The sequence below is a fragment of the Bacillus sp. AP50 genome (assembly GCF_040492675.1).
Lineage (GTDB): Bacteria > Bacillota > Bacilli > Bacillales > Bacillaceae_G > Bacillus_A > Bacillus_A cereus.
Map to the genome: position 1 here is coordinate 1 of NZ_JBEUTW010000057.1, position 57,381 is coordinate 57,381.

Here is a 57,381-nt window from a genome sequence, read left to right on the forward strand (position 1 = left end):
ATATGAAAAGGCTGTTAAGAATGAATAGTAGAATACTTATGATTAATAAGTAATTAATCCAATATAAATGATTATCTACATTGACAAACTTAAGAGAATTCTATTATATTTAGTCATATAATACATTAAATCAATGACGGAACAAGTACGTTACAGTCCATTTATAGAGAGAAGCTTCCATATGGCTGAAAGAAGCTTTAAATGAAGGGTAACAGAAAGCTAATCCTGAGAGCAGCTAATCACTGCCGTCTTGCCACGTTACGGCACCATGAGGTGATGAATTGATTGTTATTGTAATCAATTCATAATTAGGGTGGTATCGCGAGTTAACTCTCGTCCCTTTTATAGGGACGGGAGTTTTTTATATTTAAGGAGGAAAATACAATGAAACAACTAACAGGCGCACAAATTCGTCAAATGTTTTTAGACTTTTTCCAAGAAAAAGGACATGCAGTAGAACCTAGTGCATCACTAGTTCCGCATGAAGATCCATCTCTTCTATGGATTAATAGTGGTGTAGCTACATTAAAAAAATATTTTGATGGACGTGTAATCCCACAAAATCCACGTATTACAAATGCTCAAAAATCAATTCGTACAAACGATATTGAAAACGTAGGGAAAACAGCTCGTCACCATACATTCTTTGAAATGTTAGGAAATTTCTCAATTGGTGATTACTTCAAAGAAGAAGCAATTACATGGGCTTGGGAATTCTTAACGAGCGACAAATGGATCGGATTCGATAAAGAATTACTATCAGTTACAATCCATCCAGAAGATGAAGAAGCATTCACAATTTGGAATGAGAAAATGGGCGTTCCAAAAGAGCGTATTATTCGCTTAGAAGAAAACTTCTGGGATATCGGTGAAGGACCAAGTGGACCGAATACAGAGATTTTCTATGACCGCGGAGAAGCCTACGGTAATGACTTTAGTGACCCAGAATTATATCCAGGCGGAGAAAACGAGCGTTACTTAGAAGTATGGAACCTTGTATTCTCTCAATTTAACCATAATCCAGACGGTTCATATACACCACTTCCTAAGAAAAACATTGATACAGGGATGGGTCTAGAGCGTATGACATCTATCGTTCAAGATGTGCCTACAAACTTCGATACAGACCTATTCATGCCGATGATTGGTGCAACAGAAACAATTTCTGGTGAAAAATATCGTAATGGCGATTTAGAAAAAGATATGGCATTCAAAGTAATTGCTGACCATATCCGTACAGTAACATTCGCTGTTGGTGACGGTGCTCTTCCATCTAACGAAGGCCGTGGTTATGTATTACGTCGTTTATTACGCCGCGCTGTTCGTTATTCGAAGAAATTAAACATCAATCGTCCATTTATGTTTGAATTAGTACCGGTTGTTGGAGAAGTAATGAAAGACTTCTATCCAGAAGTACTTGAAAAGAAAGATTTCATCGCGAAAGTTGTGAAGAACGAAGAAGAGCGTTTCCACGAAACACTTCATGATGGTGAAGCAATTTTAGCTGAAGTAATTGCAAAAGCAAAAGAAGAAAAAACAACTGTTATTTCTGGAGTAGATGCGTTCCGTCTATATGACACATACGGTTTCCCAATTGAATTAACAGAAGAATATGCAGAAGAAGCTGGCATGACAGTTGATCATGAAGGCTTTGAAAATGAAATGGAAAAACAACGTGAGCGTGCACGTGCTGCTCGTCAAGACGTTGATTCTATGCAAGTTCAAGGTGGTGTCCTTGGAGAAATTAAAGTAGCGAGCGAATTCGTTGGTTACGGTACAGTTGCAACAGAAAGTAACGTTGTTGCACTTGTGAAAAACGGTGAATACACAGACAGCTTACAAGCTGGTGAAGAAGGACAATTAATGCTTGATGTAACACCATTCTATGCTGAGAGCGGTGGACAAATTGCAGACCGTGGTTACCTTCTTGCGGATGGTGTGAAAGTTCTTGTAAAAGACGTACAAAAAGCACCAAACGGCCAAAACTTGCATAAAGTTGTTGTTGAAGAAGGTACATTAACGAAAGATGCGGCTGTAAAAGCTATTATCGATACGAAAAACCGTAGTAGCGTTGTAAAAAATCATACAGCAACTCATTTACTACACCAAGCATTAAAAGACGTACTTGGAACACACGTTAACCAAGCAGGTTCTCTTGTAACTTCTGAACGTCTACGCTTTGACTTCTCTCACTTCGGTCAAGTACAAGCTGACGAATTAGAAAAAATTGAGCGTATGGTAAACGAGAAAATTTGGGAAAGTATTGATGTTGAGATTTCTCAAAAAGCAATCGAAGAAGCGAAAGAAATGGGCGCAATGGCATTATTCGGTGAAAAATACGGAGATGTTGTACGCGTTGTACAAGTTGGCGATTACAGCTTAGAGCTTTGTGGTGGTTGTCACGTTGATAATACAGCTTCTATCGGTATTTTCAAAATCGTTGCTGAGTCTGGTATCGGTGCAGGAACTCGTCGTATTGAAGCAGTAACTGGTAAGTCTGCATACGAATTAATGAACGATCAAGTAGGTTTATTAAAAGAAGCAGCAGGAAAAATGAAAACAAATCCGAAAGATATTTTAACAAGAGTTGATGGTCTATTTGCTGAAGTGAAACAACTGCAAAAAGAAAATGAATCTCTTGCTGCGAAATTAAGCAATATCGAAGCTGGAAACTTAACTGATTCTGTAATGACAGTTGATGGTGTGAATGTATTAGCAGCGAAAGTAAATGTTGCAGATATGAATAACTTACGTACGATGATGGATGATCTGAAAAATAAATTAGAGTCAGCAGTTGTTGTATTAGCGTCTGTTAATGACGATAAAGTAAACATCCTAGCAGGTGTAACGAAAGACTTAATTAGCCAAGGTTACCATGCTGGTAAACTTGTGAAAGAAGTAGCTTCTCGTTGCGGCGGTGGCGGTGGCGGCCGTCCTGATATGGCACAAGCAGGCGGTAAAAACCCAGCTCAAGTCGAAGAAGCTTTAGCATTTGTACAAGAGTACGTTAAATCTGTTTCAAAATAAAGAGATAGTAGTGTACAATGGTAGGGAGAGGAGAAGTTCTTCTCCCTATACTTACTATATAAGTGAGGTGCTTGAAATGGACGGTTTTGATAAAACAATGAAGTTTAGCATTCAAGATGAAAAACAGAGTGTCCATGTAAATGATGTACTTTTAACTGTGTATGATGCACTTCAAGAAAAAGGCTATAATCCGATTAACCAAATCGTCGGTTATTTATTAAGTGGAGACCCAGCATACATACCTCGCCATAAAGATGCACGTAGCATCATTCGCAAGCTTGAACGTGATGAGTTAATTGAAGAGCTTGTGAAGTCTTACTTGAAACATCATCGTGAGGAGTAGTTTATGCGGATATTAGGTTTAGATGTAGGTACAAAAACAGTCGGAGTTGCAATTAGCGACGAAATGGGCTGGACAGCACAAGGATTAGAAACAATTAAGATTAACGAAGAACGAGGTCACTTTGGTTTTGATCGTATTTCTGAGTTAGTAAAGCAGTACAATGTGGACAAGATAGTAGTAGGTTTACCTAAAAATATGAATGGTACAATTGGCCCGCGTGGTGAAGCGTGCCAACAATTTGCAGAAAACCTACGAGAGCTGTTACAATTAGACGTTGTAATGTGGGACGAGCGTTTGTCAACAATGGCAGCGGAACGTCTGCTCATTTCAGCCGATGTAAGCCGTAAGAAGCGAAAGCAAGTAATTGATAAGATGGCTGCAGTCGTAATCTTACAAGGATTTTTAGATAGTAAATAAGAGGTGACCAAAATGGAAGAAAATCAAATTACAATTGTAGACGAAAAAGGTAACGAACATTTATGTGAAATTATTTTCACTTTTGACGCTGAAAAATTTGGGAAAAAATCATACGTAGTCTTCTCTCCAATCGGTGAAGTAGACGAAGATGGAGACCAAATTTATGATGCAATGGCTTATGAGCAAAATGAAGAAGAGGGCGGAACTTTACTTCCAATCGAATCTGAAGAAGAGTGGGAAATGGTACAAGAAATGTTCAACACTCTAGCTGATGAGCAAGAAGCTGAATAATAAGTACTGAAAAGATGGACGACATACAGTCCATCTTTTTTTGTATTTATATGTAAAATGAAAGATTTTTTGTCGAAACTGTGTAAGTCTTTGTAGTATAATGAGACGGATTGTAGAAAAATAAAGTGTCAATTAAAAAAGATAAGTGAATTTTTTGCGTTTTTACATCGTGCTGTATAGAAAGGTGTACATACGGTCTACAATTAAGTAAGGAGGAAATGTTTTGATAGAGAATCAAGTGAAAAAGAAGCGTAGACGTATCTTTTTATTTTCGATTATTGCACTGCTTTTAGTTTGTGGTTCAGTCTATGCGTATATTTCATCCGCATTAGGACCAGTTGATAGCGGGAATAAAAAAGAGATTGAAGTAGAAATTCCGAAAGGATCATCTACAAGTAAAATTGGAGAAATTTTAGAAGAAAAAGGCGCTGTAAAAAACGGTACAGTTTTTAGTTTTTATACAAAGGCTAAATCGAAAAGTTTACAAGCAGGTACATATTTATTAAATCCTTCAATGAATGCTGAAGATGTGATTGAACAAATGTCATCTGGCAACGTGCATCGTCCAGCTCTTTATAAAGTGACGATTAAAGAAGGGGCGCAAGTAACTGAAATTGCAGAAACGATTGCGACACAACTAAAGTGGAATAAAGATGATGTTACGCGTCAATTAAACGATAAAGCATTTATTCAAAAAATGCAGCAAAAGTATCCGAAGTTATTAACGGATAAAATCTTTGATAGCAATATTAAATACCCATTAGAAGGTTATTTATATCCTGCAACGTATTCGTTTTATAAGAAAGATACGACGTTAGAAGAAATTGTAATTCCAATGCTTGAGAAAACAAATGCAATCATTGTTCAAAATGAGGCGAAAATGAAAGCGAAGAATTGGGATGTTCATCAGCTTTTAACATTATCTTCACTTATTGAAGAAGAGGCAACTGGTTTTACAGATCGTCAAAAGATCTCTAGTGTCTTTTATAATCGTTTAGCAAAAGGTATGCCGCTTCAAACGGATCCAACGGTATTATATGCACTTGGAAAGCATAAACAACGTGTATTATACGAAGATTTAAAGGTCAACTCACCGTACAATACGTATGTTGTAAAAGGATTACCGGTAGGGCCGATCGCAAACTCTGGTAAACATTCAGTAGAAGCTGCGTTAGAACCTGCGCAAACAGATTATTATTATTTCTTAGCTGCACCAAGTGGTGAAGTGTACTATGCGAAAACATTAGAAGAGCATAATGCATTAAAGCAAAAATACATTACGAAAAAATAGTGAAATGGGGAGGGATAGCGAAAAAAGTCGCACATCCCTCTTTTTTGTGGTAAAATATATCGGGTTAAAAACTGGCAGAAGAATCGTTTTTAATATCAAAACGGGACGTACAAGCTAAGGATAAAGCTGGCTTGTATTTTTATTGCATTCTATGTGTGAAAAGACGTCATAGAGGCACTTCTCCATGTAAATAAGGAGGACCATTTATGGAGGATGCAGTTAACGAGTACCTATTATCATTTATTGATCCGAAAGATAAATTAATTCTTGAAATGGAAGAATATGCAACAGAAAATCATGTGCCGATTATGGATCGACTTGGAATGGAATTTATGCTGCAATTTTTACGTTTAATTGGACCGAAAAGCATTTTAGAACTTGGAACAGCAATCGGTTATTCTAGTATTCGTATGATGCAAGCTATTCCAAATTCACGTATTGTGACAGTTGAGCGCAATCGTGAGCGATATGAAAAAGCACTTGAATATATAGAACGTTCCCCAGTAACAGATCGTATTTCAGTTATTTACGGTGATGCGTTAGAGACAGGTGAACAAGTAAAAGAACACGGGACATTTGACGTTATTTTTATTGATGCAGCAAAAGGACAGTATCGTCGCTTTTTTGACTTATATGAACCGTTATTAAATCCTGGTGGCGTAATTATTTCAGATAATGTTATGTACCACGGTCTTGTAACGACAAAAGAGAAAATTGAAAACAGACGTACACGTGGTTTAATCCGTCGTATTAAGACGTACAATGAGTGGCTTATGAACCATGAAGGATATGATACAACGATTTTCCCAATTGGTGATGGAGTAGCTGTTAGTAAAAAGAGAGGGTGACCAAGGTATGAAGAAACCTGAATTGTTAGTAACGCCAAGAGCGGTGGCGGATATCGAACAACTTGCGAAAGCAGGAGCAGATGCGGTAATGATCGGTGAGCAAAAGTTTGGTTTACGTTTAGCAGGGGAGTTTTCACGTGAAGATGTAAAACAAGCTGTGAAGATTGCACATGAAAATGGTGTGAAAGTATACGTAGCCATGAACGCTATGTTCCACAACGATAAAGTAGAAGAATTAACAGATTACGTTTCATTTTTAAACGAAGTAAATGTAGATGCAATTGTTTTCGGAGATCCAGCGGTATTAATGGCTGTTCGTGAAGTAGCACCAAATATGCAGTTGCACTGGAATACAGAAACGACAGCAACAAACTGGTTCACTTGTAATTACTGGGGACAAAGAGGATCAAAGCGTGCTGTATTAGCTCGTGAGCTTAGCTTAGATGAAATTGTTGATTTAAAAGAAAATGCTGAAGTGGAACTGGAAGTACAAATTCACGGTATGACTTGTATGTTCCAATCGAAGCGTTCATTAGTAGGAAACTACTTTGAGTATCAAGGACGTAATCTTGACATTGAAAAGAAAAAATATGAAGAGAATATGTTCTTATATGACCCAGAGCGTAACAATAAATATCCAATTTATGAAGATGAAAATGGTACTCACATTATGAGTCCGAACGACATTTGTTTCATCGATGAATTAGAGGAACTAATCGATGCTGAAGTTGATAGCTTAAAAATCGACGGTGTACTAAAAAGCTCTGAATACATTATTGAAGTAACGAAGAAATATCGTCAAGCGATTGATTTATGCGTAGAAGATCGTGATGCATATTATGACGTGAAAGATGATCTATATAAAGAAATAGAAGAAATGCAACCAGTAAATCGTCCGTTAGATACAGGATTCTTCTTTAAAGAAACGGTTTACTAAACGAGGAGGGTGTAGGAAATGACTGTACAAGAAATTTCACGAGTGATCGATGGCAAACGTGTTATTGTGAAGAAACCTGAACTGTTAATCCCTGCGGGTAACTTAGAAAAATTAAAAGTAGCTATCCATTACGGGGCAGATGCTGTATATTTAGGTGGACAAGAATTTGGTCTTCGTTCGAATGCAGGTAACTTTACGCTAGAAGAAATGGCAGAAGGCGTTGAGTTTGCAAAGAAGTATGGAGCAAAAATATACGTAACAACAAATATCTTTGCACATAATGAAAATATGGACGGGCTAGAGGAATATTTAAAAGGGATTGAAAAAGCTGGCGTAACGGGAATTATCGTTGCTGATCCGCTTATCATTGAGACTTGTAAACGCGTAGCGCCTTCTGTTGAGGTGCATTTAAGCACACAGCAATCACTATCCAACTGGAAAGCAGCACAGTATTGGAAAGAAGAAGGTTTACATCGCCTTGTATTAGCTCGTGAAGCAAGCTATGAAGAAATGAAAGAAATTAAAGAAAAAGTGGATATTGAAATTGAAGCATTCGTACATGGTGCAATGTGTATCGCATATTCAGGAAGATGTACATTAAGTAACCATATGACAGCGCGTGATTCTAATCGTGGTGGTTGTTGCCAATCTTGCCGCTGGGATTATGATTTAGTTCAAACAGTATCACAACATAAAGATGCAAAAGAGCTTCCTCTATTCCAAGAAGGAGATGCTCACTTTGCGATGAGTCCAAAAGATTTAAATTTAATTTTATCAATTCCGAAAATGATTGAAATCGGAATCGATAGCTTAAAGGTAGAAGGACGTATGAAATCAATCCATTACGTAGCGACTGTAGCAACTGTATATCGTAAAGTAATTGATGCTTATTGTGCGGATCCAGATAACTTTGAGTTTAAACAAGAATGGTTAGATGAGCTTGATAAATGTGCAAATCGTGATACAGCTCCTGCATTCTTTGAAGGGGTTCCAGGACATCAAGAGCAAATGTTTGGAAATCATAGTAAGAAAACAACGTATGATTTTGCTGGTTTAGTGTTAGATTATAATGAAGAAACGGGCATCGTAACGATTGAGCAACGTAATCATTTCAAACCAGGACATGAAGTGGAGTTCTTTGGACCAGAAATAGAAAACTTTACGCAAACGGTGGAGAAAATTTGGGATGAGGATGGAAACGAATTAGATGCAGCGAGACATCCGTTGCAAATCGTGAAATTCAAAGTGGATCAACGAGTGTATGTGAATAATATGATGCGCAAAAGCATACTTCAATAAGAAAGAGTGATAGTCGAATGGGGACGAATAAGCCTGTTGTAATTGGAATTGCTGGTGGTTCGGGATCAGGTAAAACGAGTGTAACGAAAGCGATTTTTGACCATTTTAAAGGTCATTCTATTTTAATCTTAGAGCAAGATTATTATTACAAAGATCAAAGCCATTTACCAATGGAAGAGCGTTTAAAAACAAATTATGATCATCCGCTTGCGTTTGATAATGATCTGTTAATTGAACATTTGCAGCAGTTGCTTGCATATGAGCAAATTGATAAGCCTGTATATGACTATACATTGCATACGCGTTCAGAAGAAATTATTCCGGTTGAGCCGAAAGATGTAATTATTTTAGAAGGAATTCTTATTTTAGAAGACCCACGTCTTTGCGAGTTAATGGACATTAAATTATTCGTTGATACGGATGCTGACCTTCGTATTCTGCGCCGCATGCAACGTGATATTAAAGAGCGCGGTCGTACGATGGATTCAGTTATTGATCAGTACGTAAATGTTGTACGTCCAATGCACAATCAATTTATTGAGCCTTCTAAGAAATTTGCGGATATTATTATCCCTGAAGGTGGACAAAACCACGTTGCAATTGATATTATGGTGACAAAAATTGCAACAATTCTTGAACAAAAAGTAAATTTGTAATAGCATAGTAAAAGATATACGGTAGGAAGGGATTTTTTCCCTTCTTATCGAATACAATGAAACATGCAACCTCATCTATATATAGGTGAGGGCATATTTATATCAACTTTCCATACATATCTTCTTTATATAAAGAAGAATTGGAAATACGGGGTTGTATGTGACAACTCCGCTAGTGCAAGGGTACTAGAAACCTCCGCTAACAATGGAAGCGGAGGAGTTTTCATATGGAACTCCTCTTTTTTTTCGGGGGATTGGTATATAAAAGGAGTGGAAAATATGTCAACAGAAAAAACATACCCTATGACGCAAGAGGGTAAGCAAAAACTAGAGAACGAACTTGAGCAATTAAAAACAGTAAGACGTAAAGAAGTAGTAGAACGTATTAAAATCGCACGTAGCTTCGGGGATCTTTCTGAGAACTCTGAGTACGATGCAGCGAAAGATGAGCAAGCGTTCGTAGAAGGACGTATTACACAATTAGAAAATATGATTCGTAACGCAGTTATCATTAAAGATACTGGCGAAGTATCTACTGTTGTTACATTAGGTAAAACAGTAACATTTAAAGAATTACCAAACGGAGATGAAGAAGCGTATACAATCGTAGGTAGCGCGGAAGCTGATCCATTCGAAGGAAGAATTTCTAACGATTCTCCAATCGCAAAAAGCTTATTAGGTAAGCAAATTGGTGAGAAAGTAACAATCCAAACACCAGGCGGAGAAATGCAAGTAGAGATTGTCTCTGTAAAATAAAAAAAAGATTCTCCTATCGGGAGAATCTTTTTTTTCTGTAGAATGAAAAAAATTGTGTAAACCTTAGAGTGATTCGACAAAAAATGTCAAAAAAACACTTTAAGCTTTGATATCATAATTAGAGACCATAGGTTTTAAAAGGGAAAAGGGGCTAATTATGAAACATAAAATCTTTACAGGATTGGTTTGTAGCATCTCCATATTAGGACTTGCTGCATGCGGAACGAATGAAGAAACTACATCATCAAAGGGAGAAAAAGTGAAGCAAGAAGAAAAAAAGGATATTAAAGCAACTGAGAGTTCAAAAGCCTTAGAAAATCCACAAGATAAAAAGGAATTTAATGATTTTGATGTAGCGTATCAATTAGCAATTGTCATGAAAATATTTCAAGATGTAACGATTAAGTATGATTACGCAATTGGGAATCCAGATTATTTATTGCGAGATTCGATGGATCAAAAAACAATAGATGATATGAAGAATATGTTACAAGAACAGGCGAAGAATAATGATAAAATTTTAAAAGATGAAGTGAATCAAGCATATACATATTTAAAACAATCGAAAGTAAGTAATAAAGATGATATTCAAAAAATAATAGATGCACAAAATAATTATTTACATATTGTAGATAAGATGATTACTTGTATTGATTCTGTAACAGTTGAGAATGCAAAAGAAAAAAGAAATGAAATGGATAATCTTAGTAAGGATTATTTAAAAATAGCGGCTAATGTAACAACCACTGTAATTGAAGTTGCTAAAAACACTGGAGTGAATGAAACTGAATTTAGATCGCTTCTTATGAAATTTTTAGAGAAGCCAAAGAAACAATAATAGCCTTATATAATATCTGTTTTTGTTTTGGAGATTGTATAAATAAAATAGTACCTCGTCTAAACTACAATAGACGAGGTGTTTTTTATGAAAATAAAACGGAGAATTACAATTGTTTTAATTTGTTTTATGAGCGTTATGTTTGTATTGCTTTGTCGTTTAATCCAAATTCAAATTATAGATACAGAATCATTTACTGATCGCAAAATAAATTTAATTGAAAAAAGTGTTACGCAACGCACACAATCCATTACAGTAGACGATGGACGTGGGCAGTTTATAGATCGTAATGGTAAAAAAATAGGTGAGGAAAAATATCCTGTTTTAATTATTTTTCCATTTTTACAAATAAAAAATGACATGTTAGAGAAAATCGCGCATATCATTGGTGTGTCGAGACAAGAGATTAGAAGACAAATGAAAAATAATAAAAATGCATTTACACTACAAGGAGAAACTGCTCCATTTCGAGTGACACGAGAGCAGATGGAGAAGGTAAATGAATTACATGTATTAGGTATTGTAGCAGCTGAAGTGCGATTAAAACAAACTGGAGAGATAAATCATTTAATTGGTGATGTAGGGGAGAACGAAAGGGAGTTTCAAAAGCGATATGGAGAATTGAAAAGAATCTCAAAACAAACGCCGATAGGTATTTCAGGATTACAGCAATCATTTGATGAATTTCTATTGACTGATGGAGAGGCAAAAGTATTATATCAAGTAGATCGGCAAGGAGAACCAATTTTCGGAAAGCAAGCGAAATACACTTCACCAGGAAATCCATTTTATCCAGTTAGGATTCAAACTACTTTACATAAAGAGTTGCAGCAAAAAGCAGAAGAAGTGATTGAAGCGAATGAAGTAAAGAAGGGGGGACTAGTATTACTTGATGTAAAGACAAATGAAATATTAGCGATGGCTAGTAAGCCGTCTTTACAAGTAAGGGATGAGAATTTATATAAAACTACACTTGAAAATCAAATGTTAACGCCACATTTTCCAGGCTCTGTTTTTAAAACAGTAGTTGCAGCTGCAGTCATTGATCAAAAAGTAAATTTGTTTAATCGGACATTTAACTGTAATAAAGATTTATATGGTGAAAACGACCCGCAAGTTAGGATGGGTACACTTAACTTTAAAGAGAGCTTTGCTAGGAGCTGTAACAGGACATTTTCCGAGTTAGGTAACGAGCTATTACAAAAGGATAAGACGGTGCTAGAAACATACGTAGCAGCTTTAGGAGCAAATGAAAAGGTTGGATGGAAAGGTTCTGTATTTCATACACCTCATTTTGAGCAAATGCCAGAAGAAAAGGGTACTACTATTTGGGGGAATGAAGAAAATAAAAATAGTAAAAAAGCGGTAGAACAAACAGCAATTGGACAGAAAGATGTACGTATATCACCTCTAGCAATTGCAAATATGATGGCGACGATTGCGAGGAATGGAGAAAAGATGGAAGTGAAAGCAGTTGAAAAAATAGTATATAAAAATGGAGCGGATTTTTTTACATTTGAGAGCCATACGTTAAATGGAAAACAGCTTTCGTATAAAACAGTGAAAACATTACAAGAGTTATTAAGAGGCGTTGTAACAAGGGAGAAAGGAACAGGAACGGCATTCCGTTCGTTGCCACTAAGTGTCGCTGGAAAATCCGGGACAGCGCAAACAGGGAAAGGGACGAGGGCGAATCGCTGGTTTGCAGGTTATTTTCCGTATGAGAATCCAAGATATGCTTTAGTTGTTGTTGATCTAGAGACTGATAGCAAAGTGAATAAAGTTACACCTATTTTTAAAGATATGGTAGGAGCAATCTATCAATTGGAGAATGAAAAGTAATCTTGCAATTTATAGTGAAATGTCTTCATTTCATGAAAATATCATTGTAAATGTTCAACCTTTCTAGATTTAATGTTACAATAGCAATTAGGAAAAACTGCATGGAGGTTTGGAGAATGGCAGGAGGATCAAGATTCCAACAGAAACAACAAAAACGTCGTCAAAACGGTGTTTTAAATATTGCAATCGCTATTGTATTACTATTAGTAGCTATTGTAGCATATCAATTGTTCGTTCCTAGTACGAAAGAGCAAGCATCTTCTACTGATAAGAAAGTCTCTCAACAAACAACAAAGAATGAGAAAGCTGGAAAATTAGAAGATAAAGAATCTGCTAAGAAAAAAGAAAAAGAACAAGAGCAAGCAGAAGCTAAGAAAAAAGCTGAAGAAGAGAAGCTAAAGGCTGAAGAAGAACAGAAAAAAGCTGAAGAAGAAGCGAAAGCTAACGAGAAAGTATCAGCTGAGAAAACTGTATCTAAGGCAAAAGAGGCGTATACAAAACCTTCTTGGAAAGCTGTAGGAACAGAACAAGGTTCATCACCAGCGATGACGTTTAAACAGGGTTCATCAGATTGGAATGAGATGCAAAGTGCAATTGCTGCAGGTGTTGAAGTACCGAAAGAGCAATTAGTATTCCATTTTGTTGGAAGAGACAAAACTGGAAAGAGCAAAGCTTATGGTGATGTTCAAGATAAGCAAAGTGGGAAAAGATATTATGTAAATATTGATTGGGTAGACAATGAGGGCTGGAAACCAGTACTTGTTCAAACTCTAAACTAAAAAAGAGAGGCTCCTTAGGAGCTTCTCTTTTTTGTTAACGCAATTTCTTTAATTTAAAATGAACAACCGCGCTATAATACGGTCTTTTGCTTTCAGGATCCATAACCATTTGATGTGAGATGTGATGAACTTCAAGCATAAGTGCTTTATTATTATCAATTTGTTCACTAATTTTTCGTTCTAAAGAAGCTAAGTCTCCCGCTTCAAAAAACTCTACTTTATCTTCTAACATTTCAAAGGTAAATGACATGAAGACGGCCCCTCTCCTATGTAATCAACTATAGTGTAACAAAGAAAAGAAGGAAATACCATGTACATTTCAATTGACATTTTTAGAAAGAGGGAATATCATACTGATAAAACCGATAAGAAAAAGGGGAATTTTTATGGGTACAGAATTTAATGGTTTATTTGATGAGTGGGCTCATACGTACGACTCATTTGTACAAGGCGAAGATATACAATATAAAGAAGTTTTCGCCCATTATGAGGACATTCTAGAGGATGTAGTTCACAAGTCATTTGGTAATGTATTAGAATTTGGTGTCGGTACAGGTAATTTAACAAATAAATTATTACTTGCTGGCCGCACAGTTTACGGTATAGAACCGTCGCGTGAAATGCGCATGATTGCAAAAGAGAAATTGCCAAAAGAATTTTCAATTACAGACGGTGATTTTCTTTCGTTTGAAGTTCCAAATTCAATTGATACCATTGTAAGCACCTATGCATTTCATCATTTAACAGATGATGAAAAAAATGTAGCGATTGCGAAGTATAGTCAATTGCTAAACAAAGGTGGTAAAATAGTGTTTGCTGATACGATATTTGCAGATCAAGATGCATATGATAAAACTGTTGAAACAGCAAAACAAAGAGGTTTCCACCAGTTAGCAAACGATTTGCAAACGGAATACTATACACGTATTCCAGTTATGCAGACTATTTTTGAAAACAATGGCTTCCATGTAACGTTCACGAGATTAAATCATTTCGTTTGGGTAATGGAGGCAACTAAGCAATAGAAAGAGGGATTAGATTGAGAATTGCTGTAATTGGAGCAATGGAAGAAGAAGTACGTATTTTACGTGACAAATTAGAACAAGCAGAGACAGAAACGGTTGCAGGTTGTGAATTTACGAAAGGGCTATTAGCAGGGCATGAAGTAATCTTGTTAAAGTCTGGTATTGGTAAAGTAAACGCAGCGATGTCAACGACAATTTTATTAGAAAAATATAAGCCTGAAAAAGTAATTAATACTGGTTCAGCTGGTGGATTCCATCATTCTCTAAACGTTGGTGATGTAGTTATTTCCACTGAAGTTCGTCACCATGACGTAGATGTAACAGCATTTAACTATGAATATGGTCAAGTACCAGGAATGCCGCCTGGATTTAAAGCTGATGAGGCGTTAGTTGCATTAGCTGAGAAATGTATGCAGGCTGAAGAAAATATTCAAGTTGTAAAAGGTATGATTGCAACAGGTGATTCATTTATGAGTGATCCGAACCGCGTTGCAGCCATCCGTGATAAATTTGAAAATCTTTATGCGGTAGAAATGGAAGCAGCAGCTGTTGCACAAGTATGCCACCAATATGAAATTCCGTTTGTTATCATTCGCGCACTTTCTGATATTGCTGGTAAAGAATCAAATGTTTCATTTGATCAGTTTTTAGATCAAGCAGCTCTTCATTCTACAAACTTTATCGTAAAAGTGTTAGAAGAGTTAAAGTAATGTAACAAAAAGGCAACTGTCTCATATAAAGAAAATACATACAGTTGCCTTTTCTTTATTGGCAAACAAGGGGGAGAACACGATGAATGTATATCGTGGAGTTCATGAGTTAATTGGTCATACACCAATTGTAGAAATTACTCGTTTTTCACTTCCGAAAGGAGTCCGTTTATTTGCAAAGCTTGAATTTTATAACCCAGGCGGAAGCGTTAAGGATCGTTTAGGAAGAGAATTAATCGAAGATGCGCTAGAAAAAGGGCTTGTGACCCAGGGTGGAACAATTATTGAACCGACTGCTGGGAATACTGGTATTGGACTGGCACTTGCAGCATTAGAACATGATTTACGTGTTATTGTTTGTGTACCAGAGAAATTTAGTATTGAAAAACAAGAATTAATGAAAGCACTAGGTGCAACGGTCGTGCATACACCGACTGAGCAAGGAATGACCGGTGCAATTGCTAAAGCAAAAGAGTTAGTAAATGAACTACCGAATTCATACTCTCCAAGTCAGTTCGCAAATGAGGCAAATCCTCGTGCATATTTTAAAACACTAGGACCTGAACTGTGGGACGCATTGAATGGAGAGATTAACATATTTGTTGCTGGAGCAGGAACTGGCGGTACGTTTATGGGGACTGCATCTTATTTGAAAGAAAAAAATATAGATATTAAAACAGTTATCGTAGAGCCAGAAGGATCTATTTTAAATGGTGGTAAGGCTGGTTCACATGAGACCGAAGGAATTGGACTGGAATTTATCCCGCCATTTTTGAAGACATCTTATTTTGATGAAATTCATACGATTTCTGATCGAAATGCATTTTTACGAGTGAAAGAATTAGCGCAAAAAGAAGGACTTCTCGTTGGGAGCTCTTCAGGAGCAGCATTTCATGCGAGCTTACTTGAGGCCGAGAAGGCAGCACCAGGTACAAATATTGTAACGATTTTTCCTGATAGCAGTGAGCGCTATTTAAGTAAAGACATATACAAAGGATGGGAATAAAAAATGAGAGCAAAGACAAAGTTAATTCATGGTATTCGCATAGGAGAACCTTCAACTGGATCTGTAAACGTACCGATTTATCAAACAAGTACGTACAAACAAGAAGCAGTTGGTAAGCATCAAGGATATGAATATTCACGTACAGGTAACCCAACACGTGCAGCTTTAGAAGAAATGATTGCTGTATTAGAAAATGGGCATGCTGGATTTGCATTTGGTTCAGGAATGGCTGCTATTACAGCGACAATTATGTTGTTCTCAAAAGGTGACCACGTTATTTTAACAGATGATGTTTATGGCGGAACATACCGCGTTATTACGAAAGTATTAAACCGTTTCGGTATTGAGCATACATTTGTAGATACAACAAACTTAGAGGAAGTTGAAGAAGCGATTCGTCCAAATACGAAAGCAATTTATGTGGAAACACCAACGAACCCACTACTAAAAATTACTGATATTAAGAAAATATCTACTCTTGCTAAAGAGAAAGACCTATTAACAATTATTGATAACACATTCATGACGCCATATTGGCAGTCGCCGATTTCTTTAGGAGCAGATATTGTGCTTCATAGTGCAACGAAATATTTAGGAGGTCATAGTGATGTAGTTGCAGGTTTAGTAGTTGTAAATAGCCCACAACTAGCAGAAGATCTTCACTTTGTACAAAACTCAACAGGAGGTATTCTTGGGCCACAAGATAGCTTCTTACTACTTCGCGGTTTAAAAACATTAGGAATTCGTATGGAAGAACATGAAACGAATTCACGTGCTATTGCTGAGTTCTTAAATAATCATCCAAAAGTAAATAAAGTATATTACCCAGGTCTTGAATCACATCAAAATCACGAATTAGCAACAGAACAAGCAAACGGGTTTGGTGCTATTATCTCATTTGATGTAGATAGTGAAGAAACATTAAATAAAGTACTTGAGAAACTACAATACTTTACACTTGCTGAAAGCTTAGGAGCGGTAGAAAGTTTAATTTCTATTCCATCTCAAATGACACATGCATCAATCCCAGCTGATCGCCGCAAAGAATTAGGAATTACAGATACATTAATTCGTATTTCTGTCGGTATTGAAGATGGTGAAGATTTAATTGAAGATTTAGCACAAGCGCTAGCATAATAAAAAATGCACTGCTCTATATTAGCAGTGCGTTTTTTTATTACGTCTTTTTGTGAAACATTTCACAAAATAGACATACACAAACGAAATGATTTCATGTATATTGAATTCAGGAAACGTTACTCACGAACAAACTTGTGAAACTTTTCACAAACAATGAAATTCATGTAGGAAAGCATCTCTATTTTTTTGTGTTAATTGGGACTTATTTTGACCTACAGGGACATATAAGGACCGTAATAGTAGAATAGGAGGAAATTCACATGGTAGTCAAAGAGAAAGTTGTAAATGAAATGCAGGAAGTAAAAAAGATGATTGATACGCTAGTAAATAATGGTCAACAAGCTTTACAAGCATTAGAAAGTTTTACACAAGAGGAAATTGACAACATTGTTCATGAAATGGCATTAGCAGGTGTTGATCAACATATGCCGCTAGCAAAATTGGCAGTTGAAGAAACTGGCCGTGGTGTATATGAAGACAAATGCATTAAAAATATTTTTGCCACTGAATATATTTGGCATAGTATAAAGCAAGATAAAACGGTAGGGATTATTCACGAAGATCCTCATGAAGAAATAATAGAAATCGCGGAACCTGTCGGTGTAGTAGCTGGAGTAACACCAGTAACGAATCCAACGTCGACAACAATGTTTAAAGCGTTAATTGCGATAAAAACAAGAAATCCAATTATTTTCGCATTTCATCCTTCCGCACAAAAATGTTCTGTGGCAGCAGCGAAAACCGTATATGATGCAGCGATGAAAGCTGGTGCACCAAAACACTGTATTCAATGGATTGAAAGACCGTCTGTTGAAGCGACGAAACAATTGATGAACCATGATGGTGTAGCACTCGTTCTAGCAACTGGAGGCGCTGGTATGGTGAAATCAGCTTACTCTACTGGAAAACCAGCGTTAGGCGTTGGTCCTGGTAATGTACCGTGTTATATAGAAAAATCAGCACATGTAAAACGAGCTGTTAATGATTTAATTTTATCAAAAACATTTGATAACGGTATGATTTGTGCATCGGAACAAGCAATCATTGTCGATAAAGAAATTTATGATGATGTTAAAACAGAAATGATTGAAAACAGTTGTTACTTTGTAACAGAAGAAGAAAGAAAAAAATTAGAAAAGCTCGTTATAAATGAAAATACATGTGCAGTAAATAGTGATATTGTAGGGAAATCAGCACAGTATATTGCCGATTTAGTTGGGATCACTGTTCCTGGACATACAAAAATGCTTGTAGCTGAAATTCAAGGTATCGGAGCAGCATATCCGTTATCCCGTGAGAAACTGAGTCCAGTATTAGCTTGTGTGAAGGCAAATTCATTAGAAGAAGGATTTACATATTGCGAAGAAATGTTGAACCTCGGTGGTTTAGGACATTCAGCAGTTATCCATTCTACAAATAAAGATGTGCAAAAGCAATTTGGGTTACGTATGAAAGCTTGCCGTCTCATTGTAAATGCACCTTCATCACAAGGTGGAATAGGGGATATATATAATGGATTTATTCCATCACTTACACTTGGTTGTGGTTCATACGGAAAGAATTCAGTTTCCCAAAATGTAACAGCGACTCATTTATTAAATATAAAAAGGCTGGCAAATAGAAAAAAGAATATGCAGTGGTTCAAACTGCCACCAAAAATTTATTTTGAAAAACATGCTACAGCTTATTTAGCAAATATGCCTAACATTTCACGTGCATTTATTGTAACGGACCCCGGAATGGTTGAACATGGCTATGTCGATACAGTCGCGCACTATTTAAACAAGAATGCAAATGATGTGAAAGTTGAAGTTTTCTTTGAGGTCGAACCAGATCCATCAGATGAAACTGTTTTCAAAGGTGCGGAAATGATGAAAAGTTTTAAGCCAGATGTAATTATCGCACTTGGTGGTGGTTCAGCTATGGATGCAGCAAAAGGAATGTGGTTATTCTATGAGCATCCAGAAACGACATTCTATGGTATTAAACAGAAATTTTTAGATATAAGAAAACGTACATGTAAATATCCGGAATTAGGAAATAAGGCGCAGTTTGTTGCGATTCCAACGACATCAGGAACGGGATCAGAAGTGACACCATTTGCGGTTATTACAGATAAGAAAAATAATATAAAGTATCCGCTCGCAGATTATGAATTAACACCAGATGTAGCAATTGTTGATCCACAATTTGTAATGACAGTACCACCACATGTAACAGCAGATACTGGTATGGATGTTTTGACACATGCAATTGAGGCGTATGTGTCTGTTATGGCAAATGACTATACAGATGGATTAGCATTAAAAGCTATTGATCTCGTATTCAAATATTTACCGAGAGCATATAAAGATGGAAATGATGAAGAAGCAAGAGAAAAAATGCATAACGCTTCTGCAATTGCAGGGATGGCATTTGCAAATGCTTTCCTCGGTATTAATCACAGCTTAGCACATAAGATTGGACCAGAATTCCATATTCCGCACGGACGCGCAAATGCCATTCTAATGCCGCACGTAGTCCGCTATAATGCTATTAAGCCCAGAAAACACGCATTGTTCCCAAAATATGAGCACTTTGTGGCAGATGAAAGATATGCACATATAGCGAGAATGCTCGGGCTTCCAGCAAGTTCGGCAGCAGAAGGGGTGGAATCACTCGTCCAAGCAATTATTGAGCTTGGAAAAAGCTTAAATATTAATATGAGTATTGCGGGACAAGGAGTCGATAAAGAGCAATTTGAAGAGGTTGTTGGAGTATTAGCAGAAAGAGCTTTTGAAGATCAATGTACAACTGCTAATCCAAAGTTACCGCTTATTTCAGAGCTGAAAGAAATTTATATGGAAGCATATAAAGGTGAATAATGATAAAAAAAGAGCCGCAGTAAAAGCGGCTCTTTTTTTATTGGAAAACATCTCCCAGAATGGCTGTATTTACTGGTCTTTCAGTTTCATAGAATATGATACAGTGAAATGGAGGAGTGAGAATATAATGAAAGAATTAAAAGGAAAAATAGAAGATTATACTCGGTTTGGACAAATGCTTCTCGCTGTAAGTACATTGTTAATGGTTGGCTTATTGATTCCGAGTGGAGCAAAAGAGACAATCCAATTTTTTGTTATGATGGGGAGCATCGTTATATTTTTAAGCTTATCGTTCTTTTTCTTTCAGCGTGTGAAAGTGATGCGTGACCAGCTAGAGGAAAATGAATGTGAATAATATTGTTAACTAGAGCGCAGCGAAAAGAAAAAATCTTTTTGTCGCGCTTTTTGTTTTTTTGTAGGAAAATATATGCGTTTCGTGTTGACAATGATAATCCTTATCAATTAAAGTAGAATAGTAGTTAATGATTATCATTATCAATTAGAGGTGAAGGAATGAAAAAATCTATTACGCTATTTACAGCGATTTTATCTATTTTTTTCTTGTTAATAGGTTGCAGTGCCAAAGGGGACGAAAAAGCGTCTGCAACCAAAACAGAAAAAGGAAAAGAGAAAATCGAAATTACCGACCTATCAGGAAGAAAGGTAACATTCGATAAAGTGCCAGAAAGTTTTGCAACATTAAGTATGGGGGACATGGATATTATTCATGCTTTAGGTGGAAAAATAGTAGGTCGCCCGGATACGAAATTAACTCTTCCAGATGAGCTAAAGAAAGCACAAGTAATTGGGAATGCACATCAACCGAATTTTGAGCAAATTGCTAGTTTAAAGCCCGATGTACTTGTTGCTAACAATGGATTCCAAAAGAATGTGCCAACGGTTGAAGGACAAGGAACGCAAGTTATCATTTCTTCTGCGAATTCTGTACAAGATATTCAAAAAAATATTGAATTATATGGAACGGTAATGAAGAAAGAAGATAAAGCAAAAGAAATTAATCAAAAAATGAATGATCAAATGAAGAAATATGAGAAAAAGAGCGATGCGAAAGCATTGCTAGTGTATGGCGCACCAGGAACTTATTTAGCGGCATTACCAACATCTTTATCAGGTGATATTTTAGAAAAAACAGGCGGAAAAAATATTGCTTCTGATTTTCCAGAAACGAAAGAATATCCGCAATATGCACAGCTAAGTGTAGAACGTATTATTGAGGCGAATCCAGATGTGATTTATTTAATTACACACGGAGATCCAAAAAGTGTGAAAAAAGCATTCGAAGGCGAAATGATGAAAAATGAAGCGTGGAAAAATTTAGAGGCAGTAAAACAAAACCGCGTAGTTATTTTGCCACCTGATTTATTTGGATCTAATCCTGGTACAAAAGTTACAGAAGCAATGGACTTTATGTATAAAAGTATACAAGATGTAAGGAAATGATACTATGGAAAGTAGTGAAGTAGTAAGAGAAAAGGAACATCCTTTTGCGAAAAAAAGATGGATAATAGCAGTTACTTTAGTTGTATTAACAATCCTAGGTCTCTTTTACGGTCTTTTCGCAGGAAGTTTATCCTTTTCTGTACGAGATATTCTAACGGGTATACAAGATGAAGGTTCGACAGTTCATCGAATTGTATGGGATCTTCGCATACCGAGAGTGCTCATTGGGTTTATAGTAGGAACATGTTTAGCTGCATCTGGTACACTGCTACAAGGAGTTATGAGAAACCCTCTTGCAGATCCTGGTATTATCGGAGTTTCATCTGGGGCAGGCCTTGTAGCAATTGTCATCATGATTTTATTCCCACAGCATCTAGCTTTTTTACCACTAGGGGCGTTTTTAGGATCTTTCATAACAGCGATGGTTATTTATGCTTTATCATGGCAAAAAGGGGCACCACCTTCAAAAATCGTCTTAGTAGGGGTGTCGATCAATGCATTAATTGGTGCAGCAACTTCAGCATTAATGTTATTACATAGTGACAAAGTACAATCGGTGTTACCGTGGCTAGCGGGTGGTATTGGTGGTGTAAGTTGGGCACATTTAAATATGATTATTTATTATGCAATATTCGCCATTATATTAGCTTTCTTTGGTATTAAGCATATTCGAGTGTTAATGCTTGGAGATGAAATGGCAAAGTTATTAGGACATAACGTGGAAAAAAGTCGGTTTTATTTAATCGTAGTAAGTACATTATTAGCTGGAATTGCAGTAAGTGTGTCTGGTCTTATTGGATTTGTCGGTCTTGTCGTACCACATATGCTACGTTTATTAGTTGGAAATGATTATAGATATTTGCTACCTTTATCATGCCTTGGCGGCGGGGTATTACTTGTTTTTGCGGATGCAATAGCTCGAAGTTGGTTTGACCCAATCGAATTGCCTGTTGGTATTTTACTGTCCTTCTTAGGTGGTCCGTTCTTCTTATATTTAATTCATAGAGGAGGAAAACAAAGTGATTTCCGTTAACAAAGTGTTTTACGCACACTCTGAAAGATTTCAAATGCAAAATATGAATGTACATATTAAGGCTGGAGAAATCGTTAGTTTAATTGGTCCGAATGGATCGGGAAAATCTACTTTGCTTCGTTTAATAGCAAGGCTACTGAAACAAAGCGAAGGGGACATCATTTTAGATGGGAAAAATATTCATATGATGAAGAGTGCTGATGTAGCGAAGCAATTAGCAATGTTACCACAAATGCATGATCATCAATTAGATTTAACAGTGAAAGAACTAATTGAGTTCGGAAGAGGTCCACATAAATCATGGAGTAGCCACTTAAATAAAGAAGATGAAGAAATTGTTGATTGGGCATTGTCTGTTACAAATCTTGAAGGGTATGAATATCGTCTTTTACATTCTTTATCAGGAGGGGAACGGCAACGTGCTTGGATTGCGATGACGCTAGCGCAACGTACAAATGTCTTATTATTGGATGAACCAACAACCTTTTTAGATATCGTTCACCAGTTGGAAGTAATGGAACTTGTGAAACGATTAAATGAGGAGTTTGGAATGACAATTATAATGGTTTTACATGACATTAACCAAGCTGCTCAATATAGCGATCGTTTACTTGTATTAAAGCGAGGAAAAATTCAGTATGATGGTATACCAGAAGAAGTACTATGCCATGAAATGTTTCAACATGTATTTGGCATAGATGTAGATATTTTTCAGGGAAGTGACAAGCCTTTTTTTACACCGAAACGAATTTCTAAAAGGGGAGAAGAGCGATGCAAACAGAAGAGCGTATTACCATTGAATTAGTAAGAGAATTTGTTATGGCAGCTCACGGGGATTTAGAGAAAGTACAAGAGCTATTGGTTGAATCACCAAGCTTACTTCACGCCTCTTATAATTGGGGTGGATCAGATTGGGAAAGTGCGTTAGGCGCATCGGCACATGTAGGTCGTAAAGATATTGCTCTTTATTTACTAGAAAAGGGTGCTCGGATGGATATTTTTGCAGCAGCTATGCTTGGTGAATTAGAAGTTGTACAAGCTATTTTAGTAGCTCAACCAGAAGCATTGCGCGCATCTGGTCCTCATGGTATTTCTCTTCTTCAACATGCACGAATGGGTGGAGAGAAATCTAAGCGTGTATATGATTATTTAGCAATACTATCTTAATGAACGAAGGAAGTTCTTATGTGCGGTAAACTTTTCACTTGAAACAATTGGAAAGTTTACCGCCCGTTAGAACGGGATAAGTATCTAGTATATTTGAAAATCCTACACCCCCCTCAATTGTAGTTTTCTTTATGCTAGTTATGATATGGATGCAGTGGACAATATTTGTCTACTGCTTTTTTTGTTTCTATAAGATTGAATATTCTGTGTTATGTGGTTGATTCATTTATAATAAATGGTAACACTTATTGTGCATACAAAATATGATTGTGAAATTAAGAAGAAATTAGTAGAAAGGAGTGAAGGAATGTTTCATACAGACCGTTTACAAATTCGTAAATATACAATGGATGATTTACAGTTCTACGCTTCACTATGGGGAAACGAAAAAGTAATGCGCTATATTGGAAATGGGAATTTAAAAACATATATGCAATGTAAAAAAAGTTTGGAAGAGTGGGTAATTCCTAGCTATAAAAACGGCCTCGGTTTATTTGTATTAATTGAAAAGGAAACGGGGATACGGATTGGTCATGCAGGATTAGTAAAGCAGCAGATAGATGGAAAAGAGGAAATTGAAATTGGTTATTGGTTATTACCTCAGTATTGGGGAAAAGGCTATGCGAGAGAAGCAGCGGCAGCATTTCGAGACTATGGCTTCCAAGCGTTACGAATGAATAAATTGATTTCTCTTATTAATCCGGACCACCCCGCCTCAATCTTTGTTGCTAGAAAAACGGGGCTTAGTTATGAGAAAACAACTTCATTTCATGGGATGGATGTTCTCGTTTATTCCATTAGGCGCGTTGGATGAAAAAAGGTTAATTGCATTTTTTGAAGAATGGTATATAAAAATAAAGGGGGGATTACATGTACATTTATCATAATGGACTTATTATTCGTGAGGGGACGAATGGTGTACCTGCATATGCAATTAAGACTTTATTCGAAGATGCCGGTTGGAGCAATGATAATATCCCTTCTTGGCAAATTGAAAAATTCACGATAGCATTTGAAAATTCAACATGGGCATTCACAATTTGGGATGAAGAAGAGATGATTGCCATGGTTAGAGTCATTTCTGATGGAATCATGGTCGCGAACATAGTAAATTTAGTTGTGAAATGTGAATATAGAGGGAAGGGATTAGGTAAGAAACTTGTCGCTCTTTGTTTGCAAAAGCTACCACATGGTGACTGGTTTGCACATACTTCTGCGAACAATTTTGATTTTTATAGAAGCTGTGGATTTGAAGTTAGAGAGCTATCGAGAAATGGAACATGTGCGTATTATGGATATCAAGTCGCGAAAAGAGATGGTCACCGATAAATGAATGAAAAGTAAAAGTTTAGCGAGGTAATTTTGAGGATTTGATAATAGAGAATGGATTGAGGCACATTTTATGATAAAATAAAAGAAAATTCTGTTTATTATTAGGGGGATAAAAATGAGTATAAAAGTTGGGGATGTATTTAAATATGAAAGAAGATTTACTGAGGAAGAGGTGTTTGAATTTGCAAATATTACCGGAGATAAAGGTAGACACCATGTGGAATATGATGAAAATGGAAGATTAATGGTCCATGGTTTATTGACTGCTAGCATTGGAACGAAAGTAGGCGAAGAATTACATTACATAGCAAGAGAATTAGTAAGTGAGTTTATTAGACCAGTTTTCACAGGAGATACAATCACTTGTGAATTAACTTTAACAAATGTTGAGCAAATGGAAGGCTATAAAAAAGTTTCAATCGAGTCAGTTTATCGCAATCAACACGAAAAGACTGTACTAGTGGGGACAAGTTATGGAATTATAAGGGGATAAAAAAGAAGCCTGTTTAGCAGGCTTCTTTTTTATTATTTAGTAAACACGTTTTCGATTTTCCGCATAACTAGAGATGAGTAGTAATGCAGTTTCTTCTCCTATATTACGAACAATATGAGGAACGCATGCATTCCATGAGAAAGAATCACCTTCTTCTACAATTGCAATATCTTCACCGTGCTGAACTTCTAGTTTTCCGCGTAATACAAGGTGACATTCTTCCCCTTCATGGGCATTTGGTGAGTTTTCTTTCGGGAATCCAGTAGGGATTTCTACTAAAGATAGGCGAAGGCCCCCTTGCTCCGCAACATGTTCAATTCTTTGCTCATCTTTGCCGTATACACTGTATTTCCGTTCTTCTTTTTTGACAATTTTTAATCGATCTTTTTGCTCTAACAATAAATAGGGAAGGGGAACGTTTAAAAAATTGGAGATCGTTTCTAAAGTTGAGATAGATGGTGATGTTTTATTATTTTCAACCTGACTCATAAATCCTTTAGAAAGACCTGTTCCCTCACAAATTTGTGCGATTGTTATGCCTCTACGTTGACGAATTTCACGTATTGCAGAACCAATATTCATAAAATCAAGCTCCTTTTTGTAAACAACTATTTGTATCATAGCAAAAAAAATATATTTTTTCCCAGTGAAAATGAATTGACGAATAAAAAAAATTAGTGTATGTTTTGTAATGTAAATAAAAGTTTTGTATAAGAAAACTATAAAGGAGAGAAAGAAATGAATCAACATATTGGTAACTTAATTATTCGTATCGTGTTAGGGGTAACATTCTTCATGCACGGTTTAACAAAATTCCAATCAGGAATTGACAATATTGCAGGGTGGTTTACAAGCATTGGTTTACCAGGAGGACTTGCATACGGTGTAGCAACATTTGAATTAGTTGGAGGCCTATTATTAATTCTAGGTTTAGGTGTAAGATATATTGGATTATTATTTGCACTTGTTATGGTTGGAGCAATCGTAAAAGTGAAATGGTCAGCTGGTTTATTGGGAGATGGAAAAAATCCTGGTTTCGAATTAGAACTTGCATTATTAGCAATGGGTGCATACTTATTTGTTGCAAAAGCTGATGGTTTTGTAGATAATTTCTTAAAAGAAAAAATGTCAAAGAAGAACTAATTTAAATGGGGGGCTAACAAGATGAGTTTTCAACTTCATCCCGATACAACACTGGATGTTGTTCATTTATACGTATCTAATGTAAAGAAATCACTAGAGTTTTATACGGAAGTACTAAGTATGAAGGTGCTAAAAGAAGAAAAAGCAGTCGTTACATTTGGGAATGAAAATGATGAACCACTTCTTATCATTGAAGAAAAGAAAGAAGCTTTTCCGAAGCAAAGAGGAAGAACAGGGTTATATCATTACGCAATTTTATTACCAAGTAGGCAGGATTTAGCGAATGTTCTTCGTCATCTTGTAGAAATGGTATATCCACTACATGGCGGGGCCGATCATTACTTTAGTGAAGCTCTTTATTTAGCTGATCCAGATGGAAACGGGATTGAAATTTATCATGATCGACAAAAAGAAGTTTGGCGTGATGAGAATGGAGAGCTCCCATTTGTTAGTAACCCGTTAGCTGGTGAAGAATTATTGCAGCAAGGAAGTACATGGAGTGGATTTCCAGCTGGTACTGTGATGGGGCATATTCATTTCCATGTAGCTGATTTAGAGGAAGCGAAACGTTTCTATGTTGATGGTCTTGGTTTTGAAGTAACAATCCCAGCTCGTAATGGAGCGTTGTTCGTATCAGCAGGTGGCTATCATCACCATATCGGTTTAAATACATGGCAAGGTGAAGGGGTACCACCGCAAATGCCAGGTTCTGTTGGTTTGAAATATTTCACAATTGTATTAGCGGATGAAAAACAAAAAGAGCAAGTATGTGAAAGCTTAAAAAATATTGGTAAGATTGCTACGTACAAAGATGGAATATTACAAGTCGAGGATCCATTTGGACATTGTATCCATTTCCAAATAAAAGGAGAAGCCTAAAAAGGCTTCTCTTTTTTATTTTCTTATAATTGCATTTTCGTTTTGTAAAAATAGTTCATCAAATTGTTTTGCAAGCTCAAAATCTAGTTTCGTTAAACCTTTTGCATTCCAAGATGACAAAGTAATAATAACTGCTTTATACTGGATAAGGATAAATGGATGGTGATTATGTTCTTCTGATAGTTTGGCGGCTTCAGAGACAAATTCGACTCCTTTTAAGTAGTCGGAAAACATATATTTTCGTTCAATCCATTTCTCATCTTTTACCATCCATTTATCTACCTTCAATAATTCCTCGTGAACTTCTTCTTCAGTTAATCTTAGCATCATTTTTCACATCCTTTATTGGAAGTAACGCAAGACCATTGTTAATAAGGCGTGTTACAGCTTCGTCAGTTGTGAAAGTAGAAAGTTGATGTAGTAATGCTGCAGATGTTTCATGCCCTTTGTTATGCTCTAAAAGTAACTCTAATACTTCAAGGCGCAGCAACCATTCTTTCGCATAAAATTTATTTAATACTTCTTGGATTGCTACTAATTGATCGATATGCGCGTCGTGTAAAATCCCCTCACTTCGAATATCTCGAACTGTTTGATACATACGCTCGAGTTCATTCAGTACAAGCGGAGCAGGAATTTCTTGAACTTCTTCATCCATTGGGAAAAATGCTGCTGCATCTGCGGCACCTGGGAATACTGAAGTGATTTGTGAGCCAACAGCCATATCAAATGCGCCCCATGAAGCATCAAATAAAACGCGGGCGTTATAAGTAACTGTGCAATCGATAAAGGAAATAAGAGCAATTTTCTTATCATTTTTCTCAATATCTGTTACTGTTCCTTTTACATGAATACCACTTGCAAAAGTAAACTCAGCGATAGTTCCAATTTTAATTCCTAATGATTGTAGTTGTTCGTCTGTACAATTTTCTAATGCAATATTTTCAGTAAGTAATCCAATCGGTGTTCCAAATCCGTCACTGTGTACAGAAGTAGAATGATTCGCTAACTGTTTATTATGAAGCGCTAATGCCGTTGGCGAATTTGTTCGCATGTAAATTAATTCACCTGCATCGTTTTCAATTGTCTCGCTAAATGTACCTGTAATTTGTAATCCACTATTTAGCTCAGCTGTTGCATAGTTCTCAGAGCGAATTGCTTTTTCTAAACCTTCTTTTCCACCTGTTTTAAAGGCCATTGTTTTAGAAAATGTTTCAAGCGCATCTGTTAATTCTTCAAAGGATTCACAAACAAATAGTTGTGGTTGCATTTTTGTTACGTCATAAGTTGTCCCTGTACATGCTTCGATAGAAAATGGAACCTTTTCTACAGCGTCTGTTAAGCAATGTTTGCTTTCGCCAACAGAAGAAAGGAGACCAGCACCATATATCTTTGGATCATCTATATTTCCGATCAATCCATATTCTACTGTCCACCAGAAAAGACGTGAAATTTGTTCAGCTTCCGATAAACCAGAAACTAACTTTTGTTTTTCAATTACAGCATTTTCAGCAGCCTTAACTTCATCAGGAGTAGAAGTAGGGCTTTCTTTTACTATCGTTAATGTACGAACAGCTTCAAATGCATCATGTTCTTCTTTTGTAGAGAAAGCTTTTGCACCAATTTGCCCAAAACGTTTCACATATTTTGCATATGTAGGATCAAGTAAAATCGGTGCGTGTCCTGCGGCTTCATGTACGATATCTGGAGCTGGTGTGTACTCGATATTTTCTACTTTCCGGATATCTGTTGCAATCGGTAGTAATCCGTGTCCTTGAAAATCGAAGAATGCTACGCCAGGAATAAGTCCGTCAATTGTTACAGCGCCCCAGCCGCTTGGTGCCAAACACTCATTCATTTCTTCTACTTTTGGAATTGCATCTATATTAATACCAGATGATTGTAGTCCGTTCACATAGGCTGGATGAGCAACGTCTTTTAAGAAGCTATGATTTTGTCTCATAATGTAACGCCACACAGCGTGATTCACCGGTGTGTATTGATCATAATGTTGTGTGGATACAAATGGTTTTAAATGCGATGGAATTTCTGTTTTCTTTGTCATTTAGACATCCTCCTTTTTTTCAATAAAATTGAATATCGATTTCGTATAGCTTGTATCACCCCCTTTCATTTTTTGTAAGCGCTTATAAAATTTTATCATAAGATTCGGAATTATTTAACATATGTTTCTGTGATAAATAGAAAAAGCCCCTATCGGAAAATCCGATAGGGGCGAAAGAATCGCGGTACCACCCTATTTGTAAGTGAAAATATACTTACATCTCAATTAATGATAACGGAAAAATTCCGTCTTTTCCTTCATGCATAAAAGCACTACGAAAAAGAAGCTCCAGAATTGTAATTCATACTTATATATGTGCTAATTTCCACCGACCATTAGCTCTCTGTAACAGGGATATAAGATACTACTGCGATTCTTTCAACGCGTATATATGAAATTGTGTAAGAGGATGGATGCAAAAAAGTCCCTATCGGAAAATCCGATAGGGACGATAAAAATCGCGGTACCACCCTATTTGTAAACAACTAATTGTTTACCACTCACTTTACGATAACGGAAAGATCCGTCTTTCTCTTCATGCATAAAAAGCATTACGGGAAAGAAGCTCCAGAATTGTAATTCACGCTTGTATATGTACTGATTCGCACCAACCATCAGTTCTCTGGGACAGTGATATAAGTCGCTACTAGCATTCCTTCAAAGCCGATATATAATTCGTTAAACTAAACTATGTTTTGTATTATAAAACTATATTAAAAAAATTGTCAACAAAAATTTTTTATCCCGTGTTAATGAGCAGTAAAATTCCTACCTCAAAATTCGGTGGGAGAATAACTGCCCGTAACCCCCGATTGGTGAAGGCTAATAATCAGTGGGGATGAACAAAATCTCTACTGATTAAGGCTTCACTTTATTTCACTTCTAAATTAACAGTTAAATTAGAGGTATTGCCAGCTGCATCAGTTGCTACAATGTGAATAGTATTTTTTTCTTCGTGTAATTGAGTGCGATCGAAATAAATGTCATAGCTTTTCTCCCAAGGGTTCAGGAATGCCTGTTCCCATACACCATTTCCGTTAATTTCATATTGCATTCTCACTGGAATACCAGGTGCTATCCAACCAGATTCTGACATCCAATCTAGTAGAATATCATCAACTTTTCCTCTAATTACGAGATTTTCTTGGTCAACTTCGTGTGTTAACTTAGGTGCAGTTCGATCAAGAAATACAGCAGCTGTTTGTTTTGTTTCTCCACCAGAATTAGAAGCAACTGCTTCGATTTGATATAGCCCGTCAGCTAAAGGAGTGCCATCTGCTTTTGTACCATTCCATTTGAAAGGTTTGCATCCAGGAGTTGCATTTTTAGCTTGATGGATAATCCCTTGATACGTTACACGTTCTTTCGTAACTAAATTTGCATGTAATGTTACATCATCCACAGGCGCAACTAAATAGTAGTTGATGAGATTATCATCTAGTACGTGGTCGCCATTTGGGCTAAAAGTAGAATTAATAATTTCAAGTCCATCGATACGTTTATAATCTTTAGGATCGATACTAAATGTGAATGGAATTCGAATTTCTTCTTTTGCCCCTTGTTCTTTTACATATACATTTCCAGTATACACACCTTGTGGTAGTGAGCTATCTACCGTGATAGTAAATGGTTTTTCGGTACTACTATTCGGTTGTATGCTAATCGATGAAGGGACAGAAGCTTTTACTTTTGTTTTTGTGTTGGCATCTAGTAATTCCACACGAGTTGAAAAACTTTTCTTTTTACTAGAAAGGTTTTGTAATGTAACATTTTGCGTCAGTTTTACTTTTCCGCTATTTGGCTTAATAAGACCAAAGCTGACATTGTTAGGTTTTACTAATACATTTGTTTGAGCTGCTTTCGGAATGTTAATTAAACCAGATCCTTGTTCCATAACAGGGTATGTATTTTCATTGACATCATGTAATGTTTTTGCATTGTTAGCAAGAGCCGCTTTCAATTGTTCTGTCGTCCAATCCGGATGCATTTGACGCAAGAGGGCAACCGCTCCAGCTACTTGCGGAGCAGCCATACTTGTTCCGTTATGCGATTCATAGCCGCCTCGCGGTACTGTACTAGTAATTTGTACTCCAGGTGCAACAACATCAGGCTTTATTAGCCAACTTCCTTGTGATGGTCCTCTTGAACTAAAGTTACCGATAAGTTCTGTTTGCTTTGGTTGTCCAATTTTTATATTTTTCTTTCGTTTTGTGATTAAAGTTTTTAATTCTTCCCCATTTGTATTTGATAATTGCATTACTGGGATAGCCAGATGTTCACGTGAAAAATATTCCGGCATCATATTAATTTCTTTTTCGTTAGAGATTAATAACACACCAAGTGCCCCAGCTTGCTTCGCTTGTTCTGCTTTTACTAATGTACTAGAAGTACCTTGTAAAATAAGTGCGAATTTCCCTTTCACATCTTGTTTTGCATAATCACTTGGATTGCCATAACCAACATATACAAGAGGGGAATCATTTCCTATTGGAAAATCGGATTTTGATAACGGTAACCCTTGATATGTTTTGCTGGAACCAGCTACTTGGAATGTTGGAAATGGGATAGAAACCGTAGATGCTCCAACAGAAATGACACTACTTGCGTTACTGGGAGCATCAACAGACCAAGGTTTTGGTCCGTCATTTCCATTTGAAACGACAGTAGTAACACCAAGTTTCGCTGCTCGTTCTAACGTTAATGTTACAGGCTGATCAGGTACATTTAAATCTTGCCCAAGGGAGAGGTTTAACACATCCGCACCATCTTGAATCGCTCGCTCAATCCCTTGGATAATATCATCTGTTGTACCAGTTCCACCGTCATTCATTACACGATAGGCTAGAATAGAAGCGTTTGGAGCAACGCCTTTAATTTTTCCATTACCCGCAATAATTCCAGCTACATGAGTACCATGTACGTTACCATCCATTGGATCGCTATCTTCATCAACCGTGTCATATCCACCGATATAATTTGCCTTTAAGTCAGGGTGTGTATAGTCTACGCCAGAGTCGATAATGGCTACTTTCATGCCTTTTCCATCAAGCGGTTTGCCAGATGGATCTTTTAAATTCCACGCTTCAGGTGCACCAATTGTCGGTCCACCGATATTTGGTGCTTCTTCGTTAGTAGTACTTTTTGATGTTTCATGCAATTTATATGTTAAGTTCGGATAGACTGCTTTTACTTCAGGTAAAGAGGCAAGAGAGGTAATTTGATCTCCAGGAACTGAAATAGAGAATCCGGAAAATAACGTATTATACACTTCTTTAATTTTTGCACCAGGTGCTTTTTCTTTTATTTTCTTAGTCGTATCTTCTTGTGCTTTTTTTAGCTCAGCATGATAAGACTGAGCATTACTATTTTGTAAATCTGGAGCATGCTGAATATTACTTTGAGCAGCGAGAGGTGCATGTTGCAATTCTACAATTACTGATATTTCTTTTGTTGTTTTCGTTTCAACATTTTGAGCAATTTTATGTTCTCCCCACTGTTCAATCGTTGTTTTTAATTGTGGACTAAATTGCTTCTCCTTTTGTAGTGATTCAGCATGAGCGCTTAAAGCTCCAAAACTAGAAAAGACAAGCGCCATGCTTAATAGTGTAGATGTAGTTTTTTTCATTGATACTCCCCCTAATAAAAAGTGCCAATATTCAGAAATGAAATCTTACATTTTAGTTATAACTTATAAATATAAATGTTGGCTAAACTATACTTTCGACATAATTCATACCAATCCTCTATGAATTGAAAATTTTTTGGGAAATTTTTTCTGATTATGTCGAATCGATATTTTTCACATATTGTAGGAAGAAAGTGAGGAATGCTATGAGGGAAATGGAGTGATGGTATGAAAAGGCTAATAGTAAGTGGTAGTGTAGTGTTGTTTATGTTTTTGTGTTCTATCACTATTACTAGCGCAGAAAATAATAGTGTGAAAGTTGCTTTTATTCGTCATCATAACCTTTGGATTAAAGTTGAGGGGAAAGAAAAACAACTTACAAAAGGAGAGAACATAACAGGGCCAAAGTGGTCACATGATGGAGAATGGCTGGCATATGTAAAAGGGAAGAAACAAAATATTCTTGAGTTATATCGGCTGAAAGATGGAAAGAAAGTTACGCCGTTTCACTCAGAAGCATCGAATTATCAATGGTCACCAACAGAAAATATAATTGCATTTATATTTACAGGTACATTAAATACATTTGATGTAGAAAAAAAGAATGCAGATTTTGAAAATGTATCGGCTGGTGTAGGGGATTATGCATGGTACCCCGATGGAAAGAACTTTCTTGTATCCTCTGAAGCGCACTTACTTCCAACAGGATGGACAGGGGCTCAGCTATATGAAGTGCAAAAAGATGCACATATGAATCCTCACAAAATGAAGCATTTGTATGCATTGCCAAATGAACATGATGATTTCCTAGCGCTAGTAGCAAGTGGCTTTAAGTGGTCACCAGATCAAAAGTGGATTTCATTTTTAGCAGTACCGACAGCTTCATGGTCAGCTGATAGTAATACGCTTTGCTTAGTTCGTGCAGATGGCAGTCGGTTTGAAAAAGTAGATCAAATGTTACTAAACGCACAATGGTTTCAATGGGCACCATCAAAAAATATATTAGCTTATATTGAAGGGAGCGGAAGAGTTGCATTAGAAAATAAGCATTTAAAAGTAAAGGAATTGCCAGCACTTCAGCAGAACATATTTACGCCGAAAGGATATGTTGATTGGGATTTTGTATGGAAGAACGATAGAGTAATTATCGTTTCACGAGCAAAGGAGGCAGGGATAGAAACTCCACCAGAAAAAAGGCCACTACCATCTTTGTATGAGGTCGATAGTACAAGTAATGCACAGCATCAAATCACAAAGAAAAAGAACAAGCAAGGGGATTACCACCCGATCTTCATGAAGAAGAGTAATCAATTAATTTGGATACGTTCAGACCGTAAGAAAGCGGATGTATGGCTTGCTCATAAAGATGGGAAACAGGAAAAGAAGTGGATTGAAAATATAGATGTACCAGCGTGGTATTATGAGAAATGGAATTGGGAAAATGTCATCTCGGTGAAATAACAATAAAAAACTGCCGGCAGTTTTTTATTGTTATTTATGCGTTTTATTTGGCTTTTTTTTCGCTGGGTTTCCGTTCCCTTGGCGCTTTCTATTTTGTTCATCTTTTGCTTGTTTTTCATGTAGTGTATCTAAAAATTCATTCGAGTTACTCATTTTTCTATCGCTCCTTTCATTTTGTCCTAATTACTATAACCATTTAGGAGGATAATCATGAGTTAGAAGTTAGGCACTTAATTTTCTTCGATAATGTAAGTAAAATATTCCATACATAACAAATAGCATGAGTAAAACTTGTAACTCTACATTTTCCTTTAAAATAGCTGCGATAGGGTCTGGTAAGTACGGTGATTTATCGTTTGTGCTTAAACCTAACCATTTATTTAAGAGGCTAATGGTACAAAACATAAAAACACCGGACCAGCTTGCCGTAATTGCTTTTTGTTTAATTTTTGTTTCACGTTCATCATCTGTAATCCAGGGATTAGCAGTTTGATCACTACTAAAGAAGCCGTTTATATATCCCCATACAATCATTCCAATAAAGACAATTATCCATTTCATATATGTAATTCTCCTTTCGGTGTAAAAAGTATTTTACATGTAATATTTTACAAAGGTTAGTGTCAAATGTTTTTACATATCGGTTTTTATACAGCAGGAATAAAGAATGCAATAGGGAAGAAATATGTGTGAGGATTTTATAGTAAGAGGAGGCTGAATATGAAAATCGTTTTTGTTCGGCATGGTGAAGGTGAACATACAACGGATTTACCAGAAAGTTTACAAGTGTTTGACCCACCATTGACGAGAGTAGGAAAGGCTCAAGCTAAATTACTTCAATGCAATGTGCCATTGCAAGAGACGGATATATTAATTGTTAGTCCTACACTTAGAACTTTGCAAACGGCGACAATATGGAGTGCGAAAGTTGCTTGTCAAAAACTAGTCCATCCATATGTATCCCCACGTATTTTTCCTTATCGAGAAGGAGCGAAAACATTACCGTGCGATTATATAGTAGATCAGGGAATGATAACAAAGTTATTTCCGCATTTTTCGATAGAGAAAAGCTCAAATAATCAGTTATGGAAGGAAGGTATAAACACTATTTCAGAGAATAGTTTTCAGCAAATAGTAGATGAATTTCTTCTTTGGTGTTATGAACTGGGTGCTGAAAGAATTTGCATTGTATCTCACGATGGAACAATTACAGCATATAGGCAATATTTACAGAAAGTCGTTTTAACTAGATCAGATTTTTTGAAAGAAACGGGCATATATGAAATGGATTTATCCCATAAAATTCTGATTGATAAGGGCTGATTATAGGATGGGGGTTGTATGTTGAATATTGCATTAGTAGTTGGTTTTAATTCGGATTTAGAAGCGCAATCAATTCGAGCATCTCTTGAATATTTTGGTGCAAGGGTTGTGACATATTGGATTGGTAGACCGAAAGATTTTGTGGAAGTTCTTTCTGGAAAGAACTTATTTAACAATATTAATTATATTATTTTTTGCTTTCATGGTGAAGAAGGGAAGTTTGTCATGGAAGAGTTAGGCGAAGAAGTATATGAACAAGATGAACCGAGAGGGGATTTTGGTACAGAAGAAATTTATAAATATGCAAAATTGCATAATACACATATTGTAAATAGCGGGTGCACGTTAGGGGAGCAAAATCTAGCAAAATCTTTTTTACATAGTGGTGCGAAATCATATATTGGATCGATTGATTATGTAGATGGAAATGCAGCACTTATGTTTACTATACGCTTATTTTATGGGGTTATTAACCATGGGAAAACGTTAGAAGAAGCGTTTCAAGAAGCGAGTTTAATTGATGAGGAGACACATACATTTCGATTCTATAATTAGTGTGAAACAAGTTTATTCTATATTCGAATAAACGTGTTTCACATTTAACTCACATTTTTTCAATGAAAATGGTTATCACTTGTGGTATGATATGTTCAAGTTTTTACAGGTAATAAAAGTTACTATATAAACTTTAGTTTTTAATGTTTCATACGCATGTCACAGATTATTCATAATTAACATTTGAAAAATAAGTAACTAATGTTATCATATTATCTGTAACTAAATTAATTACAACTTTAGGAGGAAGATATGGTTATTCAATTTTTAAGAGAAAACAAAGCAGTTTCTTTTGCATTAGCAGTAATTCGAGTATATCTTGGTTACACATGGTTAATGGCTGGAATCGGTAAACTACAAGGAAAAGGATTCGATGCAACAGGTTATTTGCAAGGGGCAATTGAAAAATCTAAAGGTGCACAACCGGCTGTTCAATCTTGGTGGGCATCATTCTTACAAGAATTTGCAATTCCAAATGTAGATTTGTTTAATACACTTGTAACATGGGGAGAAATTTTAGTCGGAATTGGTTTAATTGTAGGCTGTTTAACAAAAACAGCGGTCTTTTTTGGTCTTGTAATGAACTTTTCCTATATGTTTAGTGGGTCAATTGGTGTGAACCCTGAGATGGTTATCTTATCTATGTTTGTTCTTGTTTCCGGTATGAACGCTGGGAAATTTGGAATGGATGGCTTCGTTATCCCGAAAGTATTAGGATCAAAAACTCCAAAACGCCAAAAGCAAGCTGCTTAATATATGAAAACGGGTATCTCATTTTGAGATACCCGTTTATGTTATTTTTCAACTTTAATCGGATTGTTCTTAAAGAAATCTTTTACATACCCGACAAATTCTTGTGGTTCTTGGCGAAATGGTGCATGATAACCTTTTTCAATAATATGTAAAGTGCTATTTTTTAAGAATTGATGATACGTTTCTCCTTCTTTCCAGGAAACGCTACTATCATTTCTGCCCCATATAATTAAAGTTGGCTGTTTTATTTCATTTGCATTAATTTTAAGACGTCTAGGCCATAATTTCATTTTATTATAATGCTCTTCATCATTACGTTTGAATTTCACTTTGCTTTCATCATAATCTGTAATAGAAGAAACGGCATTTAAATCAGTCGACAATTGTGGTTTTGGTGAGCCTTGTTTATTAACGAATGTATGAGGGCCACCTGTAGCATCAGTTAAAATAAGGTGAGTAACTGCTTCAGGATATAAATATGTTAAATTTAGAGAAATTTCTCCCCCCATGGAATGCCCCAGTATTGCGAATGAATCATACCCTAGTTTTTTCATTAATTTATAATACAAATTTGCATGAGTTGGAAAAGAATAATAAAAATCCATTGGCTTAGATGAGCGCCCGAATCCTAAAGCATCTACAGAAATAATTGTATGATCTTTTGCTAAATCGGAGTAAATCTTTTGAAAACCATCTGATGACCCTCCAAAGCCATGAATCATAAGTAAAGGTGGTTTTTCATTACCAATCTTTTTAAAGTAAATGGTTTGACCATCTATTTCTACCATTTTTTCCTCGGTAGCTAGTTTCGCTGTAATTGTATTTTTAACTTGTTTTACTTGTTCTACTGGCTTTTCTGCTGCACTACATCCTACTAATAGTGTAAGAGTAAGACAACCTACCATAAAATAGCTAAATCGCTTCAATTAGGTGTCTCCTTTCTAACATAACGCTGTATCTATCATAGCAAATAGCATATTACGATTTCCAGGAAGTTGGCTACCATTTTTTATCATAAGAGGTGAAAGGAGCGTTTCTTGGAAATTTTCTGTTTGAAGAAATTGACGAAATGTAAATTGTGAGTGTGGAACATCAATTCGTACTATACCATTCCAACATTCACATATCTTTTTTAATAATTGGATAGCATCTTCTTCTTGCTTGGCGATAAGTGGATTGATACATAATATATTGCCCTTTTGTATGCATAATGAAAAAGCTTCTATACAGTTATTTCTTTCAATTTTAAAAGAGTGTACGGCCCTTGGTAATAGCAAAGAGTAAAGTAGAGAACGATTCATACCAGTTGCAATTTGATCCAGAGAAGTAAGAGATATAAGGTCTTCTTCTTGTACTTGTTGTAAGTGAGAAGGGTACGTCTTAATAGTTTGCTTTTCAAAACGATGAATCGTTGTTGCTGTTTGAAATCCGCATGATGTGTATAGAGGTTCGCCAGCTTTTGTCGCAATAAGTGCAATGGGTTGTTTTGGATGAATTTGTTCCAAGCAATGATTTAGCAACATGCGCCCTATTCCGCGTCCTTGAAAATTAGGGTGAACGATTAACATACCAATGGAAGCAAAGTTACTTGTAAAGGGAAATACTCCTCCAGTCGCAATGAGTTTGCTTTCATGAATGTAACCTACAAGTGTGCCGATAGAAAGATACATTTCGAATTGTTTTTTCATAAAAATCTCATCGTGTAACCATCCAACAGATTTGCAAAGATTAAGTAATTCAAAAATAAAAGACTCATTTAGCTTTACTATTTTCATAAAGGCTCACCGCATTTCTATTTATTTTCATAAAAATAGAGTCAAAATGTAAAAAAAGAGATTTACGTTAAATGAAATCCAACTTGTTTATATTTAAATTGTAAAGGGCGGAATGATTGATACAAAAAGACAAACTTATACAAATTATAACTGATATTTACATAAGTTAACAAAAAATTTACATGCAGCTAATTTTCTCTTAATAGTCTTCCATTAAATTTGATAGTGGGAAATGAATAACCTAATTAGGGGGACAAGACAGTGAAAAAGTTTGTGAAAAAAGCATGGCCATTTGCAGTTGTGGCATCATTAGCAGTTACTTCGGTAGCAACATGGAATTTTACTCGTTCTAGTGAGGTTAATGCAGATGAGAACGGAAGCAATGCAAAGATTAAAAATGTGATCGTATTAATTGGGGATGGTATGGGCCCTTCATATATGACGGCTCACCGTTATATGAAAGATAATCCAAAAACCTTTGAAATGGAATCTACAGAATTTGATAAGCATCTTGTAGGAACACAAAAAACATACCCAGAAGATGAACATGAAAATATTACAGACTCTGCATCGGCAGCAACAGCTATGTCAGCAGGGATTAAAACATATAATGCTGCAATTGCAGTTGATAATGATAAAGCGGAAGTGAAAACAGTTCTTGAGCAAGCGAAAGAAAAAGGGAAATCAACGGGACTCGTTGCAACTTCTGAAATTACACATGCAACACCAGCTGCTTTCGGTGCGCATGACATTAGCCGTAAAAATATGGACGCAATTGCAAATGATTATTTTGATGAGAAAATTAAAGGGAAGCATAAAGTAGATGTTATGCTTGGCGGCGGCGTAAAGAACTTTGTTAGAAAAGATCGTAATCTTACAGAAGAGTTTAAGAAATCTGGTTATAGCTATATAACGGATCGAGATCAATTGTTAAATGATAAAAATGATCAAATTCTTGGTTTATTTGCACCAGGTGGATTAGATAAAATGATTGACCGTAATGAGAAAACACCTTCATTAGAAGAAATGACTAATGCAGCAATTGAGCGTTTGAACAAAAATAAAAATGGTTTCTTCTTAATGGTGGAAGGAAGTCAAATCGACTGGGCTGGACATGATAATGATATCGTTGGTGCAATGAGTGAAATGGAAGACTTCGAAAAAGCTTTCAAAGCAGCGATTGAGTTTGCGAAAAAAGATAAAAATACGTTAGTTGTTGCAACGGCAGATCACGCTACTGGTGGCTTATCTTTAGGTGCCAATGGCGAGTATAACTTTAAAGTAGATCCAATTAAAGCTGCAAAACGCACACCAGACTTTATGGCAAATGAGATTGCAAAAGGTGCAAATGTAGAAGAAACATTGAAAAAGTATATTGATTTACAATTAACTCCAGAAGAAATTCAAGCCGTAAATGATATAGCTCCGTCAAAAGATGTAACAAAGATTGATAATGCAATTGAAGATATTTTCAATAAGCGCTCGGTTACAGGCTGGACAACAGGTGGACATACAGGGGAAGATGTGAACGTGTATGCATTTGGTCCAGGTAAATACTTGTTCTCTGGCGTTCAAGAGAATACAAATATAGCGAAACGTGTCTTTGATATTGTTGGCGGTGGCGATCCCAATAAAGGAAGACGCTAATTAAGAGCGAAAGTGAGGCGGAATGCCTCACTTTTCTTTTTAGGAGTTGGGAATATGGAAAAAATATTTAGAAAATTAAGATTCCTTTTAGTGTTTGTAGTACTACTAGTTGGATGTCAACAAGAAGAGAATAACGTAGAACAAAAATCTACTACTAAAAAAACTGAGGAAAAGGTACAAATAACAAAAGAAGAAGAGAGATCTATTCAAGATGTTATTCATACATTTGTGCGAACGACGAATGAAAAAAATCTTGCAGAACATATGGAGTTATTTTCAAAGAAGATGCCTAGTGCTGAAGACTTAAAAACACAAAAAGAAGCCGCATTTCAAAAGGGAAATAAGAAAATTGAATTGGAACATATAGATATGAAAGTTAGTAAAGTAGGGTATGTTATTGTTGAAACGAAAGAAAAGGAAGTAGACGACAGTATTACTCTTCAAAAGAAAGTACAGTATGCCCTTGGAAAAGAAGAGGATAAATGGAAGATTGAAGAGGTTCGAACAATAGAGAAAAAATAACGTGAAACTTTAATAAGTGTGGAGTCGTACTTCCCAAAAATGATAGAAAAAAGGTTCTCATTGGCGAGAACCTTTTTTTATAGTGGTAGCATAATTTGATTTGAACATGCCTCAATATCATCAATATCTTGACGAATTGTGGCCATTTTATTATCCAGATCTTCAGCTTTCATTGCTGCATCATGTAGTTCATCTTTTAAATACTCCGGTATTTTCCCTTCATATTTATAATAAAGTTTGTGTTCTAAACTTGCCCAAAAGTCCATTGCCAGTGTACGTAACTGAATTTCTGCAAATACATCTTTTGTACCAGAATTTAGTGATAAAGGGTATTTAATGATCATGTGTAAACTTTTATATCCGTTTCGTTTTGGGTTAGCGATATAATCTTTTACTTCTATGACTTCCATATCTTCGCGTTTTTGAATGACTTCTTTCAAATGATAGATATCTTCTACGAAGCAACATGTAATACGAATACCAATAATATCTTGTAAATGTGTTTGAGCATTTTCAACTGTTGGTAATAAGTTTTTGCGCTCTAGTTTTTTAATAATACTTTCAGGTTGTTTTAGTCTTGTTTTTATATGTTCAAACGGGTTGTAATCCTCTAGAAATTGAGCTTCCCGGTTCATAATTTCAAATTTAGTTTTTAACTCTTCTAAAGCAAATGTATATGGTAATACAAAAGCTTTCCAGTAGTTAACTGTTGATTGATTATATTCCATTTATATACACACCTTTTCCTATTTGCAAGTGAGGTCGTTATTATACTAAATACCAAATCATATAAGCGCAAGCAGCAAATGATGAGATCATAAAGCGATATTTAGTTTTCATACTTTCAACTCCTTTCGAGTAAGATTTTATATAAATAAACGTGATTGTTAATAAGTTCACTATGTACAGTTTCTATAGTAATAGATTCGTGTGAATTTCGTATGAACTAATTGTTTCAGCTTTTTGTCTTTTTTGCTGTTAATCATAATTATTATTCGGATTTAAAGTGTTTTTATTTGATTTATCTATTTGTATAAATTAATGTATATTTAAATTTACAGTTATCGAGGAGGATATATGGTGAACTTTGAAGAATTAGCAATTGCTAGACGTTCTGCAATGAAATTTATACAAGGTATAGAAATCCCTGATGAGGATTTTAAAAAAATATTTGAGTTAACTAAGCTTTCTCCATCTTGCTATAATTTGCAGCACACACATTATGTTGTAATTCGTGATCAAGAGCGAAAAGAAAGATTAAAAGAATTAGCTTTCGGTCAATATAAAGTATCGAGTGCATCAGCGGTAGTGCTCGTTTGTGGTGATAAAAAAGCATACCAAAATGTTGAAAATATTTACTTCGGTATGAAAGTTTTAAAAATGATTGATGAATGTGAATATGAAGATACAATTAGGCAAACGAAAGGTTTATATGAAGGAAAAGGAGAGCGTTTCATGGAGGATGAAGCGATTAGAAATGCTTCGTTAAGCGCGATGACTTTTATGTACGCAGCTAAATATTATGGCTATGATACATGTCCAATGATTGGTTTCGATGAAAAAGCAGTACAAAGTGAATTAAATATGCCGGAGCATATAGTACCTGTTTTAATGATTACGATAGGAAAAAGTGATACGACTAAAACTCGTCCACGAGGATATCGAAAGCCGATTAGTGAGTTTGTTACATACGAATCGTTTTAATAAAGTGAAACTTTTAATCAGTGGGGTCTTACTGCCCGTTAATGCGGGAGAAAATTTATTTAACTATAAAAACAAGGGGATTCTAAATGGAATCTTCTTGTTTTTGCAATTGACAAATAGAATGAAGTTTTATAATATATAAATCGTAATCATTACGTTTTAGTTGCGATCTTTGAAAGAAAGGAGAATTAAATATGCGTGTAAATATTACATTAGCTTGTACGGAGTGCGGTGATCGTAATTACATTTCTAAAAAAAATAAACGAAACAATCCAGAACGCATCGAATTAAAAAAATATTGTCCACGATTAAAGCGAGTAACGTTACATCGTGAAACGAAGTAGAAGACTAGAGATATCTCTAGTCTTTTTTTATAGTTCTTTGGTTTTGTTTGTTATAATTACCTTAAATTGTAATAAAGGGAGCGGTATGATGAATCAAAAAGATAAAGAAAGAAAAGAGCGAGTGGCTCATATTATTGATATTCCAGGTGATTATAGGCTTGTTGTAGATGATCAAGAAGGGGTTGATGACCCGTATCATTTATTGTGGTGGGCACATAAAGATGATGAGGAGAAACAGATACAAATTACATTAAATAGACATACTGGTAATTTAATTGAATTTAAGATAGATGATGAAAATTCTTTTTCAAGTGGCAAGGAAGCGATAGAGGAGAAGAAGGCAAGAGAGATTGCAAATGCGTTCTTGAAAAAATATACAAAAGAAGGATATGAATTCTATACATATGTAACGGTTAAGGACGACAGGCGCGGTTGGAAAGAAGTAAATTATATGCAAGAAGTGAATAGCTATCCATTGCCGAATACAGGGTGCGTTGTGCGAGTGCACTCTTCAGGTAATGTTGTGCATTTTCATTACAATGGACAAAAAGCTATAGAGAAAAAACCGTTATGGCCAAGTGAAATTGTTGAGGAGAATATCGTTTTAGAAAATTTAAAAGCTAGACAAGATATGAGACTTGTATTTGTAGATTTAACATACTCTTCATGTGAGTATGAAAGCGGGGAAGAAGTAAAAGGGTACCATCTTGTATATGAACCAGAGCCTAGTCATGCGTTTATTGATGCAAGTACAGGTAAAGATTTATTTGGACCAGATCATTATAAATTGCCTTCGGCTATAGCTGTTGAAAAATCGAAAAAAGGTAACGAACGAGGTGACGTATTCGAATTATTTGACTGGAATAAAGAAGGTTTTACAAAAGTAGATGAGACAGAAAATGATGATGAAATAAGGATGAAATTTGTTCCGAAAGAGGAATTACAAAAACAGAAAGAAGAAAAGGATCCATATTTAATGAATGAATTCTTTAAAAAGCATTTACCGATGTTGAAATATAATAATTTAGTTAGCGTTAAAATTGATAAATTAACCAATGAATTAACTGGTTTTATAAAACTGACAGATGATAAAGAAGTAAAGCAAATACTGTCTAGAGAGGAATGTTTACAAAGAGCACTTCAATTTTTAGAACGAGTTATTCCAGATATCACACAATATCTGCGTCTTTGGGAGGAACGTGAAGAAGCAGAAGATGGGATTGAAAGATTTATCTTTTCTGTATATATAAATGATATTCCGGCAGAGTATAACCAATTTATGATTAACATCAATGCAGAAAATGGTGCTGTTATGCACTACTCGGGGGAGTCTAGCAACTTTATAAAAGAATTGCTCACATATGAAATAACACCAAAAGTAACTAAAGAAAAAGCGTTAGAAATGTACAGAGAGGCTATCCGAGTTAAATTAGAATGGTTTTTAGATCATGATGCAGAGGAAACGAAATACAAACTACTTTACAAACAAACGACAGATGAAAAACATAAAGAACCTTTTAATTGTAGGCGGGAAATTCGTTATATTGATGCCCAAGCGGGGAGAAAGATTTGGAGTAAGTAAAATAAAAAGAGTTATTTTTCAAAGAAAATAACTCTTTTTATTTTTATACTTTGCCTGTTCGTTTTTCAAAAGTAAATGTGATAGGAAGATTGGAATGAGAACTATCACTTTTAAATATTACTTTCCATCCTTTAGTATGGGCTTTAATTTCAAAATTAAGAAGATTCATCGCTCTACGTTTATCTATTTCTAAAAACATATTATGAATCTCTGGTTCTTGCTGTAAATTAAGAGCCTTTAGTGTGACTGTAAATGTGAAAAAATTCTGCCCTTCATATACTATTTTTGATATTTTTGTTTTTTGTTTATTTAACAGCACATAAAAACGGTCTGATGGAGTTAATTGTACAGAGTCATCAGTAATTTCATTCTCGCTATTATGAAGTTCAACTAAGTAAGATGTACTATGGGAAGAATCTTTTTTGCTTGTAATCTGTAATTCAGTAGGAATCATCGGTATCTCATAAAAATCATTTCTTATTATGTTGTTGTAATCCTCTGAAAATTTACGAACTTCTTTTGGAAAAGAGTCTTCTTGTGTACTTAAAAAAGTTTTGTTTTGCTTTGGAATTTTTTTACTAAAATTTAATGTTTCTTTAAAGTAATAATTGGATCCAGTTAAAAATAAACAACTACAGATTAATAAAAAAATTCGATACGGATTTTGAAAGTGAAAGAATGATAGTATACATGTAATAATTCCAATTACATAGAAAATAAAGATAAGTAGTTCTAGTTTTGAGTGAAAGGAGAAACCATAGTTATGAAAAAATTTTATTCCAGTTATAATTTGAGCTCCAAAAAATAAAGAAATTCCAAATTGAAAAAATAATAAATCAGGCCCTCTTTTAATAACAAAAGTAATGAACGAAATGAAAAGTAAAAATACCCCTAAATAAATTGTTACATTTAATAATCGTTCTAATGTAATCATGAATAGTGTCCCCTTTAATAGCATATTCATATATAAATAACAATTTTATTTAATTATAATATAACGATAAAATATTTTAAATGTTAGAAGTGTTGAGTTTTATAAATAAACTGTACAGACACAAACAACCTCACGCCCACATACACATAATAAAGACCACTATTTTGGCGGAGGTGAAAGGTTTGAGTCTATTCGCCGCAATTGGATATATGGTTCGAGAAGTGTTTGTCTTTGTTTCTTATGTGAAGAACAATGCGTTCCCGCAGCCGTTATCATCAGATGATGAGAGAAAGTACTTAGAGTTAATGGAGCAAGGTGATGCTCAAGCGAGAAATCTTTTAATTGAACATAATTTACGGCTTGTAGCTCATATCGTTAAAAAATTTGAGAACACAGGAGAAGATGCAGAAGATTTAATTTCAATTGGTACGATCGGGCTCATTAAAGCGATCGAGAGCTATTCTGCAGGAAAGGGAACGAAGCTTGCGACGTATGCAGCACGCTGTATTGAAAATGAAATTTTGATGCATTTACGTGTACTAAAGAAAACGAAAAAAGATGTTTCACTTCATGATCCGATCGGGCAAGATAAAGAGGGCAATGAAATATCGCTTATTGATATATTAAAATCAGAGTCTGAAGATGTAATTGATATGATTCAGCTTAGTATGGAGTTAGAAAAAATTAAAGAGTATATCGATATTTTAGACGAAAGAGAAAAAGAAGTGATTGTGAAACGTTTTGGACTTGGGCTAGATAAGGAGAAAACACAGCGGGAAATCGCTAAGGCGCTTGGTATTTCTAGAAGCTACGTATCACGGATTGAAAAGCGTGCTTTAATGAAAATGTTCCACGAGTTTGTAAGGGCAGAGAAAGAGAAAAAAGCGAAAGAGTAAAGTGTATTAGAAGCAGCCATATTTAAAATGGGCTGCTTTTCTTATTGTAAATAAGAAAAGAAAACGCGTTATGCTAAGAAGAAATACATGTTCACTGTTGAAAATGACGGATTCTATCTGTAATATTAGAAGGTGCTAAATAATTTAAGAATAATACCATACTTAGTTTTCTGTATATATAATAAGGCTGCTTTATATGATATGTGGGAATAAGAACCAATTTTACATATGATATAGAAAGAAAAGAAGGGAAAACTAAAGTTATAGACTGATTAGGGGGTTTCGCAATTTGCGACGTACATTATATCGACTTATGATAGAACTTACAAATGGTCGCTTTACTTCTTATATATTACGTAAATTTGCACAATCTCGTTTGAGCTCTATCATTATTCCATCGTACGCGAAAGTTTTTCAAATTAATCAAGATGAGATGGAAAAGGGTTTGAAGGAATATAGAACATTGCATGAATTATTTACGCGTAAGCTAAAAGAAGGAAAGCGTAGTATTGATACAGATGCATCGAGTATTGTTAGTCCTGTTGATGGTGTTTTTGCAGATCATGGTCCTATTGAGGATACAAAAACATTTGATATAAAAGGAAAGCGCTATTCAATTGTGGATATGCTAGGTAATGAAGAACGTGCAACGCGATATGCAGGCGGTACATATATGGTAATTTATTTGAGTCCAAGTCATTATCATCGCATTCATAGTCCGCTTTCTGGTTCTGTGACTGAAAGATTTGTACTCGGTAGAAAATCATATCCGGTAAATGCAGCTGGTATGGAATACGGGAAAGAACCACTGTCAAAAAATTATCGTTCTGTTACAGAAGTAAGCAGTGATGGCGAGCATATGGCTCTTGTAAAAGTAGGTGCTATGTTTGTTAATAGTATTGAGCTTTTGCATGAGAGAGACACTGTTCAAAAAGGTGAAGAAATGGCATACTTTACATTTGGTTCAACAGTTGTGTTATTGTTTGAAAAAGATATGATAGAAGTAGTGCAGGAATTAAAGAGTGGACAAGAGCTTCGTCTTGGTGAAAAAATAGCTACTCGCTTAGCTCATAAATAAAGAAAAGCTTTTATAACCGTAAGTAAGAGTTATGGGCAAAGATACTTAATGATGAAATCCCCTAGATGGGAGTACTTGTTTATTCGAGAGCCATCGTAGGATGGCTCTTTTTACAGGGCATCTAATAATTTATCCTGTAACTGTTTGATTGGTAAGGGCTGATTAAACTTTCACTTTATATGTAATCAAGATGATTTGACAAGCTTGTCCTCTAATGAGCGTCTAATGATTTCTTGTTTTATAAGTAAAATGAAGTCGGGATTTAATTTTAGTTCTTTTGCTTTATAATAAGACTCAGTGAGTAACTCAGTGGATAACTGTTCCATATGTTTTGTTTTCAAGGTGAGTCACCTCCTAATAATATAAGGATTGATTCGTTGATGCATTTAATGTACCAAAAAAATATGACAGTCACAAACGAGTGGTTATCCACATACCTAGGTGGATAAAGTGTGTATAGTTTGTTAGTAAATTCCAAATTAACTGAAAAATTAATGTGGAAAATGTGTACAATTTTATCCACAGGTTATATATCGAAAAATGTTGTCGAAAAATTTTATGAAAAATCCTCAAAGAGGTGAAAGAAATTGAAACTATTTTTACCAAATGAATATGTGAAAAATGTATATCATGTTCAACCAGAAGATTTAAAAAAACGTGGGATTAAAGGCGTTATTACTGACTTAGATAACACTTTAATTGAATGGGATCGTCCCAATGCAACGCCGCAACTTGAAAAATGGTTCTTGGAAATGAAAGAGCAAGGCATTCAAGTAACGGTCGTTTCAAATAATAATGAGCAACGTGTGAAAGATTTTGCTGATCCATTAGGTATTCCATTTATTCATAGTGCACGTAAACCATTTGTTCGCGCATTTAAGCGTGCGATACAAGAGATGCGTTTGCAGCCAGATGAAGTTGTAGTAATTGGAGATCAGTTACTGACTGACGTGCTTGGTGGAAACCGAGTAGGCCTTCATACAATTTTAGTTGTACCGGTAGCACAAACGGACGGATTAGTAACGCGCTTTAATCGAAAAATTGAACGAAGAATTATGAAAAATATGAAGAAAAAAGGTTTAATTAACTGGGAGGAATAAAGTTTGACTGAAACAATTAAATGTATTGGTTGCGGTGTAGAAATTCAAACAGAAAATAAAAACGAAGTGGGGTATGCTCCTGCCTCATCTTTAGAGAAAGAACAAGTCATTTGTCAACGTTGTTTTCGCTTGAAGCATTACAATGAAATTCAAGATGTATCGTTAACAGATGATGACTTCCTACGCATTTTAAATGGAATTGGAAAATCAGATGCATTAGTAGTCAAAATTGTAGATATTTTTGATTTTAATGGTAGCTGGTTACCTGGCTTACATCGTTTCGTAGGGAATAATAAAGTATTACTTGTTGGAAATAAAGCTGATTTAATTCCAAAGTCAGTAAAACATGATAAAGTAAAACATTGGATGCGCTATAGTGCAAAGCAGCTAGGATTAAAACCAGAAGATGTCTTTTTAATTAGTGCAGCGAAGGGACAAGGAATTGCTGAACTAGCAGATGCTATTGAGTATTATCGCGGCGGCAAAGATGTTTATGTTGTTGGATGTACGAATGTAGGGAAATCGACATTTATTAATCGTATGATTAAAGAATTTAGTGATGAGACTGAAAATGTAATTACAACATCTCATTTCCCAGGAACAACACTGGATTTAATTGATATTCCATTGGACGAAGAGTCTTCTTTATATGATACGCCAGGTATTATTAACCACCACCAAATGGCTCATTATGTTGGAAAGCAAAGCTTAAAGCTTATTACACCAACAAAAGAAATTAAGCCGATGGTATTCCAATTAAATGAAGAACAAACGTTATTCTTTAGTGGATTGGCACGTTTTGATTATGTAAGTGGTGGTCGTCGTGCATTTACTTGTCACTTCTCGAATCGCTTAACAATCCATCGTACAAAGCTTGAGAAAGCAGATGAATTATATAAAAATCATGCCGGGGATTTACTAAGCCCACCAACGCCAGAAGAATTAGCAAATATGCCTGAGCTAGTGAAATACGAATTTAATATTCGTGAACCTAAAACGGATGTTGTATTCTCTGGATTAGGATGGGTTACTGTGAACGAACCAGGAGCAAAAATTGTTGCACACGTACCAAAAGGAGTAAGTGTTTCACTACGTAAATCTTTAATTTAATATGGAGAGGGATTTATGAAACAATTATATGGTGTAATCGGAAATCCAATTGGACATTCATTATCACCCGTTATGCATAATAATGCATTTGAACACTTGAATATGGATGCCCATTATCATGCGTTCCTTGTTGAAGAGGAATTGCTAGGGGAAGCAGTAAGAGGTTTAAAAGCATTAGGTATTTCAGGATTTAATGTAACAACTCCGCACAAGGTTGCTATTATGGAGTATTTGGATGAGATTGACCCATTGGCAAGGAAAATCGGTGCAGTAAATACAGTGGTTCATAAGGATGGAAGATTAATTGGCTATAACACAGACGGGATTGGTTTTGTTCGAGCGCTGCAGTCAATTAGTAATGAACCACTTCAAGGAAAACGTATTTTGTTACTTGGTTCAGGTGGTGCTAGCCGAGCTATTTATTTTTCTCTTGCTGATGTAGGTGTAAAAGATATTGATGTAGCTAATCGTACAGTAAATAAGGCGAAGGAACTTATTGCTGCACGTACGGCCGATGTTAATTCTGTTGCTTTGTCGTTAGAAAAAGCGACAGAAGAACAAGGAAATTATGATATTATCATTCAGACGACAACGATAGGTATGCATCCGCACGTAGAATATACGCCATTACAAATTTGTTCGTTAAAAAAAGGAACGATTGTATCAGATATAATTTATAATCCATTTCAAACGAAAGTTTTATGTGAGGCAAAAGAGCAAGGTGCAATCATTCAAAATGGTATTGATATGTTTGTTTATCAAGGAGCACTTGCATTTGAAATGTGGACAGGACGCACGCCAAATATCGAGAGAATGAAACAATTAGTTATAGAAAAGCTTGGAGGCTAACATATATGTTAACAGGAAAACAAAAAAGATTTTTACGTGCACAAGCACATCATTTAACACCAATTTTTCAAGTAGGAAAAGGCGGAGTAAATGAAAATATGATTAAACAAATTGCAGATACTTTAGAAGCTCGTGAGTTATTTAAAGTAAGTGTATTACAAAACTGTGAATTTGATCGCCGTGAGGTTGCGGAAGAACTTGCAAAAGGTGCACGTGCTGAAATCGTTCAAGTAATTGGAAGCACAATCGTTTTATACAAAGAATCAAGAGAAAATAAACAAATTAAGCTTCCTCGATAAAAAGATTAGCATGGGCTATTTTTATCGCTGATGCGTAATGATGTAGAGAGCGAAACCAATTGAACTTTTATTAATAGCAACTCTCTTCATTTCTAACCGAGGAGAGTTGCTGTATATAAAAGGAAGGGGCGTTTCTTTTGAGGAAAATTGGCATCATTGGCGGTACATTTGATCCGCCTCACTATGGACATTTGCTAATTGCAAATGAAGTATATCACGCTTTGAACTTGGAAGAAGTATGGTTCTTGCCAAACCAGATTCCCCCACATAAACAAGGGCGGAATATTACAAGTGTAGAAAGTCGTTTACATATGTTAGAGCTCGCGACTGAGGCAGAAGAACACTTTTCTATTTGTTTAGAAGAGCTAAGTAGGAAGGGCCCATCTTATACGTATGACACTATGTTACAATTGACGAAGAAGTATCCGGATGTGCAGTTTCACTTTATTATTGGTGGGGATATGGTTGAATATTTACCGAAGTGGTATAACATTGAAGCTTTACTTAATCTTGTAACGTTTGTTGGAGTTGCAAGACCTGGGTATACATTGCATACACCATATAAGATTACTACAGTGGAAATTCCGGAATTTGCAGTTTCTTCATCCTTATTACGTGAGAGATATAAAGAGAAGAAAACGTGTAAATATTTACTTCCTGAAAAAGTACAGGTATATATCGAGAGGAATGGGTTGTATGAATCGTGAGAATGCACTGCATATTGTCAAACAACAAATGCATGAAAAACGTTATATACACACAATTGGTGTAATGGAGACAGCGATTGAGCTTGCTAAGTTATACGGTGTGGACGAGAAAAAAGCAGAGATGGCAGCTATATTCCATGATTATGCGAAATGTAGAGCAATTTCAGAAATGGAAGAGATTATTAAACGTGAAGATTTGCCGAAAGATTTACTTTGCTATAACAAAGAGTTATGGCATGCACCTGTTGGGGCATACTTAGTAGAAAAAGAAGTAGGCATTACGGATTCTGAAATTTTGCAAGCTATTACATATCATACAAGTGGTCATGAGAATATGACGATGTTAGATAAAGTGATTTATGTAGCTGATTACATTGAACCTGGGCGAAAGTTTCCAGGAGTGGAAGAGGCTCGTAAACTCGCATATACGGATATAAATCAAGCCCTATTATTTGCGTTAAAGAGAACAATTCAATTTTTAATGGAAAAAGATCAGACGATTTATCCATTAACATTCCAAACATACAATGCAGTTATCAAGGAGGAAATGAGTAAATGAACGATAAAGAATTATTAGTATTAGCGGCAAAAGCAGCTGATGATAAGAGAGCAGAAGATATGGTTGTCCTAAATATGCAAGGTATTTCACCAATTGCAGATTATTTCATTATTTGTCACGGAAATTCAGATAAACAAGTGCAAGCAATTGCACGTGAAATTAAATCAAAAGCACATGAGTTCCAAATCGACGTACAACGTATGGAAGGGTTTGACGAAGCACGTTGGGTATTAGTTGATCTTGGAGATGTAGTTGCTCATGTATTCCATAAAGATGAGCGTAATCACTATAATTTAGAGCGTCTATGGGGCGATGTGCCACGTGAAGATATTACAGAAGAGTTAGGCCAATGAAATACGAACAATTTGCATTGTTGTACGACGAACTAATGAATGATGTCCCTTATGATAAATGGGTGGAATTTACAGAGGGAAGTTTACAGCAGGCAGGTATGAAAGAGGCAAAAATTCTTGATGTAGCATGCGGTACAGGTAATGTAACCCTGCCGCTTGTGCAAAAGGGTTACGATTTAATAGGTGTCGATCTTTCAGAAGAAATGTTAACAGTCGCTCAGCAAAAACTAGGCGGAGAAGGGCATTTTATTCCTTTTTACCAACAAGATATGCGCGAGCTTGATGTTCCGGGTGAGTTTGACTGTGTAACGATTTTTTGTGATTCATTAAATTATGTATTGCAAGAAGATGGAGTACAAGAAACATTTAGAAGAGTATTTCACCATTTACGTCAAGATGGTCTGTTTTTATTTGATGTACACTCTTTATATAAAATACATCATGTATTTCAAAATGAAACGTATACAGTGAATGGAGAAGAAATATCTCTTATTTGGAATTGCTTCCCTGGTGAAGAATCAAATAGTGTAGAGCATGATTTAACATTCTTTGTTCAAGATCCAGAAGAAGATGTGTACCATCGGTTTGACGAATGTCACGTGCAACGTGCATATCAAGTGGAAGAGTTAACGAAATGGCTTGAAGAAGCAGGTTTTACAGTGCTTCGTGTAACAGGTGATTTTGAGCGACTTGAAGTTACAGAACAAACAGAGCGTATTTTCTTCATGGCGAAGAAAAACGGATAAAAACAAAAGCAACCGAGAAGGTTGCTTTTGTTTTATAAAGAAGATGTATTTTTAGTTCTAGCATAATCTAAAGATCGTATGCGTAAAGTGTGGGAATAGTAGTTGAAGTGAAAATGTATTGTAAAAAAGTAAGTATTTATAAAAAGGATTTGGAATGAAAATGACGTATTTATTATGTGTGTTTATTGAATTGCTGATCAACGCATTCTAAATCTTCATCAAATTTTTCATGTGTTCGCTCGATTAACTTATGGAACATATCTCCAACGTGTTCTTCTAAAACCCGAATGCCTTCCCCAGTAACGCCGCCTTTCACGCAAACCTTTTCTTGTAAGGTAGGTAATGTGAAGATTTCTTTTTCAAGTAATTTCCCCATCCCCACGACCATTTCACTTACTAAAGTAGTAGCCTCTTCGTGTGTAATATTTGTTTTATCTACAGCAGCGTTAATGAAGCATTGTAGTAAATAACTAAAGAAAGCAGGACCGCAACTTGCTATATCAGATGAAACGCGCGTTATATCTTCTTTTATTACAAGAGGTGTAGAAATGTTTTTGAATAGACGAAGTAGTTTTTGTTGCCATTCTTCAGAGCAATTATCTCCAAATGTAAATAGTGAGGCGCCAGAGAGAGCGCGATTTGTGATACTTGGAATGATACGCGCGACGTGGCAAGGTACGAGAGTCTCTAATTGTGATGGAGATATTGGACTTGTAATAGAAACTAAGCACGTTTCATCAGAAAAATGTTCAGCGTATTTTTTTAGGATAGGGTATATATCTATCGGCTTAACACAAATAAAAATAAGTTGTGATTGTTCGATTACTTCCGGGATTGTTTTTGCTATCTGAACAGAAGGGTATTTTTCTTTTATATGATATGCTTTTGCGGGCGTCCGATTAATGATTGTAAGGCAAGAAGGTTTGACAGCACGGGTTTCTAAAAATGCATCGATTAGTATATTTCCCATGTTTCCTGTCCCTATAATTCCTATGTTCAAAGTTTCATCCCTCCTTCGTAACAGCTTTCTCCTAAACAATATGAATGATGTTATAAATTTATGATTAGAGGTGTAAAATGATGTGGGATTTTCCGAAAAAGTGGTTAGGTTTAGTAGCTATTATTGGAACTTTACTTTTTCTTGTTTTTTGGAAAACGAATCAGAATGTAGAACGAACGCCTATTACAATGAATGTACAAGAGAAGGAGATAGAAAAAAAGGGTAAACCGAAAATATCGGATACAAAGGAACAGAAAAGAACAATTATAATTGATGTGAAAGGAGCGGTTAGTAAAGAAGGGGTATATGAAATGAAGGAAGGAGATCGCGTAAAGGATGCGGTTCAAAAGGCTGGTGGTTTTTTATCAGAAGTAGATATGAAAAAAGTAAATTTAGCACAAATTGTACAAGATCAAATGCTTCTTTATATACCGAGTAAAAATGAGTCAGAACAAGGGGTGCTTACTTCTTCTAAGGAAGATGGCAAGATTCGAATAAATACAGCGGCGAAAGAACAACTAGAAAAAATTACAGGGATTGGCTCTCGAAAGGCAGAAAGTATTTTGAAATATCGAGAAGAACATGGTCCGTTTCAGAAAATAGAAGATTTATTAGAGATTGATGGGATTGGTGCGAAGTCTCTTGAAAAGATAAAAGGTCAAATTATTATTCCGTAAAAGATTGACGAAGTTTTTCTTCTTTCGCTACACTACAAGTAGACAAAAAAGTAGGTGAAAAATATGGAACGAATTTCATGGGATCAATATTTTATGACGCAAAGCCATCTACTATCTTTGCGTAGTACATGTACAAGGCTTGCGGTAGGAGCGACAATCGTTCGCGATAAACGAATTATTGCTGGTGGGTATAATGGTTCAATTAAAGGTGGCGTACATTGTATAGATGATGGTTGTTACGTAATCGATAATCATTGTGTTCGGACAATTCATGCCGAAATGAATGCTTTATTACAATGTGCCAAGTTTGGTGCGAAAACAGAGGAAGCAGAAATTTACGTTACGCATTTCCCTTGTTTACAATGTTGTAAGGCAATTATTCAAAGTGGTATTACAGCGGTTTATTATGCACAGGATTATAAAAATCATCCATACGCCATAGAGTTATTTGAACAAGCGAACGTAACAGTGAAGCACGTTCCGCTAGAATATGATATTGCTGCATTAGAGGAGCAAAAACGTTATACAGAGTTGAAAGAATTATTTGCGTCTTTAGAAAAAGATAATTTATCAATGGAAGAATTACAGCATGTATTCACGAAAGCAAAAATGATGCTATAAGGAGTGAGTATAAGTTGCAGGAACAATGGGGGTATGTTGCAATCTCGTTTATAATAGGGGTTGCAATTGCCTTTTCATCGTCACTTTTATTGATAGTTTTTTGCCTCTTTTTAAATGTTTTCTTCTGTTTATATCGCACTTCGCGTAAAACCTTCATTTTTTGTATTGTAGCGTACTTTAGTAGCGCTATATACACTTCCTATGTTCAAACGTGGAATAAGCCTCTAGGGGAGTCCTATGGAGTTACAAGAGGGGTTATACAAAATACACCGCTTGTTAATGGGGATCGCCTATCTTTTCAATTTGAAGATCAGAATAAAAATATAGTGCAGTTAAGTTATAGAATCAAATCAGTCTTGGAAAAGAAAAAAATGCAACAATTATACGCAGGGATATCATGTGTATTCGAGGGTGAGAGGAAAGAACCGGAAACAGCTCGGAATTTTCATGGTTTTAATTACCGTGATTATTTATACAAACAACATATTCATTTTACATTTGAGGCTACATATATTTCTGAATGTTATAAAACATCACTGTCGCTCACGCAATGGATTCTTCTTTTGAGGCAACAAGCAATCTCGAAAGTTACAGAAATGTTTCCAGAGCAATCAGGTGCTTTTATGAATGCATTAATATTTGGTGATAGACAACAAATGACGTTTGAAGTGGAAGAGCAATATCAACAATTTGGTCTTGTACATTTGTTAGCAATTTCAGGTTCGCACATTGTATTGTTAATGGTGATAGTATATTTTATTTTGCTAAGAAGCGGTGTGACAAGGGAGGTAGCAACAATTTGCCTTATCGTTTGTATTCCTTTGTATATGGTTTTAGCAGGGGCGTCACCCTCTGTTATAAGAGCTTCTATAACAGGAGTTTTGATGTTGATTGCTTTTATGTGCTCGATTCGTTTGTCTAGTTTAGATGCTTTAAGTGTAACAGCTATATGCATGCTTATATATGACCCTTATCTTGTTTTTAATATTGGATTTCAGTTTTCTTTTGTAGGTAGCTTCGCTTTACTTTTGTCTGCTCCGTTATTGTTAGGAAGTAGCAACGGAGTAATCCGGAATTCTATTTATATTTCTATCATTTCACAGCTCGTTAGTACTCCGATTTTGTTATATCACTTTGGTTATTTTTCTCCATATAGCATTCTCCTCAATCTCTTATACGTTCCGTTTTTATCTATCATTGTATTATCATGTAGCATTATTATTTTACTGTGTATGCCAATTGTCCCGTTTCTCGCAAAAGGATTTGCCGATGTATTATCAATAGGCTTGAGTATGTCTAATGATTTTCTAAGTTATTGTGAAAGTTTACCATTTACCCAGCTTATCTTCGGGGAAACGCCCTTCAATCTTGTAGCTGTATATTGCGCGAGTATTGTCAGCATATTGATGGTTTGGGAACGGAGAGCGCCGAAAAAAATAGTTTGTATAGTTGCGAGTGTATTTCTTTTTATTAGCACATGTCATTATATATATCCATATTTTAGAGGAAGCGGAAGTGT

63 protein-coding genes and 3 other annotated features (1 of these 66 only partly in view) are annotated in these 57,381 nt (G+C 35.6%); of the genes, 50 read left to right on the plus strand and 13 right to left on the minus strand.

Translation table 11 applies throughout. The annotated features are described in order from the left end of the window. The first annotated feature begins 124 nt into the window (after positions 1 to 124). Positions 125 to 344, plus strand: a binding site (T-box leader). Between the two features lie 40 nt (positions 345 to 384). From alaS to ABWK52_RS06130, 13 genes are all read left to right on the plus strand, one after another. Next, on the plus strand, positions 385 to 3,027 hold the full coding sequence (gene alaS / locus ABWK52_RS06070) for an alanine--tRNA ligase (RefSeq protein WP_000811831.1): 2,643 nt from the start codon (positions 385 to 387) through the stop codon (positions 3,025 to 3,027). Positions 3,028 to 3,103: 76 nt separating this feature from the next. Beyond that, entirely contained in the window at positions 3,104 to 3,370 is a 267-nt protein-coding gene (locus tag ABWK52_RS06075) for an IreB family regulatory phosphoprotein (RefSeq protein ID WP_000348590.1), read from the plus strand. Positions 3,371 to 3,373: 3 nt separating this feature from the next. Further along, on the plus strand, positions 3,374 to 3,787 hold the full coding sequence (gene ruvX / locus ABWK52_RS06080) for a Holliday junction resolvase RuvX (RefSeq protein ID WP_001221193.1): 414 nt from the start codon (positions 3,374 to 3,376) through the stop codon (positions 3,785 to 3,787). A gap of 12 nt (positions 3,788 to 3,799) precedes the next feature. Further along, positions 3,800 to 4,078 (plus strand): DUF1292 domain-containing protein, encoded by a 279-nt coding sequence (locus tag ABWK52_RS06085; protein ID WP_000392247.1) that lies wholly within the window; start codon positions 3,800 to 3,802, stop codon positions 4,076 to 4,078. Between the two features lie 223 nt (positions 4,079 to 4,301). Then, on the plus strand, positions 4,302 to 5,369 hold the full coding sequence (gene mltG / locus ABWK52_RS06090) for an endolytic transglycosylase MltG (RefSeq protein WP_098541537.1): 1,068 nt from the start codon (positions 4,302 to 4,304) through the stop codon (positions 5,367 to 5,369). A gap of 206 nt (positions 5,370 to 5,575) precedes the next feature. After that, positions 5,576 to 6,217, plus strand: coding sequence for an O-methyltransferase (locus tag ABWK52_RS06095; RefSeq protein ID WP_000389102.1), 642 nt, complete (start codon positions 5,576 to 5,578; stop codon positions 6,215 to 6,217). Positions 6,218 to 6,224: 7 nt separating this feature from the next. Next, a complete protein-coding gene (locus ABWK52_RS06100; RefSeq protein WP_000742807.1) occupies positions 6,225 to 7,154 on the plus strand; it encodes a peptidase U32 family protein in 930 nt (309 codons plus the stop codon). An 18-nt stretch (positions 7,155 to 7,172) separates the two neighbouring features. Then, the gene (locus ABWK52_RS06105; protein ID WP_000217974.1) at positions 7,173 to 8,453 is read left to right on the plus strand and encodes a peptidase U32 family protein; all 1,281 of its coding nucleotides are present in this window, start codon (positions 7,173 to 7,175) and stop codon (positions 8,451 to 8,453) included. A gap of 17 nt (positions 8,454 to 8,470) precedes the next feature. Next, positions 8,471 to 9,109 (plus strand): uridine kinase, encoded by a 639-nt coding sequence (udk, locus tag ABWK52_RS06110; protein WP_000537078.1) that lies wholly within the window; start codon positions 8,471 to 8,473, stop codon positions 9,107 to 9,109. 279 nt (positions 9,110 to 9,388) lie between these two features. Beyond that, positions 9,389 to 9,865 carry a transcription elongation factor GreA gene (greA, locus tag ABWK52_RS06115; RefSeq protein WP_000102591.1) on the plus strand — a complete coding sequence of 159 codons (477 nt, stop codon included), beginning with the start codon at positions 9,389 to 9,391 and terminating at the stop codon, positions 9,863 to 9,865. 157 nt (positions 9,866 to 10,022) lie between these two features. Continuing rightward, positions 10,023 to 10,703, plus strand: a complete 681-nt coding sequence (locus ABWK52_RS06120) for a hypothetical protein (protein WP_000680878.1) — start codon at positions 10,023 to 10,025, stop codon at positions 10,701 to 10,703. Positions 10,704 to 10,790: 87 nt separating this feature from the next. After that, the gene (locus ABWK52_RS06125) at positions 10,791 to 12,545 is read left to right on the plus strand and encodes a peptidoglycan D,D-transpeptidase FtsI family protein (RefSeq protein WP_098541538.1); all 1,755 of its coding nucleotides are present in this window, start codon (positions 10,791 to 10,793) and stop codon (positions 12,543 to 12,545) included. Positions 12,546 to 12,661: 116 nt separating this feature from the next. Beyond that, the gene (locus ABWK52_RS06130; RefSeq protein ID WP_098541540.1) at positions 12,662 to 13,324 is read left to right on the plus strand and encodes a YrrS family protein; all 663 of its coding nucleotides are present in this window, start codon (positions 12,662 to 12,664) and stop codon (positions 13,322 to 13,324) included. A gap of 34 nt (positions 13,325 to 13,358) precedes the next feature. Here ABWK52_RS06130 and ABWK52_RS06135 read toward each other — a convergent pair whose 3' ends face one another. Continuing rightward, the gene (locus ABWK52_RS06135) at positions 13,359 to 13,574 is read right to left on the minus strand and encodes a YrzA family protein (RefSeq protein WP_000010984.1); all 216 of its coding nucleotides are present in this window, start codon (positions 13,572 to 13,574) and stop codon (positions 13,359 to 13,361) included. A gap of 136 nt (positions 13,575 to 13,710) precedes the next feature. Between ABWK52_RS06135 and ABWK52_RS06140 the strand changes: the two genes are divergently transcribed. The 13 genes from ABWK52_RS06140 (at position 13,711) to ABWK52_RS06200 (ending at position 25,555) form a co-directional block, all read left to right on the plus strand. Then, positions 13,711 to 14,349, plus strand: coding sequence for a class I SAM-dependent methyltransferase (locus ABWK52_RS06140; RefSeq protein ID WP_000536310.1), 639 nt, complete (start codon positions 13,711 to 13,713; stop codon positions 14,347 to 14,349). A 14-nt stretch (positions 14,350 to 14,363) separates the two neighbouring features. Then, positions 14,364 to 15,059, plus strand: a complete 696-nt coding sequence (gene mtnN, locus ABWK52_RS06145) for a 5'-methylthioadenosine/S-adenosylhomocysteine nucleosidase (RefSeq protein ID WP_001217024.1) — start codon at positions 14,364 to 14,366, stop codon at positions 15,057 to 15,059. An 82-nt stretch (positions 15,060 to 15,141) separates the two neighbouring features. Then, positions 15,142 to 16,065, plus strand: coding sequence for an O-acetylserine dependent cystathionine beta-synthase (locus ABWK52_RS06150; protein ID WP_001103881.1), 924 nt, complete (start codon positions 15,142 to 15,144; stop codon positions 16,063 to 16,065). Positions 16,066 to 16,068: 3 nt separating this feature from the next. After that, positions 16,069 to 17,202: a bifunctional cystathionine gamma-lyase/homocysteine desulfhydrase gene (locus tag ABWK52_RS06155; RefSeq protein WP_001201908.1), complete on the plus strand. Its 1,134-nt coding sequence runs from the start codon at positions 16,069 to 16,071 to the stop codon at positions 17,200 to 17,202. A 263-nt stretch (positions 17,203 to 17,465) separates the two neighbouring features. Continuing rightward, positions 17,466 to 20,069: a bifunctional acetaldehyde-CoA/alcohol dehydrogenase gene (gene adhE / locus ABWK52_RS06160; RefSeq protein WP_025709764.1), complete on the plus strand. Its 2,604-nt coding sequence runs from the start codon at positions 17,466 to 17,468 to the stop codon at positions 20,067 to 20,069. 127 nt (positions 20,070 to 20,196) lie between these two features. Then, entirely contained in the window at positions 20,197 to 20,424 is a 228-nt protein-coding gene (locus ABWK52_RS06165) for a YrhC family protein (protein ID WP_000661265.1), read from the plus strand. Positions 20,425 to 20,582: 158 nt separating this feature from the next. Next, positions 20,583 to 21,530, plus strand: coding sequence for an ABC transporter substrate-binding protein (locus tag ABWK52_RS06170; protein ID WP_000748453.1), 948 nt, complete (start codon positions 20,583 to 20,585; stop codon positions 21,528 to 21,530). 4 nt (positions 21,531 to 21,534) lie between these two features. Then, positions 21,535 to 22,563, plus strand: a complete 1,029-nt coding sequence (locus tag ABWK52_RS06175) for a FecCD family ABC transporter permease (RefSeq protein WP_000445963.1) — start codon at positions 21,535 to 21,537, stop codon at positions 22,561 to 22,563. Continuing rightward, on the plus strand, positions 22,550 to 23,368 hold the full coding sequence (locus ABWK52_RS06180; protein WP_000626525.1) for an ABC transporter ATP-binding protein: 819 nt from the start codon (positions 22,550 to 22,552) through the stop codon (positions 23,366 to 23,368). Before ABWK52_RS06175 ends, ABWK52_RS06180 begins: the two co-directional genes overlap by 14 nt. After that, the gene (locus tag ABWK52_RS06185; protein WP_001192763.1) at positions 23,335 to 23,730 is read left to right on the plus strand and encodes an ankyrin repeat domain-containing protein; all 396 of its coding nucleotides are present in this window, start codon (positions 23,335 to 23,337) and stop codon (positions 23,728 to 23,730) included. The genes ABWK52_RS06180 and ABWK52_RS06185 overlap by 34 nt, the downstream gene beginning before the upstream one ends. A gap of 235 nt (positions 23,731 to 23,965) precedes the next feature. Further along, positions 23,966 to 24,544, plus strand: coding sequence for a GNAT family N-acetyltransferase (locus ABWK52_RS06190; protein WP_000258037.1), 579 nt, complete (start codon positions 23,966 to 23,968; stop codon positions 24,542 to 24,544). A 56-nt stretch (positions 24,545 to 24,600) separates the two neighbouring features. Beyond that, positions 24,601 to 25,059 (plus strand): GNAT family N-acetyltransferase, encoded by a 459-nt coding sequence (locus tag ABWK52_RS06195; protein WP_000276114.1) that lies wholly within the window; start codon positions 24,601 to 24,603, stop codon positions 25,057 to 25,059. A gap of 118 nt (positions 25,060 to 25,177) precedes the next feature. Beyond that, positions 25,178 to 25,555 (plus strand): MaoC/PaaZ C-terminal domain-containing protein, encoded by a 378-nt coding sequence (locus tag ABWK52_RS06200; protein ID WP_000025015.1) that lies wholly within the window; start codon positions 25,178 to 25,180, stop codon positions 25,553 to 25,555. Between the two features lie 36 nt (positions 25,556 to 25,591). On the opposite strand, the gene ABWK52_RS06205 is transcribed toward ABWK52_RS06200, so the two are convergent. Next, entirely contained in the window at positions 25,592 to 26,137 is a 546-nt protein-coding gene (locus tag ABWK52_RS06205; RefSeq protein ID WP_001020693.1) for a helix-turn-helix domain-containing protein, read from the minus strand. Positions 26,138 to 26,293: 156 nt separating this feature from the next. Between ABWK52_RS06205 and ABWK52_RS06210 the strand changes: the two genes are divergently transcribed. Both ABWK52_RS06210 and ABWK52_RS06215 read left to right on the plus strand, forming a co-directional pair. Continuing rightward, positions 26,294 to 26,698: a DoxX family protein gene (locus ABWK52_RS06210; protein ID WP_001071553.1), complete on the plus strand. Its 405-nt coding sequence runs from the start codon at positions 26,294 to 26,296 to the stop codon at positions 26,696 to 26,698. Positions 26,699 to 26,719: 21 nt separating this feature from the next. Beyond that, on the plus strand, positions 26,720 to 27,577 hold the full coding sequence (locus ABWK52_RS06215) for a VOC family protein (RefSeq protein WP_000009844.1): 858 nt from the start codon (positions 26,720 to 26,722) through the stop codon (positions 27,575 to 27,577). Positions 27,578 to 27,592: 15 nt separating this feature from the next. On the opposite strand, the gene ABWK52_RS06220 is transcribed toward ABWK52_RS06215, so the two are convergent. The 3 genes from ABWK52_RS06220 to ABWK52_RS06230 form a co-directional block, all read right to left on the minus strand. Continuing rightward, positions 27,593 to 27,907: a 4a-hydroxytetrahydrobiopterin dehydratase gene (locus ABWK52_RS06220; protein ID WP_000979538.1), complete on the minus strand. Its 315-nt coding sequence runs from the start codon at positions 27,905 to 27,907 to the stop codon at positions 27,593 to 27,595. After that, positions 27,888 to 29,642: an aromatic amino acid hydroxylase gene (locus ABWK52_RS06225; protein WP_098541542.1), complete on the minus strand. Its 1,755-nt coding sequence runs from the start codon at positions 29,640 to 29,642 to the stop codon at positions 27,888 to 27,890. The genes ABWK52_RS06220 and ABWK52_RS06225 overlap by 20 nt, the downstream gene beginning before the upstream one ends. A gap of 163 nt (positions 29,643 to 29,805) precedes the next feature. After that, positions 29,806 to 30,033: a binding site (T-box leader), on the minus strand. Positions 30,034 to 30,083: 50 nt separating this feature from the next. Beyond that, positions 30,084 to 30,312 (minus strand) — a binding site (T-box leader). A gap of 201 nt (positions 30,313 to 30,513) precedes the next feature. After that, positions 30,514 to 33,267, minus strand: coding sequence for a S8 family peptidase (locus tag ABWK52_RS06230; RefSeq protein WP_098541544.1), 2,754 nt, complete (start codon positions 33,265 to 33,267; stop codon positions 30,514 to 30,516). A gap of 228 nt (positions 33,268 to 33,495) precedes the next feature. Between ABWK52_RS06230 and ABWK52_RS06235 the strand changes: the two genes are divergently transcribed. Further along, complete coding sequence (locus tag ABWK52_RS06235) at positions 33,496 to 34,728, plus strand: TolB family protein (protein WP_000825724.1); 1,233 nt, start codon at positions 33,496 to 33,498, stop codon at positions 34,726 to 34,728. Positions 34,729 to 34,758: 30 nt separating this feature from the next. Here the strand turns inward: ABWK52_RS06235 and ABWK52_RS06240 are convergent, their stop codons facing one another. Both ABWK52_RS06240 and ABWK52_RS06245 read right to left on the minus strand, forming a co-directional pair. Next, positions 34,759 to 34,881 carry a DUF4023 domain-containing protein gene (locus tag ABWK52_RS06240; protein ID WP_000071866.1) on the minus strand — a complete coding sequence of 41 codons (123 nt, stop codon included), beginning with the start codon at positions 34,879 to 34,881 and terminating at the stop codon, positions 34,759 to 34,761. 69 nt (positions 34,882 to 34,950) lie between these two features. After that, positions 34,951 to 35,289: a hypothetical protein gene (locus ABWK52_RS06245; RefSeq protein WP_000871153.1), complete on the minus strand. Its 339-nt coding sequence runs from the start codon at positions 35,287 to 35,289 to the stop codon at positions 34,951 to 34,953. 159 nt (positions 35,290 to 35,448) lie between these two features. Here ABWK52_RS06245 and ABWK52_RS06250 point away from each other — a divergent pair, with 159 nt between their 5' ends. The 3 genes from ABWK52_RS06250 (at position 35,449) to ABWK52_RS06260 (ending at position 37,359) form a co-directional block, all read left to right on the plus strand. Continuing rightward, a complete protein-coding gene (locus tag ABWK52_RS06250; RefSeq protein ID WP_000706245.1) occupies positions 35,449 to 36,051 on the plus strand; it encodes a histidine phosphatase family protein in 603 nt (200 codons plus the stop codon). Positions 36,052 to 36,069: 18 nt separating this feature from the next. Beyond that, positions 36,070 to 36,606, plus strand: a complete 537-nt coding sequence (locus ABWK52_RS06255) for a hypothetical protein (protein WP_000931928.1) — start codon at positions 36,070 to 36,072, stop codon at positions 36,604 to 36,606. 252 nt (positions 36,607 to 36,858) lie between these two features. Further along, positions 36,859 to 37,359 carry a DoxX family protein gene (locus tag ABWK52_RS06260; RefSeq protein ID WP_000236592.1) on the plus strand — a complete coding sequence of 167 codons (501 nt, stop codon included), beginning with the start codon at positions 36,859 to 36,861 and terminating at the stop codon, positions 37,357 to 37,359. Between the two features lie 41 nt (positions 37,360 to 37,400). Here ABWK52_RS06260 and ABWK52_RS06265 read toward each other — a convergent pair whose 3' ends face one another. Then, positions 37,401 to 38,285 (minus strand): alpha/beta fold hydrolase, encoded by an 885-nt coding sequence (locus ABWK52_RS06265; RefSeq protein WP_000819810.1) that lies wholly within the window; start codon positions 38,283 to 38,285, stop codon positions 37,401 to 37,403. A gap of 15 nt (positions 38,286 to 38,300) precedes the next feature. Next, positions 38,301 to 39,134, minus strand: a complete 834-nt coding sequence (locus ABWK52_RS06270) for a GNAT family N-acetyltransferase (RefSeq protein WP_097796378.1) — start codon at positions 39,132 to 39,134, stop codon at positions 38,301 to 38,303. A 261-nt stretch (positions 39,135 to 39,395) separates the two neighbouring features. On the opposite strand from ABWK52_RS06270, the gene ABWK52_RS06275 reads away from it, so the two are divergent. After that, positions 39,396 to 40,781 carry an alkaline phosphatase gene (locus ABWK52_RS06275; protein ID WP_098508161.1) on the plus strand — a complete coding sequence of 462 codons (1,386 nt, stop codon included), beginning with the start codon at positions 39,396 to 39,398 and terminating at the stop codon, positions 40,779 to 40,781. 54 nt (positions 40,782 to 40,835) lie between these two features. Continuing rightward, positions 40,836 to 41,303 carry a hypothetical protein gene (locus tag ABWK52_RS06280; RefSeq protein WP_098508162.1) on the plus strand — a complete coding sequence of 156 codons (468 nt, stop codon included), beginning with the start codon at positions 40,836 to 40,838 and terminating at the stop codon, positions 41,301 to 41,303. 77 nt (positions 41,304 to 41,380) lie between these two features. Here ABWK52_RS06280 and ABWK52_RS06285 read toward each other — a convergent pair whose 3' ends face one another. Next, on the minus strand, positions 41,381 to 42,031 hold the full coding sequence (locus ABWK52_RS06285) for a GTP pyrophosphokinase (RefSeq protein ID WP_000456219.1): 651 nt from the start codon (positions 42,029 to 42,031) through the stop codon (positions 41,381 to 41,383). A 349-nt stretch (positions 42,032 to 42,380) separates the two neighbouring features. Here ABWK52_RS06285 and ABWK52_RS06290 point away from each other — a divergent pair, with 349 nt between their 5' ends. From ABWK52_RS06290 to ABWK52_RS06300, 3 genes are all read left to right on the plus strand, one after another. After that, positions 42,381 to 43,007: a nitroreductase family protein gene (locus tag ABWK52_RS06290; protein WP_000245978.1), complete on the plus strand. Its 627-nt coding sequence runs from the start codon at positions 42,381 to 42,383 to the stop codon at positions 43,005 to 43,007. A 194-nt stretch (positions 43,008 to 43,201) separates the two neighbouring features. Then, on the plus strand, positions 43,202 to 43,351 hold the full coding sequence (gene rpmG / locus ABWK52_RS06295; protein ID WP_001265617.1) for a 50S ribosomal protein L33: 150 nt from the start codon (positions 43,202 to 43,204) through the stop codon (positions 43,349 to 43,351). An 88-nt stretch (positions 43,352 to 43,439) separates the two neighbouring features. Continuing rightward, positions 43,440 to 44,933, plus strand: a complete 1,494-nt coding sequence (locus tag ABWK52_RS06300; RefSeq protein WP_098508164.1) for a YcdB/YcdC domain-containing protein — start codon at positions 43,440 to 43,442, stop codon at positions 44,931 to 44,933. 43 nt (positions 44,934 to 44,976) lie between these two features. Here ABWK52_RS06300 and ABWK52_RS06305 read toward each other — a convergent pair whose 3' ends face one another. Further along, positions 44,977 to 45,897, minus strand: a complete 921-nt coding sequence (locus tag ABWK52_RS06305) for a hypothetical protein (RefSeq protein WP_098508165.1) — start codon at positions 45,895 to 45,897, stop codon at positions 44,977 to 44,979. Between the two features lie 152 nt (positions 45,898 to 46,049). Between ABWK52_RS06305 and sigK the strand changes: the two genes are divergently transcribed. Both sigK and ABWK52_RS06315 read left to right on the plus strand, forming a co-directional pair. Next, on the plus strand, positions 46,050 to 46,763 hold the full coding sequence (sigK, locus tag ABWK52_RS06310; RefSeq protein ID WP_000051382.1) for an RNA polymerase sporulation sigma factor SigK: 714 nt from the start codon (positions 46,050 to 46,052) through the stop codon (positions 46,761 to 46,763). Positions 46,764 to 47,052: 289 nt separating this feature from the next. After that, positions 47,053 to 47,841, plus strand: a complete 789-nt coding sequence (locus ABWK52_RS06315) for a phosphatidylserine decarboxylase (RefSeq protein WP_001255000.1) — start codon at positions 47,053 to 47,055, stop codon at positions 47,839 to 47,841. 185 nt (positions 47,842 to 48,026) lie between these two features. On the opposite strand, the gene ABWK52_RS06320 is transcribed toward ABWK52_RS06315, so the two are convergent. Next, positions 48,027 to 48,182, minus strand: a complete 156-nt coding sequence (locus ABWK52_RS06320; RefSeq protein WP_000850094.1) for a sporulation histidine kinase inhibitor Sda — start codon at positions 48,180 to 48,182, stop codon at positions 48,027 to 48,029. Positions 48,183 to 48,428: 246 nt separating this feature from the next. Between ABWK52_RS06320 and ABWK52_RS06325 the strand changes: the two genes are divergently transcribed. The 8 genes from ABWK52_RS06325 (at position 48,429) to ABWK52_RS06360 (ending at position 53,564) form a co-directional block, all read left to right on the plus strand. Next, complete coding sequence (locus ABWK52_RS06325) at positions 48,429 to 48,941, plus strand: YqeG family HAD IIIA-type phosphatase (protein ID WP_000765314.1); 513 nt, start codon at positions 48,429 to 48,431, stop codon at positions 48,939 to 48,941. Positions 48,942 to 48,944: 3 nt separating this feature from the next. Beyond that, positions 48,945 to 50,051 (plus strand): ribosome biogenesis GTPase YqeH, encoded by a 1,107-nt coding sequence (gene yqeH, locus ABWK52_RS06330; RefSeq protein WP_000140799.1) that lies wholly within the window; start codon positions 48,945 to 48,947, stop codon positions 50,049 to 50,051. A 15-nt stretch (positions 50,052 to 50,066) separates the two neighbouring features. Next, positions 50,067 to 50,900: a shikimate dehydrogenase gene (aroE, locus tag ABWK52_RS06335; protein ID WP_098541548.1), complete on the plus strand. Its 834-nt coding sequence runs from the start codon at positions 50,067 to 50,069 to the stop codon at positions 50,898 to 50,900. 5 nt (positions 50,901 to 50,905) lie between these two features. After that, positions 50,906 to 51,199 carry a ribosome assembly RNA-binding protein YhbY gene (gene yhbY / locus ABWK52_RS06340; protein WP_000955224.1) on the plus strand — a complete coding sequence of 98 codons (294 nt, stop codon included), beginning with the start codon at positions 50,906 to 50,908 and terminating at the stop codon, positions 51,197 to 51,199. 137 nt (positions 51,200 to 51,336) lie between these two features. Further along, entirely contained in the window at positions 51,337 to 51,906 is a 570-nt protein-coding gene (gene nadD, locus ABWK52_RS06345) for a nicotinate-nucleotide adenylyltransferase (protein ID WP_001226048.1), read from the plus strand. Further along, positions 51,896 to 52,465 carry a bis(5'-nucleosyl)-tetraphosphatase (symmetrical) YqeK gene (gene yqeK, locus ABWK52_RS06350; RefSeq protein ID WP_001078477.1) on the plus strand — a complete coding sequence of 190 codons (570 nt, stop codon included), beginning with the start codon at positions 51,896 to 51,898 and terminating at the stop codon, positions 52,463 to 52,465. Before nadD ends, yqeK begins: the two co-directional genes overlap by 11 nt. Then, positions 52,462 to 52,818 (plus strand): ribosome silencing factor, encoded by a 357-nt coding sequence (rsfS, locus tag ABWK52_RS06355; protein WP_000998193.1) that lies wholly within the window; start codon positions 52,462 to 52,464, stop codon positions 52,816 to 52,818. Before yqeK ends, rsfS begins: the two co-directional genes overlap by 4 nt. Next, complete coding sequence (locus ABWK52_RS06360; protein WP_000873080.1) at positions 52,815 to 53,564, plus strand: class I SAM-dependent methyltransferase; 750 nt, start codon at positions 52,815 to 52,817, stop codon at positions 53,562 to 53,564. Before rsfS ends, ABWK52_RS06360 begins: the two co-directional genes overlap by 4 nt. A 172-nt stretch (positions 53,565 to 53,736) precedes the next feature. Here ABWK52_RS06360 and comER read toward each other — a convergent pair whose 3' ends face one another. Further along, the gene (gene comER, locus ABWK52_RS06365) at positions 53,737 to 54,564 is read right to left on the minus strand and encodes a late competence protein ComER (RefSeq protein ID WP_001020560.1); all 828 of its coding nucleotides are present in this window, start codon (positions 54,562 to 54,564) and stop codon (positions 53,737 to 53,739) included. Positions 54,565 to 54,641: 77 nt separating this feature from the next. Between comER and ABWK52_RS06370 the strand changes: the two genes are divergently transcribed. The 3 genes from ABWK52_RS06370 to ABWK52_RS06380 form a co-directional block, all read left to right on the plus strand. Then, the gene (locus ABWK52_RS06370) at positions 54,642 to 55,241 is read left to right on the plus strand and encodes a helix-hairpin-helix domain-containing protein (protein WP_000989929.1); all 600 of its coding nucleotides are present in this window, start codon (positions 54,642 to 54,644) and stop codon (positions 55,239 to 55,241) included. A gap of 63 nt (positions 55,242 to 55,304) precedes the next feature. Beyond that, positions 55,305 to 55,862, plus strand: coding sequence for a ComE operon protein 2 (locus ABWK52_RS06375; RefSeq protein WP_000439773.1), 558 nt, complete (start codon positions 55,305 to 55,307; stop codon positions 55,860 to 55,862). 14 nt (positions 55,863 to 55,876) lie between these two features. Beyond that, positions 55,877 to 57,381, plus strand: the 5' portion of a protein-coding gene (locus tag ABWK52_RS06380; protein WP_353771896.1) for a DNA internalization-related competence protein ComEC/Rec2. Its footprint extends 817 nt past the window's final position; the window shows 1,505 of its 2,322 coding nt (coding positions 1-1,505); it begins with the start codon at positions 55,877 to 55,879; its stop codon lies beyond the right edge, outside the window.

Bases quoted from the DNA above. Each gene is read 5' to 3' on its own strand.
- alaS (WP_000811831.1), top strand. From the start codon at position 385: ATGAAACAACTAACAGGCGCACAAATTCGTCAAATGTTTTTAGACTTT.
- ABWK52_RS06075 (WP_000348590.1), top strand. From the start codon at position 3,104: ATGGACGGTTTTGATAAAACAATGAAGTTTAGCATTCAAGATGAAAAA.
- ruvX (WP_001221193.1), top strand. From the start codon at position 3,374: ATGCGGATATTAGGTTTAGATGTAGGTACAAAAACAGTCGGAGTTGCA.
- ABWK52_RS06085 (WP_000392247.1), top strand. From the start codon at position 3,800: ATGGAAGAAAATCAAATTACAATTGTAGACGAAAAAGGTAACGAACAT.
- ABWK52_RS06095 (WP_000389102.1), top strand. From the start codon at position 5,576: ATGGAGGATGCAGTTAACGAGTACCTATTATCATTTATTGATCCGAAA.
- ABWK52_RS06100 (WP_000742807.1), top strand. From the start codon at position 6,225: ATGAAGAAACCTGAATTGTTAGTAACGCCAAGAGCGGTGGCGGATATC.
- ABWK52_RS06105 (WP_000217974.1), top strand. From the start codon at position 7,173: ATGACTGTACAAGAAATTTCACGAGTGATCGATGGCAAACGTGTTATT.
- udk (WP_000537078.1), top strand. From the start codon at position 8,471: ATGGGGACGAATAAGCCTGTTGTAATTGGAATTGCTGGTGGTTCGGGA.
- greA (WP_000102591.1), top strand. From the start codon at position 9,389: ATGTCAACAGAAAAAACATACCCTATGACGCAAGAGGGTAAGCAAAAA.
- ABWK52_RS06120 (WP_000680878.1), top strand. From the start codon at position 10,023: ATGAAACATAAAATCTTTACAGGATTGGTTTGTAGCATCTCCATATTA.
- ABWK52_RS06125 (WP_098541538.1), top strand. From the start codon at position 10,791: ATGAAAATAAAACGGAGAATTACAATTGTTTTAATTTGTTTTATGAGC.
- ABWK52_RS06130 (WP_098541540.1), top strand. From the start codon at position 12,662: ATGGCAGGAGGATCAAGATTCCAACAGAAACAACAAAAACGTCGTCAA.
- ABWK52_RS06135 (WP_000010984.1), bottom strand. From the start codon at position 13,574: ATGTCATTTACCTTTGAAATGTTAGAAGATAAAGTAGAGTTTTTTGAA.
- ABWK52_RS06140 (WP_000536310.1), top strand. From the start codon at position 13,711: ATGGGTACAGAATTTAATGGTTTATTTGATGAGTGGGCTCATACGTAC.
- ABWK52_RS06150 (WP_001103881.1), top strand. From the start codon at position 15,142: ATGAATGTATATCGTGGAGTTCATGAGTTAATTGGTCATACACCAATT.
- ABWK52_RS06155 (WP_001201908.1), top strand. From the start codon at position 16,069: ATGAGAGCAAAGACAAAGTTAATTCATGGTATTCGCATAGGAGAACCT.
- adhE (WP_025709764.1), top strand. From the start codon at position 17,466: ATGGTAGTCAAAGAGAAAGTTGTAAATGAAATGCAGGAAGTAAAAAAG.
- ABWK52_RS06165 (WP_000661265.1), top strand. From the start codon at position 20,197: ATGAAAGAATTAAAAGGAAAAATAGAAGATTATACTCGGTTTGGACAA.
- ABWK52_RS06170 (WP_000748453.1), top strand. From the start codon at position 20,583: ATGAAAAAATCTATTACGCTATTTACAGCGATTTTATCTATTTTTTTC.
- ABWK52_RS06175 (WP_000445963.1), top strand. From the start codon at position 21,535: ATGGAAAGTAGTGAAGTAGTAAGAGAAAAGGAACATCCTTTTGCGAAA.
- ABWK52_RS06185 (WP_001192763.1), top strand. From the start codon at position 23,335: ATGCAAACAGAAGAGCGTATTACCATTGAATTAGTAAGAGAATTTGTT.
- ABWK52_RS06190 (WP_000258037.1), top strand. From the start codon at position 23,966: ATGGTAACACTTATTGTGCATACAAAATATGATTGTGAAATTAAGAAG.
- ABWK52_RS06195 (WP_000276114.1), top strand. From the start codon at position 24,601: ATGTACATTTATCATAATGGACTTATTATTCGTGAGGGGACGAATGGT.
- ABWK52_RS06200 (WP_000025015.1), top strand. From the start codon at position 25,178: ATGAGTATAAAAGTTGGGGATGTATTTAAATATGAAAGAAGATTTACT.
- ABWK52_RS06205 (WP_001020693.1), bottom strand. From the start codon at position 26,137: ATGAATATTGGTTCTGCAATACGTGAAATTCGTCAACGTAGAGGCATA.
- ABWK52_RS06210 (WP_001071553.1), top strand. From the start codon at position 26,294: ATGAATCAACATATTGGTAACTTAATTATTCGTATCGTGTTAGGGGTA.
- ABWK52_RS06215 (WP_000009844.1), top strand. From the start codon at position 26,720: ATGAGTTTTCAACTTCATCCCGATACAACACTGGATGTTGTTCATTTA.
- ABWK52_RS06220 (WP_000979538.1), bottom strand. From the start codon at position 27,907: ATGATGCTAAGATTAACTGAAGAAGAAGTTCACGAGGAATTATTGAAG.
- ABWK52_RS06225 (WP_098541542.1), bottom strand. From the start codon at position 29,642: ATGACAAAGAAAACAGAAATTCCATCGCATTTAAAACCATTTGTATCC.
- ABWK52_RS06230 (WP_098541544.1), bottom strand. From the start codon at position 33,267: ATGAAAAAAACTACATCTACACTATTAAGCATGGCGCTTGTCTTTTCT.
- ABWK52_RS06235 (WP_000825724.1), top strand. From the start codon at position 33,496: ATGAAAAGGCTAATAGTAAGTGGTAGTGTAGTGTTGTTTATGTTTTTG.
- ABWK52_RS06240 (WP_000071866.1), bottom strand. From the start codon at position 34,881: ATGAGTAACTCGAATGAATTTTTAGATACACTACATGAAAAACAAGCA.
- ABWK52_RS06245 (WP_000871153.1), bottom strand. From the start codon at position 35,289: ATGAAATGGATAATTGTCTTTATTGGAATGATTGTATGGGGATATATA.
- ABWK52_RS06250 (WP_000706245.1), top strand. From the start codon at position 35,449: ATGAAAATCGTTTTTGTTCGGCATGGTGAAGGTGAACATACAACGGAT.
- ABWK52_RS06255 (WP_000931928.1), top strand. From the start codon at position 36,070: ATGTTGAATATTGCATTAGTAGTTGGTTTTAATTCGGATTTAGAAGCG.
- ABWK52_RS06260 (WP_000236592.1), top strand. From the start codon at position 36,859: ATGGTTATTCAATTTTTAAGAGAAAACAAAGCAGTTTCTTTTGCATTA.
- ABWK52_RS06270 (WP_097796378.1), bottom strand. From the start codon at position 39,134: ATGAAAATAGTAAAGCTAAATGAGTCTTTTATTTTTGAATTACTTAAT.
- ABWK52_RS06280 (WP_098508162.1), top strand. From the start codon at position 40,836: ATGGAAAAAATATTTAGAAAATTAAGATTCCTTTTAGTGTTTGTAGTA.
- ABWK52_RS06285 (WP_000456219.1), bottom strand. From the start codon at position 42,031: ATGGAATATAATCAATCAACAGTTAACTACTGGAAAGCTTTTGTATTA.
- ABWK52_RS06290 (WP_000245978.1), top strand. From the start codon at position 42,381: ATGGTGAACTTTGAAGAATTAGCAATTGCTAGACGTTCTGCAATGAAA.
- rpmG (WP_001265617.1), top strand. From the start codon at position 43,202: ATGCGTGTAAATATTACATTAGCTTGTACGGAGTGCGGTGATCGTAAT.
- ABWK52_RS06300 (WP_098508164.1), top strand. From the start codon at position 43,440: ATGAATCAAAAAGATAAAGAAAGAAAAGAGCGAGTGGCTCATATTATT.
- ABWK52_RS06305 (WP_098508165.1), bottom strand. From the start codon at position 45,897: ATGAATATGCTATTAAAGGGGACACTATTCATGATTACATTAGAACGA.
- aroE (WP_098541548.1), top strand. From the start codon at position 50,067: ATGAAACAATTATATGGTGTAATCGGAAATCCAATTGGACATTCATTA.
- yhbY (WP_000955224.1), top strand. From the start codon at position 50,906: ATGTTAACAGGAAAACAAAAAAGATTTTTACGTGCACAAGCACATCAT.
- yqeK (WP_001078477.1), top strand. From the start codon at position 51,896: ATGAATCGTGAGAATGCACTGCATATTGTCAAACAACAAATGCATGAA.
- rsfS (WP_000998193.1), top strand. From the start codon at position 52,462: ATGAACGATAAAGAATTATTAGTATTAGCGGCAAAAGCAGCTGATGAT.
- ABWK52_RS06360 (WP_000873080.1), top strand. From the start codon at position 52,815: ATGAAATACGAACAATTTGCATTGTTGTACGACGAACTAATGAATGAT.
- ABWK52_RS06370 (WP_000989929.1), top strand. From the start codon at position 54,642: ATGATGTGGGATTTTCCGAAAAAGTGGTTAGGTTTAGTAGCTATTATT.
- ABWK52_RS06375 (WP_000439773.1), top strand. From the start codon at position 55,305: ATGGAACGAATTTCATGGGATCAATATTTTATGACGCAAAGCCATCTA.